The organism is Shewanella inventionis (genome assembly GCF_014641855.1).
In the GTDB taxonomy this organism is placed as follows: Bacteria; Pseudomonadota; Gammaproteobacteria; order Enterobacterales; family Shewanellaceae; genus Shewanella; species Shewanella inventionis.
In genome coordinates, this window is sequence record NZ_BMII01000029.1 from 1 (window position 1) to 57,671 (window position 57,671).

General features: G+C 43.7%; 48 protein-coding genes, 1 rRNA gene and 1 pseudogene. 15 read left to right on the forward strand and 35 right to left on the reverse strand.

The features are described from left to right. From IEW93_RS16140 to IEW93_RS16150, 3 genes are all read right to left on the reverse strand, one after another. Positions 1 to 117 (reverse strand): 16S ribosomal RNA (locus IEW93_RS16140); the annotation flags it as partial. A gap of 603 nt (positions 118 to 720) precedes the next feature. Next, positions 721 to 3,441 carry a preprotein translocase subunit SecA gene (secA, locus tag IEW93_RS16145; protein WP_188740323.1) on the reverse strand — a complete coding sequence of 907 codons (2,721 nt, stop codon included), beginning with the start codon at positions 3,439 to 3,441 and terminating at the stop codon, positions 721 to 723. A gap of 58 nt (positions 3,442 to 3,499) precedes the next feature. Then, a complete protein-coding gene (locus IEW93_RS16150) occupies positions 3,500 to 4,399 on the reverse strand; it encodes a M23 family metallopeptidase (RefSeq protein WP_188740324.1) in 900 nt (299 codons plus the stop codon). A 27-nt stretch (positions 4,400 to 4,426) separates the two neighbouring features. On the opposite strand from IEW93_RS16150, the gene IEW93_RS16155 reads away from it, so the two are divergent. Continuing rightward, positions 4,427 to 4,879 carry a DUF721 domain-containing protein gene (locus IEW93_RS16155; protein ID WP_188740325.1) on the forward strand — a complete coding sequence of 151 codons (453 nt, stop codon included), beginning with the start codon at positions 4,427 to 4,429 and terminating at the stop codon, positions 4,877 to 4,879. A gap of 3 nt (positions 4,880 to 4,882) precedes the next feature. Here the strand turns inward: IEW93_RS16155 and lpxC are convergent, their stop codons facing one another. The 15 genes from lpxC to mraZ form a co-directional block, all read right to left on the reverse strand. Beyond that, positions 4,883 to 5,803 carry a UDP-3-O-acyl-N-acetylglucosamine deacetylase gene (lpxC, locus tag IEW93_RS16160; protein WP_188740326.1) on the reverse strand — a complete coding sequence of 307 codons (921 nt, stop codon included), beginning with the start codon at positions 5,801 to 5,803 and terminating at the stop codon, positions 4,883 to 4,885. A gap of 211 nt (positions 5,804 to 6,014) precedes the next feature. After that, complete coding sequence (gene ftsZ, locus IEW93_RS16165; protein WP_188740327.1) at positions 6,015 to 7,181, reverse strand: cell division protein FtsZ; 1,167 nt, start codon at positions 7,179 to 7,181, stop codon at positions 6,015 to 6,017. Between the two features lie 26 nt (positions 7,182 to 7,207). Beyond that, positions 7,208 to 8,443 (reverse strand): cell division protein FtsA, encoded by a 1,236-nt coding sequence (gene ftsA / locus IEW93_RS16170; protein WP_188740328.1) that lies wholly within the window; start codon positions 8,441 to 8,443, stop codon positions 7,208 to 7,210. Beyond that, positions 8,440 to 9,093 (reverse strand): cell division protein FtsQ/DivIB, encoded by a 654-nt coding sequence (locus tag IEW93_RS16175; protein WP_283104417.1) that lies wholly within the window; start codon positions 9,091 to 9,093, stop codon positions 8,440 to 8,442. Before IEW93_RS16175 ends, ftsA begins: the two co-directional genes overlap by 4 nt. Before the next feature lie 229 nt (positions 9,094 to 9,322). Then, positions 9,323 to 10,789 (reverse strand): UDP-N-acetylmuramate--L-alanine ligase, encoded by a 1,467-nt coding sequence (gene murC / locus IEW93_RS16180; RefSeq protein ID WP_188740330.1) that lies wholly within the window; start codon positions 10,787 to 10,789, stop codon positions 9,323 to 9,325. 1 nt (position 10,790) lies between these two features. Then, positions 10,791 to 11,894: an undecaprenyldiphospho-muramoylpentapeptide beta-N-acetylglucosaminyltransferase gene (murG, locus tag IEW93_RS16185; protein ID WP_188740331.1), complete on the reverse strand. Its 1,104-nt coding sequence runs from the start codon at positions 11,892 to 11,894 to the stop codon at positions 10,791 to 10,793. A gap of 14 nt (positions 11,895 to 11,908) precedes the next feature. Further along, positions 11,909 to 13,108: a cell division protein FtsW gene (gene ftsW, locus IEW93_RS16190; protein ID WP_188740332.1), complete on the reverse strand. Its 1,200-nt coding sequence runs from the start codon at positions 13,106 to 13,108 to the stop codon at positions 11,909 to 11,911. Next, on the reverse strand, positions 13,098 to 14,420 hold the full coding sequence (murD, locus tag IEW93_RS16195; protein ID WP_188740333.1) for a UDP-N-acetylmuramoyl-L-alanine--D-glutamate ligase: 1,323 nt from the start codon (positions 14,418 to 14,420) through the stop codon (positions 13,098 to 13,100). Before murD ends, ftsW begins: the two co-directional genes overlap by 11 nt. A gap of 22 nt (positions 14,421 to 14,442) precedes the next feature. Further along, a complete protein-coding gene (mraY, locus tag IEW93_RS16200) occupies positions 14,443 to 15,525 on the reverse strand; it encodes a phospho-N-acetylmuramoyl-pentapeptide-transferase (protein ID WP_188740334.1) in 1,083 nt (360 codons plus the stop codon). Then, entirely contained in the window at positions 15,526 to 16,899 is a 1,374-nt protein-coding gene (locus tag IEW93_RS16205; protein WP_188740335.1) for a UDP-N-acetylmuramoyl-tripeptide--D-alanyl-D-alanine ligase, read from the reverse strand. Next, entirely contained in the window at positions 16,896 to 18,389 is a 1,494-nt protein-coding gene (gene murE / locus IEW93_RS16210; RefSeq protein WP_188740373.1) for a UDP-N-acetylmuramoyl-L-alanyl-D-glutamate--2,6-diaminopimelate ligase, read from the reverse strand. Before murE ends, IEW93_RS16205 begins: the two co-directional genes overlap by 4 nt. Next, a complete protein-coding gene (locus IEW93_RS16215) occupies positions 18,373 to 20,121 on the reverse strand; it encodes a penicillin-binding transpeptidase domain-containing protein (protein ID WP_188740336.1) in 1,749 nt (582 codons plus the stop codon). The genes murE and IEW93_RS16215 overlap by 17 nt, the downstream gene beginning before the upstream one ends. Before the next feature lie 11 nt (positions 20,122 to 20,132). Next, the gene (gene ftsL / locus IEW93_RS16220; RefSeq protein ID WP_188740337.1) at positions 20,133 to 20,447 is read right to left on the reverse strand and encodes a cell division protein FtsL; all 315 of its coding nucleotides are present in this window, start codon (positions 20,445 to 20,447) and stop codon (positions 20,133 to 20,135) included. Between the two features lie 14 nt (positions 20,448 to 20,461). Continuing rightward, entirely contained in the window at positions 20,462 to 21,403 is a 942-nt protein-coding gene (gene rsmH, locus IEW93_RS16225; RefSeq protein ID WP_188740338.1) for a 16S rRNA (cytosine(1402)-N(4))-methyltransferase RsmH, read from the reverse strand. Between the two features lie 23 nt (positions 21,404 to 21,426). Next, positions 21,427 to 21,885: a division/cell wall cluster transcriptional repressor MraZ gene (gene mraZ, locus IEW93_RS16230; protein WP_188740339.1), complete on the reverse strand. Its 459-nt coding sequence runs from the start codon at positions 21,883 to 21,885 to the stop codon at positions 21,427 to 21,429. A gap of 418 nt (positions 21,886 to 22,303) precedes the next feature. Between mraZ and IEW93_RS16235 the strand changes: the two genes are divergently transcribed. The 3 genes from IEW93_RS16235 to IEW93_RS16245 all read left to right on the forward strand — a co-directional run bounded on the left by IEW93_RS16235 (position 22,304) and on the right by IEW93_RS16245 (position 24,657). Further along, the gene (locus IEW93_RS16235) at positions 22,304 to 22,999 is read left to right on the forward strand and encodes a PepSY-associated transmembrane domain-containing protein (RefSeq protein WP_188740340.1); all 696 of its coding nucleotides are present in this window, start codon (positions 22,304 to 22,306) and stop codon (positions 22,997 to 22,999) included. Continuing rightward, on the forward strand, positions 22,996 to 24,069 hold the full coding sequence (locus IEW93_RS16240; RefSeq protein ID WP_188740341.1) for a PepSY domain-containing protein: 1,074 nt from the start codon (positions 22,996 to 22,998) through the stop codon (positions 24,067 to 24,069). Before IEW93_RS16235 ends, IEW93_RS16240 begins: the two co-directional genes overlap by 4 nt. A gap of 267 nt (positions 24,070 to 24,336) precedes the next feature. Next, positions 24,337 to 24,657, forward strand: a complete 321-nt coding sequence (locus IEW93_RS16245; RefSeq protein WP_188740342.1) for a hypothetical protein — start codon at positions 24,337 to 24,339, stop codon at positions 24,655 to 24,657. A gap of 11 nt (positions 24,658 to 24,668) precedes the next feature. Here IEW93_RS16245 and glpK read toward each other — a convergent pair whose 3' ends face one another. The 6 genes from glpK to leuA form a co-directional block, all read right to left on the reverse strand. Continuing rightward, complete coding sequence (gene glpK / locus IEW93_RS16250; protein ID WP_188740343.1) at positions 24,669 to 26,165, reverse strand: glycerol kinase GlpK; 1,497 nt, start codon at positions 26,163 to 26,165, stop codon at positions 24,669 to 24,671. Positions 26,166 to 26,412: 247 nt separating this feature from the next. Next, the gene (locus tag IEW93_RS16255; protein ID WP_188740344.1) at positions 26,413 to 27,759 is read right to left on the reverse strand and encodes an outer membrane protein transport protein; all 1,347 of its coding nucleotides are present in this window, start codon (positions 27,757 to 27,759) and stop codon (positions 26,413 to 26,415) included. A 490-nt stretch (positions 27,760 to 28,249) separates the two neighbouring features. Further along, entirely contained in the window at positions 28,250 to 28,855 is a 606-nt protein-coding gene (gene leuD, locus IEW93_RS16260) for a 3-isopropylmalate dehydratase small subunit (RefSeq protein ID WP_188740345.1), read from the reverse strand. A 19-nt stretch (positions 28,856 to 28,874) separates the two neighbouring features. After that, positions 28,875 to 30,287, reverse strand: a complete 1,413-nt coding sequence (gene leuC / locus IEW93_RS16265; protein WP_188740346.1) for a 3-isopropylmalate dehydratase large subunit — start codon at positions 30,285 to 30,287, stop codon at positions 28,875 to 28,877. Beyond that, positions 30,288 to 31,382 carry a 3-isopropylmalate dehydrogenase gene (gene leuB / locus IEW93_RS16270; protein ID WP_188740347.1) on the reverse strand — a complete coding sequence of 365 codons (1,095 nt, stop codon included), beginning with the start codon at positions 31,380 to 31,382 and terminating at the stop codon, positions 30,288 to 30,290. Then, a complete protein-coding gene (gene leuA / locus IEW93_RS16275) occupies positions 31,379 to 32,947 on the reverse strand; it encodes a 2-isopropylmalate synthase (RefSeq protein WP_188740348.1) in 1,569 nt (522 codons plus the stop codon). The genes leuB and leuA overlap by 4 nt, the downstream gene beginning before the upstream one ends. A gap of 552 nt (positions 32,948 to 33,499) precedes the next feature. Between leuA and IEW93_RS16280 the strand changes: the two genes are divergently transcribed. Beyond that, a complete protein-coding gene (locus IEW93_RS16280) occupies positions 33,500 to 35,326 on the forward strand; it encodes a nucleotidyl cyclase domain-containing protein (protein ID WP_188740349.1) in 1,827 nt (608 codons plus the stop codon). Between the two features lie 37 nt (positions 35,327 to 35,363). Here IEW93_RS16280 and recQ read toward each other — a convergent pair whose 3' ends face one another. Continuing rightward, positions 35,364 to 37,184: a DNA helicase RecQ gene (recQ, locus tag IEW93_RS16285; RefSeq protein ID WP_188740350.1), complete on the reverse strand. Its 1,821-nt coding sequence runs from the start codon at positions 37,182 to 37,184 to the stop codon at positions 35,364 to 35,366. A 216-nt stretch (positions 37,185 to 37,400) separates the two neighbouring features. On the opposite strand from recQ, the gene IEW93_RS16290 reads away from it, so the two are divergent. Both IEW93_RS16290 and rarD read left to right on the forward strand, forming a co-directional pair. Further along, on the forward strand, positions 37,401 to 37,865 hold the full coding sequence (locus IEW93_RS16290) for a thioesterase family protein (RefSeq protein ID WP_188740351.1): 465 nt from the start codon (positions 37,401 to 37,403) through the stop codon (positions 37,863 to 37,865). Between the two features lie 125 nt (positions 37,866 to 37,990). Further along, a complete protein-coding gene (rarD, locus tag IEW93_RS16295; protein ID WP_188740352.1) occupies positions 37,991 to 38,902 on the forward strand; it encodes an EamA family transporter RarD in 912 nt (303 codons plus the stop codon). Between the two features lies 1 nt (position 38,903). On the opposite strand, the gene IEW93_RS16300 is transcribed toward rarD, so the two are convergent. The 5 genes and pseudogenes from IEW93_RS16300 to radC form a co-directional block, all read right to left on the reverse strand. Continuing rightward, on the reverse strand, positions 38,904 to 39,443 hold the full coding sequence (locus IEW93_RS16300; RefSeq protein ID WP_188740353.1) for a PH domain-containing protein: 540 nt from the start codon (positions 39,441 to 39,443) through the stop codon (positions 38,904 to 38,906). Positions 39,444 to 39,605: 162 nt separating this feature from the next. Continuing rightward, positions 39,606 to 40,925 carry an amino-acid N-acetyltransferase gene (argA, locus tag IEW93_RS16305; protein WP_188740354.1) on the reverse strand — a complete coding sequence of 440 codons (1,320 nt, stop codon included), beginning with the start codon at positions 40,923 to 40,925 and terminating at the stop codon, positions 39,606 to 39,608. 333 nt (positions 40,926 to 41,258) lie between these two features. Continuing rightward, positions 41,259 to 41,432 (reverse strand): 50S ribosomal protein L33, encoded by a 174-nt coding sequence (gene rpmG / locus IEW93_RS16310; protein ID WP_160054468.1) that lies wholly within the window; start codon positions 41,430 to 41,432, stop codon positions 41,259 to 41,261. Between the two features lie 6 nt (positions 41,433 to 41,438). Next, positions 41,439 to 41,675, reverse strand: coding sequence for a 50S ribosomal protein L28 (gene rpmB, locus IEW93_RS16315; protein ID WP_160054466.1), 237 nt, complete (start codon positions 41,673 to 41,675; stop codon positions 41,439 to 41,441). Between the two features lie 121 nt (positions 41,676 to 41,796). Next, positions 41,797 to 42,460 (reverse strand): annotated as a pseudogene (gene radC, locus IEW93_RS16320) (RadC family protein). A 209-nt stretch (positions 42,461 to 42,669) separates the two neighbouring features. Here radC and coaBC point away from each other — a divergent pair. The 5 genes from coaBC to folE all read left to right on the forward strand — a co-directional run bounded on the left by coaBC (position 42,670) and on the right by folE (position 47,880). Beyond that, entirely contained in the window at positions 42,670 to 43,866 is a 1,197-nt protein-coding gene (coaBC, locus tag IEW93_RS16325; RefSeq protein ID WP_188740374.1) for a bifunctional phosphopantothenoylcysteine decarboxylase/phosphopantothenate--cysteine ligase CoaBC, read from the forward strand. Beyond that, positions 43,863 to 44,321, forward strand: a complete 459-nt coding sequence (dut, locus tag IEW93_RS16330) for a dUTP diphosphatase (protein WP_188740355.1) — start codon at positions 43,863 to 43,865, stop codon at positions 44,319 to 44,321. Before coaBC ends, dut begins: the two co-directional genes overlap by 4 nt. A gap of 34 nt (positions 44,322 to 44,355) precedes the next feature. Beyond that, entirely contained in the window at positions 44,356 to 44,949 is a 594-nt protein-coding gene (gene slmA / locus IEW93_RS16335) for a nucleoid occlusion factor SlmA (protein ID WP_188740356.1), read from the forward strand. A gap of 155 nt (positions 44,950 to 45,104) precedes the next feature. Beyond that, positions 45,105 to 47,054, forward strand: a complete 1,950-nt coding sequence (locus tag IEW93_RS16340) for an alpha/beta hydrolase family protein (RefSeq protein WP_188740357.1) — start codon at positions 45,105 to 45,107, stop codon at positions 47,052 to 47,054. Between the two features lie 175 nt (positions 47,055 to 47,229). After that, positions 47,230 to 47,880, forward strand: a complete 651-nt coding sequence (gene folE, locus IEW93_RS16345) for a GTP cyclohydrolase I FolE (protein ID WP_188740358.1) — start codon at positions 47,230 to 47,232, stop codon at positions 47,878 to 47,880. Positions 47,881 to 47,997: 117 nt separating this feature from the next. On the opposite strand, the gene pyrE is transcribed toward folE, so the two are convergent. After that, positions 47,998 to 48,639 (reverse strand): orotate phosphoribosyltransferase, encoded by a 642-nt coding sequence (pyrE, locus tag IEW93_RS16350; RefSeq protein WP_188740359.1) that lies wholly within the window; start codon positions 48,637 to 48,639, stop codon positions 47,998 to 48,000. Positions 48,640 to 49,021: 382 nt separating this feature from the next. After that, positions 49,022 to 49,735, reverse strand: a complete 714-nt coding sequence (rph, locus tag IEW93_RS16355) for a ribonuclease PH (protein ID WP_188740360.1) — start codon at positions 49,733 to 49,735, stop codon at positions 49,022 to 49,024. A gap of 230 nt (positions 49,736 to 49,965) precedes the next feature. Here rph and IEW93_RS16360 point away from each other — a divergent pair, with 230 nt between their 5' ends. Continuing rightward, entirely contained in the window at positions 49,966 to 50,829 is an 864-nt protein-coding gene (locus IEW93_RS16360; protein WP_188740361.1) for a YicC/YloC family endoribonuclease, read from the forward strand. A gap of 121 nt (positions 50,830 to 50,950) precedes the next feature. On the opposite strand, the gene IEW93_RS16365 is transcribed toward IEW93_RS16360, so the two are convergent. The 3 genes from IEW93_RS16365 to IEW93_RS16375 are packed head-to-tail and all read right to left on the reverse strand — an operon-like array spanning position 50,951 to position 53,747. Further along, positions 50,951 to 52,069 carry a hypothetical protein gene (locus tag IEW93_RS16365; protein WP_188740362.1) on the reverse strand — a complete coding sequence of 373 codons (1,119 nt, stop codon included), beginning with the start codon at positions 52,067 to 52,069 and terminating at the stop codon, positions 50,951 to 50,953. A 48-nt stretch (positions 52,070 to 52,117) separates the two neighbouring features. After that, the gene (locus tag IEW93_RS16370; protein WP_188740363.1) at positions 52,118 to 53,467 is read right to left on the reverse strand and encodes a type II toxin-antitoxin system HipA family toxin; all 1,350 of its coding nucleotides are present in this window, start codon (positions 53,465 to 53,467) and stop codon (positions 52,118 to 52,120) included. Continuing rightward, entirely contained in the window at positions 53,457 to 53,747 is a 291-nt protein-coding gene (locus IEW93_RS16375) for a helix-turn-helix domain-containing protein (RefSeq protein ID WP_188740364.1), read from the reverse strand. The genes IEW93_RS16370 and IEW93_RS16375 overlap by 11 nt, the downstream gene beginning before the upstream one ends. A gap of 336 nt (positions 53,748 to 54,083) precedes the next feature. Between IEW93_RS16375 and IEW93_RS16380 the strand changes: the two genes are divergently transcribed. Beyond that, positions 54,084 to 55,298 (forward strand): winged helix-turn-helix domain-containing protein, encoded by a 1,215-nt coding sequence (locus IEW93_RS16380; RefSeq protein ID WP_188740365.1) that lies wholly within the window; start codon positions 54,084 to 54,086, stop codon positions 55,296 to 55,298. A gap of 207 nt (positions 55,299 to 55,505) precedes the next feature. After that, complete coding sequence (locus tag IEW93_RS16385; RefSeq protein ID WP_188740366.1) at positions 55,506 to 56,822, forward strand: anaerobic C4-dicarboxylate transporter; 1,317 nt, start codon at positions 55,506 to 55,508, stop codon at positions 56,820 to 56,822. The last annotated feature ends 849 nt before the right edge of the window (positions 56,823 to 57,671 follow it).

Here is a 57,671-nt window from a genome sequence, read left to right on the forward strand (position 1 = left end):
CTCACCCGTCCGCCGCTCGCCACCTCAGGAGTAAACTCCCTTGTGCTGCCGCTCGACTTGCATGTGTTAGGCCTGCCGCCAGCGTTCAATCTGAGCCATGATCAAACTCTTCAATTAAAGTTTTTTGGGACATCGTCTCGGCTCAATGAATTCTGATTGCTTATCTCACCAAAGTGAAACAAGTCTTTTGTACATATTGCTATGAACATTCATCATTCTCACTTAAGAGAAAAACATTGAGTTTAAATTTTTTGATTGCCTACATTCCGAAGAACAAGAAGACAATTTCGAATAACTCAATACCTGTGAATGTCCACACAGATTACTTGATAAATTGTTAAAGAGCGTTGACCGTTTCAGTAGGTCAGGGCTGCGTATTTTACGCATTCCCTTTATGGCGTCAAGTGTTTTTTCAAACTTCTTTTTGCCGTTATCTCTGCTACCTCAGTAGCTTGATAACACTCACCGGTTTTTGCTTTCGCTGTCTGCCGTGTCAGTGGATGCGCATTATAGGCAGCTTCAGATTTAGTGCAAGCGCTTTTATGCAAAAAAATGATCTTTTTTCGATCTTTTAGGCCGTAGACTACTTAACTACACGATACACACTATTTACCCCCAAAGTTATCCACAATGGCTTTGTTTTGTTGATGTTTTACTGACAGTAGAAACCATAAAGGCAGCGTATATACGCTGCCTTTATAATTAAGTGGATTTGATAAATTAACTTAGTTTACCATGACACTGTTTGTATTTTTGACCTGAACCACATGGACATGGATCATTACGGCCAATTTTATCGCCATTACGAATGACAGTTTTAGGTACTTCTGGTGTTTGATCGCCAGTGTCTGTTAATGACTCTACTGCTGCATGTTGATAAGCGTGTTGAATTTTAGCTTCTTCTTCACGGCGACGTTGTTCCATTTCGTCAACATCAGATTGTGCTTGCACTTGTACTTTCGACAATATGCTAATGACATCATTTTTTAATGACTCGAGCATTTGCTGAAATAACTCAAATGATTCGCGCTTATATTCTTGCTTAGGATTTTTTTGGGCATAGCCACGTAAATGGATACCTTGGCGTAAATGATCCATTGCTGCTAAATGTTCTTTCCATAAGCCATCTAAGGTTTGAAGCATGACTGCTTTTTCAAATTGACGCAGTACTTGCGAACCGACCATTTGCTCTTTAACTTGGTAAGCTTGTGTCCATGAATTCATGATCCGTTCACGCAACGTTTCTTCGTGTAGGTCTTCTTCTTTATCTAACCATTCTTGAATCGTTAATTTGAGATTAAATTCATTACTTAGACGTTGCTCCAAACCAGGAATATCCCACAACTCTTCTAATGATTGTGGCGGGATGTATTGGTCAATCACACCTGCGATTACATCTTGCTCGATATTTTTGATGGTGTCTTCAATACTGTCGGCATCCATTAGCTCGTTACGCTGAGCATAGACAACTTGGCGTTGGTCGTTTGCCACATCGTCATATTCAAGTAGTTGCTTACGAATATCGAAGTTACGAGCTTCTACTTTACGTTGTGCATTTTCAATTGCGCGGGAAACCCATGGATGCTCAATCGCTTCACCTTCTTCCATACCTAGCTTTTTCATCATGCCCGATACACGGTCTGATGCGAAGATGCGCATTAAGCTGTCTTCCATGGATAAGTAGAAACGTGAAGAACCGGCATCACCTTGACGACCTGAACGACCACGAAGCTGGTTGTCGATACGGCGAGACTCGTGACGTTCAGTACCAAGAATATGTAAACCACCGGCTTCGATTACTTTGTCATGCTGAATTTTCCAGTCACTGCGAATTTTAGCAATTTGCTCGTCAGTTGGGTTAGCAAGGTTTTCGATTTCAACCTTCCAGTTACCACCTAACACGATATCGGTACCACGACCTGCCATGTTGGTTGCAATGGTTACTGCCCCAACACTACCGGCTTGCGCCACGATTTCTGCTTCTTTTTCATGAAACTTAGCATTCAATACACTATGAGGTATTTTGGCTTTTTTAAGTAAAGAAGCTAAAAGCTCAGATTGTTCAATTGACACTGTACCCACAAGTACAGGCTGACCACGCTCGCGACAACCTTGGATATCTTTAATGATTGCGGCATATTTTTCTGACGCGGTTAGATAAACCAAGTCGGCCATATCATTACGGACCATAGGCCGGTTTGTTGGAACAACTACAGTATCGAGACCATAAATATGCTGGAATTCAAACGCTTCAGTATCGGCGGTACCTGTCATACCCGCTAGTTTTTCATACTGACGGAAGTAGTTCTGGAAGGTAATAGAGGCTAAAGTTTGGTTTTCATTTTGAATATGAACACCTTCTTTGGCTTCTACGGCTTGATGCAACCCTTCAGACCAACGGCGACCAGGCATAGTACGACCTGTATGTTCATCAACGATAATCACCTCGTTGTCTTGTACTATATAGTCAACGTCTTTTTCGAATAAGGTGTGTGCACGTAATGCCGCATTAACATGGTGTAATAAAGAAATGTTTGTCGCAGAGTAAAGTGAATCGCCTTCTGCTAACATGCCTTTTTCAATAAGAAGCAGCTCGACCTTTTCCTGGCCACGCTCGGTTAAATGTACCTGTTTACCTTTTTCATCAATACTGTAATCACCTTCACCAACTTCGTCTTCGGTGTCTTCTTTATCTTGACGAATTAAGCTTGGGATAAGTAAGTTAATTTTTGTGTAAAGCTCTGAGCTATCTTCAGCTGCACCAGAAATAATTAATGGTGTACGTGCTTCGTCGATTAAGATTGAATCGACTTCGTCAATCAATGCATAGTGCAGTGGACGCTGAACACGTTCTTGTGGTGAAAATGCCATGTTGTCACGAAGGTAGTCAAAACCAAATTCGTTATTGGTACCGTAGGTGATATCGGCGTTGTACGCTTCTTTCTTCTCAAACTGGCCAAGGCCGGCAACGTTAATACCAACCGTTAGACCTAAGAATTCAAATAATGGGCGGTTGTTTTCGGCGTCACGACGGGCTAGGTAATCGTTGACGGTAATAACATGCACACCTTTGCCTGTTAAGCCGTTAAGATATGCAGGTAATGTTGCTGTTAAGGTTTTACCCTCACCGGTTCTCATTTCTGCGATACGGTTACTGTCTAAAACCATACCACCGAGTAACTGTACGTCGAAATGACGCATTTCAAATACACGCTTTGAGGCTTCACGAACGACTGCAAAGGCTTCTGCCATGATGTCGTCTAGGGTTTCACCGCTATCGAGACGCTTGCGAAACTCATCGGTTTTCGCTTTTAATTCGTCATTTGATAACTTTTCGTAATCAGCTTCTAATGCATTAATTTGGTTTACAATTTTTCCGAGACTTTTCAGGGTACGGTCGTTGCGACTTCCGAATACTTTTGTCAGTAGTTTGCCTAACATCTTTATCACTTATCTGTTGTAGGTTTGGCTCATTTGAGCGCATTAACCGTTAATTTTATTAACTTGCTTTGCGGTAGACGTACTTTTGTGGATCTATTTGCTGTTTACCACGCAACACTTCGTAATGCACATGGGGGCCGGTTGAACGACCTGTGCTTCCCATACTGGCAATTTTATCGCCTTTGGCAACGACGTCACCTACGTTTACTGACAGAGATTTATTATGACCATAACGAGTGCGAAGACCATTACCATGATCAATTTCGACTAACTCGCCATAGCCAAGCATGTTTCCTGACCATGTTACAACGCCTGCTGCAGTCGCAGTAACATCTGCCCCTTCTTTGCCAGCAAAATCAATGCCTTTATGCATTGTTCGTCGGCCTGTAAAAGGGTCATTTCGTAAACCATAGGGCGAAGATAACCAACCTTTCTCGATTGGTCGCCCTGATATATAACGTTCTTCATCTATATGGAGATTAGATGCTACTGTTTCAAGTAGGGATAACTGAACATTATTATTATCAATTCTGGAGGCTAGCTTATTCATTTCATCAATAAGCTGGCTTAATTCGACGCCATTACCTATTTCACTTAACCCACCGATGCCGACTTCTGCAGAGAAATCGAATTGATCATCAAGGAGGTTATTCTGTGCAACTTGCTGGCCGAGGGCTTCAAGTCGGGTAATTTTGGCTTGCATCTTTGCCACATGAGCAACAAGGGCTGCTAATTGGGTTTCGGTGGCGGTTTTGAGTTCAATCACTTGTTGCGTTTGCAGTTCACGTAGTTGTTTATTTTCGTCAACTTTAGCTTGTTGGCTTGCAAAGCGGTCTGTGTTGTATTGATATATTCCTGTGCCGGTGGCCATCAGAATAATAGGTAGAAGTAACCATCGTTTGCTTGGTTGCCAACGCGTTACGCCATTTCGACCTTGAATAAAAACTGTTACACTCATAGCCTAATTCAGCCATCTTATTATCATATGAAAAAGCCCCCTCAAGATCTCAGCAACTTAGTTCATGTGTCAGGGCGACTACCTGAACTTGCCGAGAAAGCAGAACTATTAAACAATCTGAATCAGTATGTAAAACAGACATTGAATGGTCCTGTGGCTGAGCAGCTTAAAGTGGCTAATCTCCGCCAGGGTGTTCTTGTTATTGAAACTACATCAGCAGCATGGGCTGCAAGAATAAATTTTCAAAAGCAGAAGCTATTACAACAGCTCCAAATTGACACGCTTCCGATGCTTACCGCTATTGAGGTAAAAGTCAATCCTGGGCTTGCATTATCTAAGCCGCAAGTTAACACCAATCAAAACAGGATTAGTGATACTGCAGCTCAACATATTGAGGCATTAGCTGAACATGTCGACGGTACACTAGGTGAAAAACTAAAACGGCTGGCTGCATTAGCCAGCCGTAATAGGCAATCTTAACCATTAAGCGTGTGCTAACGCACCCGGAACCATAAAGCTGACGGGGACATCGGCTTCTTTGTCGAAGCTTACTAATTCCCAAGCATCTTGCTGGGCAAGTAATGCTCGAACAAGTTGGTTGTTTAACGCATGACCGGTTTTATAAGCAACAAATTCGCCCACAATTGCGTGACCTGCCACATACAAATCACCAAATGCATCTAGAATTTTGTGCTTAACGAATTCGTCTTCATAACGCAGACCATCAGGGTTTAATACACGATATTCGTCAAGTACAACGGCATTTTCCATGCTGCCACCTAGCGCAAGGTTATTTGCACGTAGGTATTCAATATCACGCATAAAACCAAATGTTCTGGCACGACTAATGTCTTTTACAAACGCTGATGTAGAAAAGTCCATCACCATATGTTGTTGGCTACGGGCAATTTCTGGGTGAGCAAAGTCAATTTTAAAATTGACTCTAAAGCCTTTAAAAGGTTTTAGTTCGGCCCATTTGTCGCCGTCTTCAACACGCACAGGTTTGGTAATTTTCAAATATTTTTTAGGCGCCGCTTGTTCTTTGATCCCTGCACTTTGCAGTAAGAACACGAACGGGCTAGCACTGCCATCCATAATCGGGATTTCTGGTGCATCGACTTCGATAATCGCATTATCGATGCCTAAGCCGGCTAGTGCAGCAAATAAGTGCTCAATAGTTGATATTCTAATACCGGCATCATTCACTAGAGCTGTACACATAGTCGTTTCACGAACCATATCAGCCTTTGCTGGAATAGACACAGCAGGGCTTAGGTCGGTACGCTTAAGTACAATCCCGGTGTTTACTGGTGCGGGCATAATGCATAGAGTCACTTTATTGCCGGAATGTAATCCAACACCAGTGCTCTTCACCATTTTTTGAACAGTTCTTTGAAAAATCATTCAGTTACCCGTAAATATCAATATTAAACAAATAGTTGCAAAAACAGCCTAAGACCATCATGCAGAGCTGGTATGACATGCTACCATAAGTTTAGATTTTCACAAAAAAATCACTAACCCAGTAGCAAATCCGTGAACCGGCTTGCAAAATAATCTCTTTTACAACAGCGTACTCATTAATCACGCAAAAACATCACGTTTTATCCGAGTGTTAGTCAGCCTGCTTACGTAAGAATGCTGGAATATCAAGATAATCAGCATCTGGACGTTGAGAAGGTTGTTGCTGTGGAACCGCATTGCCTTTTGGCGTCGCATAGCTAGTTTGAGGAATCACTTCTTCAACTGGCTCTGGACGAGGCTCAATCGCAACTGGCTCTGGACGCGCAACTGGCTTAGACACTAATTGAATGTCCGGCTTTTTCTCTGCGCCAATACCTGTAGCAACGACCGTTACACGTAACTCATCGCTCATCTCTGGATCGATCACTGCACCGACAACAACCGTTGCGTTATCTGATGCGTAAGCTTTAACATGGTTACCCACAGTTTCTAGCTCTTCGATACTGATATCCATACCTGCAGTAATGTTAACCAATACGCCGCGCGCACCCGCTAGATCAATATCTTCAAGCAATGGACTGGCAACAGCGGCTTCTGCAGCTTCTTCTGCACGGTCATCACCTGTGGCAACACCGGTACCCATCATGGCATTACCCATTTCAGACATAACGGTTTTCACGTCGGCGAAATCGACGTTGATTAGACCTGGGCGAGTGATGAGCTCTGCAATACCTTGAACTGCGCCTAATAGCACGTTGTTAGCAGCAGCAAATGCATCAAGTAATGATGTGCCACGGCCAAGTACTTTCAGTAGCTTTTCGTTTGGAATGGTAATGAGTGAATCAACATGCTTTGCTAATTCGGCTATACCAAGTTCTGCGTAGGCCATACGCTTTTTACCTTCAAAAGGAAAAGGCTTGGTCACAACCGCAACAGTCAAAATACCTTCTTCGCGAGCAATTTCTGCCACAACAGGAGCGGCACCAGTACCGGTACCACCGCCCATGCCGGCTGCGATAAAGATCATGTCTGAGCCTTTAATGGCTGCGCGAATATTTTCGCGATCTTCTTCAGCTGCTTGACGACCCACGTCTGGATTAGCGCCAGCACCAAGGCCTTTAGTCACATCACGACCAAGCTGGATTGTTGAACCCGCACCTGATTTACGTAATGCTTGAGCATCTGTATTTGTGACGATAAATTCAACACCTTCGATGCTGTGTTTTACCATATGTTCGACAGCATTACCGCCGCCGCCACCGACGCCGATGACCTTAATCACCGCTTCGTCTGAATGAGTATCCATGATCTCAAACATTGTCTGATCTCCGTATGTCTGCGTTATTAAAATTCACCCTTAAACCAACTTTTGACCCGATTCAAAAAGCTGGTAACCCCTTGACGCTCAGGTCGTTCAAACTGACGTTCGATAACTCGCCTTGCGCCATAATGAAGCAAGCCTATTCCTGTTGAGTAAATAGGTTGATCCACATATTCGTACAATCCTTTAACTGGCAACGGCGATGCCACACGAACTGGCATACCAAATGTTGCCTCGGCAATGTCAACTGCACCTGATATGGAGGACGTACCTCCGGTGAGTACTATGCCTGCTGCAATTTGGTCTTCTAATCCACTATCTTGCAGCTGCTTGAGCACAAGCTCAAACAATTCTTGATATCTTGGCTCTACGACCTCGGCCAATGTATGTCTTGACATACTGCGTGAAGGGCGACCGCCTACTGACGGAACCTCGATGCTGTCTTCACGACTGACCGTTGAGCTTCTTGCACTGGCAAATTGCACTTTAATTTGCTCTGCATGTGTTAACGGTGTTCTAAAAATTTTAGCGATGTCACTGGTGACTTGGTTACCAGCCACCGGGATCACTGCACAATGTCGTAACGCGCCGTTGGTATATACAGCAATATCGGTTGTTCCACCACCAATATCGACAATGCATACGCCTAAATCTTTCTCGTCATTGGTCAATACCGAGTCAGCTGACGCTATCCCAGAAAAGACTAAGTCGTCGACTTTTAAACCACAACGCTCAACGCTTTTAGTGATGTTCTTTGCCATATCGTTAGCACAGGTCACAATGTGTGCTTTGGCTTCCATACGCATGCCCGACATACCAATTGGGCTTCTAATGCCATCTTGAACATCAATTGAGTATTCTTGTGGTAGCACGTGTAAAATACGACGCTCTGTCGGTATTTTTACCGAGCGAGCGGTATGGATTACATTATCTACGTCTTCTTGTGTGACTTCTTCGTCGTTAATGGACACCATGCCGTTTTCGTTTTGGCAAGCAATATGCTTACCCGAAATGCTTAAATACACAGACGACACTTGGCAGTCTGCCATTAACTCTGCCTGATCTAACGCTCGTTGAACACTGCGCACAATAGAGTCGAGATCGTTAACACCGCCTTTATCCATACCGCGTGACGGGTGGTTACCTAAACCAATGACACTAATCTCACCATCAGGTAATACTTCACCAATGATCACTGCGACCTTGGATGTCCCTATATCTAGCCCCACGATGAGGTTTCTTTCCTGATTTTTGGTCATTTATTGTCGACTCTCTGTTTTGAATCACCCCAGCCTACTGCAAACCCGGTATCGTAACGCAAATCAACGGTTGCAACTGGTTTATTACTTTGCTTCAAAGTAGGATACACGTTAATAAAGCGCTGTATCCGTGACATTTTATCTTCTCGCCCTAACTCAATTTCAATCCCGTTGGCTAATACTGCATGCCAGGCATAGCGGGGACTTAATCGTAAATTAACGAGGGTAAATCCGTTTATCGTCAGTAAATCATTTAACTGCTGAAAACTGGTTAATACTTCTTGTTCTGTTCCTTCCGGGCCAGATAGCATTGGCAAATTTTCGTGCTGCGCATGGGCTTGTGCATTAAAGACTTCACCATTCACATTCAACCATGCGCTATTATTCCAATGCGCTATTGCTTGCTGCTCTTGCAAAGTGACCTTAAATTTTGCAGGCCATTCTCGCCTTACAGAAGCATGATAAACCCACGGCAGCGCTTCTAATGCTTTTTGTACTTCAACAACATCTGCGCTAAAAAAGCTACTTTGCATTAACGATTGCAGCGCATTTTTAATCTCTTCATCAGTGGTGTAAATCCGCTCACCCTTAATGGCAACTGCTTCAATAGGCAGAGCATCTGCGTCATTAAGCAGGGTATGGAGCTGCATTCCAGCCCAAAAAACTGTGCCCAGCACACATAGTAAAAACAGCAAGCCGGTGCAAAAATACCAATTTACACGTGCTAGATTCTGTTTTAATTGGCGCCCTTTATCGCTCCACGACACCTTACATCCGCCTCTGACATAGTTCTGGGTGCTGCCCCAAAAGATCGGCCATTATATCGACCAATCCCTAATGATTAAAGCATGATTTCCACCCATGAAAATTGGTTGAAAATCAATCATTTCCTTGTTCTTCTTGCTGGGTTTTAAAGCCTAGTTCACTGAGCGCTAATTCTTTTGATAATGCTCCGATATTGCCTGCACCCTGGGTTAAAAATAAGTCACCTTGCTGCAATACATCCGGCAATACCGCTGCAAGTTGCTCTGGGCTAGCCACAAAAATGGGATCTATCTGACCGCGTAAACGAATTGAGCGACATAATGCCCGCCCATCAGCGCCAGGAATTGGGGCTTCACCCGCGGCGTAAACATCAAGAAGCAGTAAGCAATCAACTTGTGATAACACATCAACAAAGTCTTCATATAAATCGCGTGTTCGGCTGTAACGATGCGGCTGATACGCCATCACTAAGCGCTTATCTGGCCAACCTGCACGGGCTGCTTTAATTGTTGCTAGCACTTCACTTGGGTGGTGACCATAATCATCAACTAACATGACATTACCATTAGGAGTGGCAAATTCTCCTAAATGCTGGAAGCGGCGACCAATGCCTTCAAACTCAGCTAATGCTTGTACAATTGCTTCGTCGTCAATGTCGTCTTCAGTGGCTACGGCAATTGCAGCTAATGCATTGAGTACGTTATGTTGCCCTGGTAAATTAAGTACAATATCTAAATCATCTTTTGCATGGCGCTTTACTGTAAAACTTGACTGATGACCGTTTTGAGCAAAGTTAATTGCTTGCACATCAGCGTCTTCACTAAAACCATACGTGACAACTTGACGACCAATACGCGGCATAATGTCACGGATAACACCATCGTCAATACACATCACGGCAACACCGTAAAACGGTAAGTTGTGTAAAAAGTCGACAAAGGTGGTTTTTAACTTTTCAAAGTCACCACCATAAGTATCCATGTGATCAGCTTCAATATTGGTGATCACACTGACCATGGGCTGTAAATGCAAAAAGCTGGCATCACTTTCATCTGCTTCTGCAATCAAATAACGGCTAGTGCCTAAACGAGCATTGGTGCCTGCACTGTTTAGTAGCCCGCCAATCACAAATGTTGGATCGCGTTCAGCTTGACCATATACACTGGCAATTAAACTGGTGGTTGTGGTTTTACCATGAGTCCCAGCAATGGCTACGCCATGACGATAACGCATCAACTCAGCTAGCATTTCAGCACGGCGAACGATTGGAATGCGTAGCTCTTTTGCCGCAACAATCTCAGGGTTTTGCTGGTTAATTGCGGTAGAAACCACCACAACATCAACATTTTCAACACTCTGGGCCTGATGGCCAATAATAATTTTTGCACCTAAGCTATGTAGTCGTTCAGTCACGCTATTAACCGCAATGTCTGAACCACTGATTTGATAGCCTTCATTGACTAACACTTCGGCAATACCGCCCATGCCAGCACCACCGATGCCAACAAAATGAATGCGCTTGATCCGTCTCATTTCAGGGATCATGCTACGAAGTTGTGCGTATCTTTCTGTTTTTGTCATTTCAACCCTTTGTTGCAACTGAGGCACAAATATCTGCTACACGTTGAGTAGCATCTAACACTGCAACGCCTCTTGCTTTACGGCCCATCTGGGCGAGTTCTTCTCTATGTTCAGCAAACAATTGCAATTTTTCAGCAAGATTGTCTGCATTTAAAATCGATTGTGGCAATAAAAACCCTGCACCTGCATCAACCAGTACCGATGCGTTGACGGTTTGGTGGTCGTCAACAGCATGTGGGTAAGGCACTAAAATACTCGGGAGCCCTACCGCTGCAAGTTCTGATACCGTTAACGCGCCAGAGCGACACACGACTACATCTGCCCATCGATAAGCGGCTTCCATATCGTCGATAAACTCAGCCACATTTACCGAGTCTAATTGCCCCAACTGTTGATAACTGGCTTTTACGGCAGTGTGATTGTTTTTCCCTACCTGATGCCACACAGTTATTGAATGATGCTTACTTAAATGCGCCACAACAGACGGCATAACATCATTAAGCACTTTGGCACCTAAACTACCACCAACAACCAATATCCTTAACGCATCGACTTGTGCTGTTTTTGCGTGTTCGCCTAATGCAATAAGCTCTTGGCGAATGGGGTTACCCACCACTTCCACATTGGCGACATTATTGCCAAAGGTATTTGGAAATGCACATAACACTCTTTTAGCGATGTTAGACAGTAATTTGTTGGTCATTCCAGGGATGGCATTTTGCTCATGCAATACCACTGGCACACCCGACAACTTACCCGCCACACCACCAGGTCCGCTTGCAAAGCCACCCATACCCAAAATAACATTGGGCTTAAAATCATTAATGACTGCTTTAGCCTGTATAATCGAGCGCACAATTTTAAACGGCGCGGCTAATTTTCTTATCAGGCCATTGCCACGCACACCTTTAATATCGATAAACTCAATATCAAACCCGTGTTGGGGTACTAAGCGCGCTTCCATCCGATCGGCTGTACCTAACCAACGCACCTGCCAGCCTTTTTCAGCTAAATGTTTTGCCACTGCCAGCGCAGGAAATACATGCCCACCAGTGCCCCCTGCCATGATCAAAATGCGTGGAGAACGACTCACATTACTATTCATTAATTTGTTCTCCCTTAGACGGCCTGCACAAAACTCAGTCGACGCTCGTAATCAATTCTCACCAAAAGCATTACTGCAGCGGTCATCACCCATAAACTACTGCCACCATAACTAATAAACGGCAATGTAAGCCCTTTTGTAGGCAACATACCAATACTGGCGCCCACATTTACAACCGTTTGAAAGCAGACCCAAATACCCACGCCATAGGCCACATAGCTTTCAAATGGACGTTGCATCTTTAAACACAAATTACCTAATCTAATCGCGCGGATAGCCACAAAAAATAATGCAATTAGCACCATAATGATGCCTACAAAGCCAAGCTCTTCGCCTATGACAGCAAAAATAAAGTCGGTGTGTGCCTCAGGCAAATATGCCAACTTCTGAATGCTGTTTCCGAGACCTTGACCAAACCAATCGCCTCGACCATAAGCCATCAATGATTGCGTTAACTGATAACCGCTACCAAAAGGATCTTCCCATGGATCCATAAACGAGGTGACTCGTCGCATACGATAGGGTTCAAACAATACCAGCAGTATAAATGTCACTACGCCCAGTAGAACAAGAGCCATAAAGTCGATGATTCGGGCGCCCGCTAAAAACAATAAACTCACGGTGCAAACAAACAACACCACCACAGTACCTAAGTCCGGTTGTAATAAAATCAACACAGCAAATAGGCCGTATACTCCAATCGGTTTGTAGAATCCCTTACGGTTTTCACGTAATTCACCATGGCGCCGAACCAAATAACCTGCCATGTACACAATAAATACAAACTTGGCCATTTCAGCGACCTGAATACGAATAGGCCCAAGAGATAACCAACGCTTTGCACCATTTACTGAGGTACCAATAAACAACACGGCAACGAGTAAAACCAGTACGCCTAACATCAGCATGCCACTGTTTTTTTCCCAGTAACTGACATCAAACTTGAGCACAAAAAATGCAATAACAACACAGCCAACCAAATACAACACATGACGATACATAAAATAAAATGGATCGCCGGTCAGTTTGGTGGCTTCGGGCATCGACGCCGACATCACCATCACAAACCCAAAACACATCAAACCAATAATGGCGACAAGAAAACTGCGGTCATACAGCGGCATTCCTGGTTTGCTGTTATCCGACAACAATGACGGTAAAGCCCAATTCAAGCCTTGTTTAAACAGGTTGAGTTGTTGCTCGTTACTCGCCATCGACTAACGACTCCACACATTGCTTAAAATCATCGCCACGGGCCATAAAGTTTTTATACATATCTAAACTTGCACACGCTGGTGATAACAATACAATATCGCCCGACGACGCTAACTCTGCTGCTTTAGCAACAGCTTCTGCCATGTTAGTGACCTGTATTGAATCCGCTTTTAACTTGGCAATTTTAGGACCATCACGGCCTAATGTTATCAGCTGAGTAATATTGGCTAAAGGCTCGGCAAGCGGGCTAAAATCGCTGCCTTTACCGTCTCCGCCAGCAATTAAATACAAATCACCAAGATGCGAATTCAACCCTTCTAATGCCGCGACGGTCGCCCCAACGTTCGTGGCTTTAGAGTCATTGATGTAAGAAACACCTTGTTTAACACCCACCAACTCACAACGATGGCTTAAGCCAACAAAATGCTTTGCTACCTCAACCATCGACTCTTTATCTACACCACAGGCATAAGCTAGCGACATAGCAGCAAGTAAATTAGCGTGGTTATGGCTGCCAATTAATGAGACATCGATTAAATTCACTATCTCACTGTCGCCATGGAAAATCTTGCCATCACTTAGCCCCCAAGCGTCGCCTTCTGGCACACCTAAACTAAAATGGTTTTGATTCCTTGGTTCTAATGGATACGTCAACTCATCGTCTAGGTTGTACATGACAAACCGGCTTTGCGGATACAGACGTAACTTAGCTTCGCGATACGAATTTAAATCACTGTAACGGTCCATATGATCTTCACTGATGTTCAAACACGTGGCCGCAATACAATTTAACGAATGCGTTGTTTCAAGCTGAAAACTTGATAGTTCAAGCACATAAAACTCTGCATCTTGCTCGAGCAAATCTAATGCCGGCGTACCAATATTGCCGCCAATCGCCACCGACATACCATCCTGACGTAGCATTTCATAAACCAATGTTGTCACCGTTGATTTACCATTTGAGCCGGTAATTCCAACAACACAAGGCTTGCGTTCGGCCACTTCACGAGCAAATAGCTCCACATCGCCAATCACTTCAATCCCCATGTCTAGTGCGGCGCGCACTTCAGGGGTATCAATCGGTACACCAGGACTAATAATAATTTGGCTTGCTTGCACCAAATAGCGACAATCGAAGCCACCGGCAATTAATTCGATATCTGCAAACTCTTGTGCCAGTGTCTCTGCCCCTGGAGGATGACGACGACTGTCCATCACTAATGGCTTAATGCCCTTGGTGGCTAAAAAACGCACGACCGAAAGCCCTGTGGCTCCCAAGCCTAAAACGATGTGCGTGTACTTAGATTGCATAATATCTACCTTAAATAATTGCTTAGCGTAGTTTCAGCGTCGCAAGACCTAATAACACTAAAAACAATGAAATAATCCAAAAGCGCACAATCACTCGTGGCTCTGGCCATCCCTTTAACTCATAATGATGGTGTATTGGCGCCATGCGGAAAATACGTTGGCCACGCAATTTATATGAGCCGACCTGTAAGATCACCGATACGGTTTCCATTACAAAGACACCGCCCATTATCACCAACAAAATCTCTTGGCGAACAAGAATGGCTATAACACCTAATGCCGCACCTAAGGCCAATGAACCTACATCACCCATGAACACTTGCGCTGGGTAAGTGTTAAACCATAAAAAGCCTAAGCCAGCACCAACCATTGCAGTACATACAATCACTAGCTCACCCGCTAACGGTAAATGCGGTAAATGCAAATAACTGGCAAATTGCGCATGCCCAGACAAATACGCAATTAACGCAAATGCAGCAGCCACCATCACGGTAGGCATAATCGCTAAACCATCTAAACCATCGGTTAAGTTTACCGCATTACTTGCACCAACAATGGTGAAGTAAGCCAGCAAAATAAACATAAAGCCGAGTTGCGGCATCACATCTTTAAAAAACGGCACCACTAACTGTGTCTCGCCACTTATTGTCGATGAACTGTATAAAAATATCGCCACCACTAGGGCCGCAATAGACTGTAAGGCATACTTCCAGCGTGCAATCAGTCCTTTAGAATCTTTTTTCACCACTTTACGGTAGTCATCAATAAAACCGATAACCCCAAAACTGCCTAAAACAAAGAGTGTCACTAATACATAACGATTAGATAAATCACCCCATAACAGCACACTGATAAAAATGCCTGCAAGAATAAGAATACCGCCCATGGTTGGCGTGCCACGCTTACTAAAATGCGACTCTGGGCCATCATTGCGAACAACCTGGCCAATTTGCAGCATTTGTAAACGCTTAATTAAAATGGGGCCCCACCACAAACTAAACACTAATGCAGTCAACAAGCCCAAAATAGCTCGAAACGTTACGTATGAAAAAACGTTAAACCCGCTATAAAATTGGGTTAAATACTCGGCTAGATAAACCAGCATCTACACTAACTCCCCACGCCCATAGGCATTTAATAAACTGTCGACAACTCGCTCCATCGCGGCGCTGCGAGAACCTTTAACTAAAATAGTGATACTAGCTTCAACCTCTTTAAGGTGCTGTTGTAGTGCCGCTATCAATGTGTCTTGTGTTGAAAAATGCTCGCTACCAAATGCCTCACTGGCATGCACAGATAGTTGGCCGCAACAAAATAAACCCTCTATTGCTGCATTTTTCGCCTGCAAACCAACGCTGGCATGCAAAGGGGCAGCATTGTCGCCTAATTCGCCCAAATCTCCCAGCACTAAACAACGAAAACCTTCACGTTGTTGCAACCAATTGATGGCTGCACTGACAGACGAAGGATTTGCGTTATAACTATCATCAATTAATAGGATCCGCCCAAGATTATGGGGTTGCATACGCCCTTTAACCGGTTTAAGTAATGCAAAGCCTTGTGCAATGTAAGCGAGAGGAATATCAAGTGCTAAACACAACGACGCTGCGGCCAAGGCATTACTCACTTGATGTAATCCGGCCAGCGGTAATTGCACCCTCGCGTGCTGATTGTTAAACGTTAAAGTGAAATGGTAACAGCCATTCTGATCGGCGTTGATATCAATGGCTTTCACATCTGCCACCACACCTTCTTGACGAGAGAAAAGCAGCTGGTTATGCCCCTGTGATTGCTGTTGCATGTATGGAGCATATTTATCGTCGGCATTGATAACCGCGGTGCCATTTTTAGCTAAATGATTAAATATTTCAGACTTAGCCTTGGCCACGCCATCAAGGGAGCCAAAACCTTCTAAGTGCGCACTACCAATATTGTTGACTAATGCCACTTGTGGCTGCACTAATGACGAAGTGTAATCGATTTCACCACTGTGATTGGCGCCTAGCTCAAACACGCCATATTTATCACCTTCGGTTAGGCGTAATAATGTTAACGGCACACCAATTTCATTATTAAAATTACCCGCTGTAAATAGCACTTGGTGTTGCTGCGATAAAATCGTCGCCACCATTTCTTTTACGCTGGTTTTCCCGTTAGACCCTGTTAGTGCAATACTGATAGGGTTAACCAATTGACGCACCAAAGCCCCAATTCTGCCCATGGCTTTTTGTGTGTCGGCTACCACGATTTGTGCAACATCAAATGGCAAAACGTGGTCAACCAACAACGCAACTGCACCGTTCTCAATGGCGGTGCTAGCAAAATCATGGCCATCAAAACGCTCACCCTTTAGGGCAACAAATAAACACTGACCGTCTATTTTGCGGCTATCTGTACTTACAGCGGCAATCATTTGGTCATTACCCACTAAAGCACCTTGTAAATGCTCGGTAATTTGGGTTAACGATAAGCTAATCATAATGCGTCCTTAGACAAAGCAAGTGCTAAAGCGCGTTCATCATAATCGATACGTTGGCCTGCAACTTCTTGATAGGTTTCATGGCCTTTACCTGCAAGTAAAACAATATCGTCAGGTTGTGCCAATGCTGCAACCTGAGTAATGGCACTAATACGGTCAACATGGGTCAGCGCTTTTTGTGGCTGGCTAATGCCTTGTAAGATGTCATCAATAATGGCTTGCGGATCTTCGCTGCGAGCATTGTCGCTAGTAATCATCACTTTGTCGGCATAGCGCTCAGCGGCTTGTGCCATTAACGGCCGTTTGCCTTTATCACGATCGCCACCACAACCAAACACACACCATAACGTGCCTTTGCAATGTACGCGCAATGCTTTTAACGCTTGCTCAATGGCATCTGGCGTATGCGCATAATCAACAACCAGTGTGGCTTTATTTGGCGCAGAAAAACGCTCCATTCTGCCGGCTACTGGCACGATAGTTGGCATTACAGCTAACATTGCTGTCATCGACATGCCCTGTAAATACAAGGCAGCAATGGCAGCGACTAAATTAGATAAGTTAAACGCACCCAACAAAGGCGACTCGATTTGGGCTGATAATGTTGTTTGATCATTTAATGCGGGATAATGTAACGTCGCGCTAACACCCGCGTCATGGTAATGCACCTTGGTACAATAAAAATCTGCACTCGTATCGCCAAGAGCACTAAATGAATAAATTTGTCGGCCAGCTAACTCAGCAAACCATTTAGCACCTGTTGTATCGTCGATGTTGATCACACCGTGTTTTACGCTAGGAAAATGAAATAAACGTTTTTTCGCTGCGGCATAAGCGTCCATATCACCATGATAATCAAGATGATCGCGGCTTAAATTGGTAAAGACAGCCGTCGCAAAAGGCACCGCTTCTACACGTCCTTGCACCAAGCCATGGCTAGAAACTTCCATCGCGCATACTTTTACGCCTTGGGCATTAAACTCAGCTAATTGCTTCATCACAGTTATGGCGTCAGCCGTGGTGTTACCGCTGTCGACCAACTTACCCCAAACACCGTTGCCTAATGTCCCCATAACAGCAGATTGATGGCCGAGTAAATTGACAATTTGCGCAATAATTTGCGTAACAGATGTTTTACCGTTAGTACCTGTTACACCAATTAACGCTAGCATATGGGTGTGCGCTTCGTAAAACTGAGCCGCCACAGCCGACAGTTGCCTTGTCAACTGAAAAAAATGCACTAATGGCACTTTATATTGTTGTAAATCAACAACACCGTGCTCACTTGGGTTATCTGTATGTACTAATATGGCAGCAGCACCAGCAGCAACCGCTTGCGGAATAAACTGACGGCCATCCACCTTATAACCAGGTAATGCCACAAATAGCCCATCAGCTTTAACATTGCGGCTATCGAGGGTTAAGTCGTTAATAAACTCTGAACCGGCATAATGAAACCACGGTGCTAATAAATCATTTAATAACATTATGCTGCGCTCCTTGCGCAGTAGCTAAATGAATAGCCTCACGCTCTGAAATTGGCTCAACGTTCAGCATTTGCAATGCCCCAGACATAATTTTGGCAAAAGCAGGCCCCGCAACATCACCACCGTAGTACTTGTCACCTTTTGGCTCATTTATCACCACCGAAATGGCTAAACGAGGATTATGAACCGGCGCAACACCAGCAAATAAACCAACATAATCATCGCCATACCCACCAGCAACAGCCTTACGGCTAGTACCGGTTTTACCCGCTACAGGATAGCCGTCAATGTGGGCCTTTCTGGCGGTGCCACCCTCTTCGGTTACTCCTACAAGCATTTGCATAACATCTTGAGCAACCTGAGTTGAAATGACTTGTTCGCCTTTAGGAGCCTGTTTGAGTTTTAAAATTGATACTGGGTACAAAATACCGCCACTACCTAACGTGGCATACATGCGGGCAATTTGCAGTGGTGTTGCTGTAAAGCCGTAACCAAACGACAGTGTTGCTCGCTCAAAGTCAGACCAACGATTACGATCATGAATTAACCCAGCGCTTTCTCCAGTTAAATTGATGCCCGAATAGTTACCCAACCCCATAGATTGATAAGTCCCTAACAGCTGCTGCACAGGCATAGACAACGCCAATTTACTGATACCGACGTTACTTGATTTAACAAGGATTTTGGCTAACGACATGTCACCGTAATTGTTAGAGTCGCGCACTTGACGCCCGCCAATGCGCATCCAGCCAGGTGAGGTTTGGATAAGCTCATTTGCTTTAACTGTGCCCGCTTCTAATGCAGCAGCCACAACAAAAGGCTTAACCGTTGAGCCGGGTTCAAAGGTGTCGGTTAACGCGCGGTTACGCATACGATGCGTCTGTAAATTATCGCGCGCATTGGGGTTATATGATGGCGTATTTGCCATCGCCAATACTTCACCGGTATGCACATCAATCACCACTACAGAACCCGATGTTGCTTGGTACATTTCAGTGGCTCGCTTTAGTTCACGATAGGCCAACTGCTGAATGCGTTGATCGATACTTAACACCAAGTCATTAGAGCTCTCACCCTCTTGAACAATATCTAAACGCTCAACCACATTACCATCACGAGATTTACGTACCTTTTGTTTAGATGGCGTGCCCGTTAGCCAAGTGTTGTAAGTATTTTCAATCCCCTCAATACCCACATCATCAATGTTAGTAATACCGATTAATTGCGCGGCAATTTCGCCACTAGGATAATAACGACGCGACTCAGATTTAAGATAAATGCCGCCAATTTTAAGCTGTTCAATATAATCAGCTACGGCAGGAGTGACTTGACGCTTTAGATAAACAAAACGCTTTTTAGGGTTTCCCTTTACTTTACGAACCAGCTCGTCAACAGGCTCTTGCAACACGTCGGCCAACGCTTGCCAGCGACGCATGTCTTTAAATGCATTTTGATCATGAGCATGTTTAGGGTCGGCCCACACCGCACGCACAGGCACACTCACCGCGAGCATGTCACCATTACGATCGGTAATTAGCCCTCGTTGTACTTGATTACTGGTGGTGCGCAAAGTACGCATATCACTTTCTTGACGCAGTTTGTCTGGCTCAATAATCTGAATATAGGCCGCACGAGCAATCAAACTACAAAATAATAACAACACAAACCCCACCACAACGTATAAACGCCATGGGATCAGTTCGTGATTTAATTTTCGTTTTGCTTGTCTTGCCATAATCCCTATGCTCACTGAACTCGAATAATAATTTCGTCTTTGGGCAGCGGCCGAGCCATATTCAGTTCTTTGGTCGCCATTCGCGTCACACGGCTGTGTTCAGACTGCGATTGCTCTTCTAATAATAAATTGCGCCATTCAATATCTAACCTGTCTTGCTCTTGCAGCAATTGGTCCCATTGCGAAGTCAATTGCCGAGTGACATGGCTGGTATAAACCACCACAACCCCATTTGCCATCACTAACGCACCAAGCAGAACAACCCACTTATGACGCCAAAGGTCTTGCAACACTATGCGAGGTAAACTTAATGGTGATTGGCTCACATTAACCTCGAAACTTAGTAATCTAAGCGCTCTGCAACTCTTAATACCGAGCTGCGGGCACGTGGATTTTGTTCTAGTTCTGCCTCTGAAGGTTTCATCGCTTTACCAACAGCTTTTAACTTACGCGACTTGTTAATTTCAGCTTCTGTAATAGGTAATCCATGTGGCACGCTTTCGCCTTGACTATGACGACGAATAAAACGTTTCACCATGCGATCTTCTAAAGAGTGAAAACTGATCACTGATAAGCGCCCTTCTGGAGCCAACACAGTTAATGCCCCCTCAAGCGCCTGATCTATCTGCTCCAACTCGCTATTGATATAAATTCGAATCGCCTGAAACACACGCGTTGCTGGATGCTTGTTACGTTCTTTATTCTTAGTAATTCGTGCAATTAAATCGGCCAATTCTTTGGTGCGTAAAAACGGTGTTTTTTCACGATCGGCAGCAATGCAGCGGGCAATATGGCGAGCATTTTTTTCTTCACCATAGGTTTTAAATACCCATGCCATGTCTTCCACTTCTGCGCGTGCAATCCACTGAGCAGCCGTTTGACCTTGGCTGTTATCCATACGCATATCTAATGGGCCGTCACGTAAAAAGCTAAAACCACGTTCGGCATCATCTAACTGCGGAGACGACACGCCTAAATCTAATAACACACCGTTAATTTTGCCGGTTAATCCTAACTCGCCAACATATTCAGCTAATTGCCCAAAACCACCATGCACAATTTGAAACCGCGGATCATCTGCAAATTGCTTAGCAGCCTCAATGGCTTGAGGGTCACGATCGATTGCAATTAAGCGGCCGTTTTCGCCCAAATGGCTCAACACATGTCGAGAATGCCCACCACGACCAAACGTGCCATCAATATAAATGCCGTCACGTTGGATATTGAGACCATCTACGGTCTCATTAAGTAATACTGATAAATGGGCAAACTCTTGGCTCATTGGTTTTTTAACCTTTTTGGTCACTACAGTGAAAAGTTGGCCAGGCGTTCATTGCTGGCTAAATCTTGGCTTTGGATCAGGCTATTACCGTCATCCATTTGTTGCTGCCAAGCTGACTCTTCCCATAATTCAAATTTATTCAGTAAGCCCACCAGCATGGTTTTCTTTTCTAAACTGGCAAAACTTCGTAATGCCGGCGGGATAACAATGCGCCCGTGGCTGTCTAGCTCACAATCTTGTGCGTGACCCAGTAATTTTCGTTTAAAGGAGCGTTCAAGCGGATCGGTATCAGAAAGCAGCCTTAGCTTTGCTTCTATCTGCTCCCATTCATGTAATGGGTAAATCAACAAACAGGCAGATTCAATATCAACAGTAATGATCACAGTACCGGCATGTTCTGCACGCAAAGCATCACGGTATCTCGCAGGTATTGCGATCCGTCCTTTAGCGTCCATGTTAATTGCACTGGCACCCCGAAACACCCTATTACACCTCTTTTGTTAGCATTTGATCCACAATGATCCACTTTTTCCCACAAATGCTAAGTTTAGGGACTCTATGCAAGTGTTGTCAAGGGATGGACTGATATATTAAATCCAGACGCCAAGCGGGTTAGCAGCAAATTGATCTAAAACAGGATGAATAACAAAACGCCTGATAAAAAACAGCTTGAAATCAGGGTAAATGAGTTAAACCAGACACATAACGGTCATTTTATCGACGTAAATACAGAGCAATCGTTAATGTAAAGTGACTATATTGTGTTAATAATCCACCTTTTGATTGAAATACAGTATTAATGCAGGAAGATTAAGGGCTGTTAACACTAAAAAATGGTCGATTTTGATCATTAAATAATGTTAAAAAAAACACTCCACCCTAAATGTAGCGCGTTCAACTATGCCAAATGGCCACACTCTTCGACGTTTACACCGTTGGTTTGCACTCGTTGCCGGACTCCAAATGGGGATATGGGCATTATCAGGTACTTACATGGTATTAATGGATATCGATTTCATTCGTGGAAACACCATCACCACACCACAAACGCCAAGCAAACTATCCGGCGTTAATTATCCATTAGCACAATTACTGCAACGATATCCAGATGCCACTCAATTGCGTATAAGCCAACAGCAAACGCAGGCATTTTATCAATTCAAATCACAATCACAGTTAATTATTCTTAATGCCGACACAGGCTTACCGCTTAAACAGCTAACAGAACACCATGCTAGGCACATTGCCCTGAGTGCATATTCGGGAGCAGCAAACATTAAAAATGCATTTTTATTAGCAAAAACGGCCCCCAGAGAACTCAATCCCAATTGGTTGCCTGTTTGGCAAGTTAACTTTGCCGACATCAGTAACAGCAGTATTTATGTATCGGCCATTTCAGGCGATATAGTGACAAAACGTCACAACTATTGGCGACTTTTTGATGTGATGTGGATGCTGCATATTATGGATTACGATACTCGCGATAATATCCATAATAATTTGCTCACTCTTATGGCTTGCCTAGGATTACTCACCGCAGTTTTCGGCACTCTGTTACTGTTGTGTAGATTACGAAATAACAAGGTGAACCCATGATCCGCTTGCAACAACTGCACAAATGGCTTGGGTTATTAATAGGGCTGCAACTGCTGCTGTGGTTGAGCACCGGTTTGTTGCTAAATATTATCCCACCTGCTTGGTTTTCTGCTGATTTACACCTGCAAACTCAGCCGACGTCTGAACATGTTACATCATTAAACCAAGACATTAGGGTTTCGATAAATGATGTGGTGAGATTGTCTAGCAAGCCGCTAAGTGAAATAGAATTAATCACCATTGTCGACCGCCCGGCATACCAACTCACCCAGTTAGATCGTCAGAAAATATTTATATGGGCTGACACCATGCTAACCACACACACAAACCAACAAGCATTAAGTATAGTGAGCCTCAGTGAGAGCCAAATACAACAAATCGCCCATGCAAGTTATCGAGGTGATGCTCCCCTAGAGCCTGCAAAAATACTTAACAATCCCACTACTATGCCTAAAGGCACATTGGTCATTACCGCTCGTGATGAAGTTGGTACACGTATTTTTGTTAATCGACACTCGGGTAATGTGATAGCACATCAAAATGATCGCTCTGATTATCAGCAGTGGTTATTGATGCTGCATTTTATGGATTACAACTCGGACAATGGCGTGAGTTTTAATCACGTTTGGACGCAGATTATGGCTGTGTTAAGTTTATTATTTGCTATAAGCGGTATCCGATTATTGTTACATCAACTGCGAAAGGGACACTTTTGGCCGCTAAGAAAAAACTCGGCGACGGTCAATCTCTATCACGCGGGTCAATTCATTGCACAACTCAATGGTCGCTCAGGTGTTATGCTCGACAATATCAACCGCTATGCTGGTCAAGGTAAAGGGTTAATCACCCAATGTGGTGGTGGAGGCCAGTGCGGTTTATGCGCGCTGCAGTACTTAACCAACCCGCCAGCCCCTAGCAAACATGACATTGCCAAATTAAGCGCACGTAAACTAACTCAAGGATATCGCCTCAGCTGCCAGCATATAGTCAGTAATGCAGACTTAGGCTTAAGCTCACACCAGCTCAGCCAGTGGTATGAAAATGACTCTAAAATGAATAAACAAACCTGAGCTCTGGATAACAAACGCCTTTCAAACAACCATTTGTCTTACTAACTGCGTTACTTGTATATAATAAAAAGACTTGTTACTAAAACAAATGACAAATTTGAAAGTAGACCAGAATTAACGTTTTGATTTTTAACATCATAAACCCATCTTTTATCCAAACTTCTGAATAACAACTTACAATGACTAAATTTTAACCATGAGGTGCCGATAACAAGTTATAGTAGAGGAAATATCCCAGATAGATTTATCAGCACAGGAGGGCCTGACATGAGTATCGACAGCATTTATGCCATGCTAGCAAGACCTGTGCGCGCGGTAAGTGAACGCAGAAGGATCGTTGAGCAGGTCAAAAACACTAGTGCTCTCAACGCTGATAGCCATGAGGCGCCGCAAACGCAACTCCCCCCTAAAATTCCCCACCAAACCCTTGTTGCCAAAAAAGCCCTTGTTCGCAAAGAACGGCGCGCAAAATTGCGCACCATCGACGACAAAAAAAATCTCGGCAGCCGCTTAAGGCGAATGACCACCGACGAGCGATTTTCCACTCGTGGAGAAACCGCCAGTCAGCATATTGATATAGAGGTGTAGCATTACGTATTTTATTGGGGTTGACTGTTTGGACTGACTTGCGCCACAGCTTGCTTCCACCCTGCATAAATTGTCGCCCTGTGCTCATGGTCCATATTAGAGGTAAACTCACGTTCGGTAGACAACATCGCTTTTAACTCATCAGTAGATTGCCAAACCCCCACCGCTAACCCTGCTAAAAAGGCGGCACCCATTGCGGTTGTTTCGGTCACAACAGGGCGTATGACTTTTGCTCCGGTTATGTCGGCCTGAAACTGCATTAAAAAGTCATTGGCAACAGCGCCACCATCGACTCGAATTTCTGATAGCGGCACTTCAGAATCTTTACTCATAGCATCCAGCACATCCCGTGACTGATACGCAATGGCTTCTAATGCTGCGCGTATGATATGGTTTCGATTTGCACCACGAGTCAAACCAATAATCGCGCCGCGAGCGTCTGCATCCCAGTAAGGCGCCCCCAAACCAACAAAAGCGGGCACGAGATATACACCATTGGTGTCATCCACTTTTTCAGCAAAATATTGGGTGTCGCACGCATCTGCGATTAGGCCTAACTCATCGCGCAGCCATTGGATCACTGCGCCGCCCATAAAGACAGAGCCTTCTAGGGCATAATTCACTTTAGCATCAGCACCAATAGCCACTGTGGTTAATAAACCATGTGTCGACTCAACAGCTTTCTCGCCAGTATTCATTAATAAAAAACACCCGGTGCCGTAGGTGTTTTTAGCCATACCGGGCTGAATACACAATTGGCCAAATAACGCAGACTGTTGATCACCTGCCATCCCCGCTACAGGTACATGGTTTCCTGCAAGTTCGGTGTAACCGTATATTGCACAAGAGGGTTTAATGTCTGGCAGCATGGCAGGAGGTATATCAAACAACTCAAGGAGCTCTTTATCCCATTCTTGAGTATGAATATTAAATAGCATGGTACGCGATGCATTGGTTGGCTCTGTCACATGAACCTCACCCTGAGTGAGCTTCCACACTAGCCATGTATCAACTGTGCCAAACAGCAAATCTCCAGCTTCGGCCTGTTCACGCGCACCGTCTACATTGTCTAAAATCCACTTAATTTTTGAAGCAGAAAAATACGGGTCTAATATTAGGCCTGTTTTCTGGCGTACCATTTCCTCAGCACCTTGTGCTTTGAGTTGTTGGCAAATACCTTGGCTCCGTCTACATTGCCACACCACCGCATTGCATATTGGCTTACCCGTGTGTTTGTTCCACACAATCGTCGTTTCACGCTGATTAGTAATACCAATAGCTGCAACATCATGTCGGCTTATGCCTGCTCGAGTTAATACCTCAACTAAGACTGAACTTTGCGATGACCAAATTTCCATTGGATCATGTTCAACCCACCCTGCTTGAGGATAATGCTGGGTAAACTCTCGATGCGCAACAGCAACAATATTCGCCTGGTGATTAAACACAATCGCACGAGAACTGGTTGTGCCTTGATCTAACGCGACAATGTATTTTTTAGCAACCATCTGATTTCCTATATCATTTTATTATGATTATTTTATATGATTTATCTGCTTAATTAGCCAATACTACATCCTACCTCGACACCTAAATTTAATGCAAGTATGTTTGCCGTTAATGACCATTTTTACATGACGATACAGATTAGGGATACTCCCACAACAACTCAAATCGTTGCCATAACGTATATTGCATTTGTCATAAAATAAAACGCCCCGCAGATGCAGGGCGTTTCAATTATTGGTTTATCGATTACATTTTATAGCTAAGTTGTAATCCAGTTAACCATACATGGCCGGTTGCTTCACCACTATAGCCGATTGATGCTAAACCAAGTAAGTCTTGAGTTTCGTCAATCGGCGCATCGCCATGCATACGAATATAAGTGACACCAAGATCGACACTGAGATTCTTAGACATTTGGTAGCCCGCACCCATGCTAAACCATAGGCGATCTGAGTCAGGGATTGTAGTCGTACGATGCTCATCATCTACAGCTGTATTATCAAGCGCGATACCAGCACGTAAGGTTAATTGATCGTCAATGCTGTAAGTCGTGCCGATTGAGTAGCGCCAGTTATCTTTAAAGTTTTCTTCTTTAACAACGTCAGACTCAAGATCGCCAGTCGGTTTTACCTCACCAGGGAAATAAGCCACTAAACGCTCAAAGGTACTCCATTCTGTCCAGTTAACGCTGGCATGCACAGCCCAGTTTTCTGTTAGTTGGTGATATGATGCCAACTCAGCAAATGCAGGAAGCTCGATTGGTAGGTAACCCTCAATTTCAATGTCTTGCCCACCGTTGTAAACCACACCAGATACTGAACCGTCTAAATCGAGATCAACGCCACTGTGGTAGGCTAAACCAATCCGGTTGTTTGCATTAATTTGCCAACTTGCACCCGCTTTCCAGCCGTAACCAATGTCATCACCTTCCATCGATTTAAGCTCTGTGCCTGCCGCAGGCAATGCCGCTGATATTGTTGCTGGTACATTGGCTTTAATCGCATCAATCCAGCCAGGTGTTGTAGCGCTAACTTCGCCTTCACCATAAACCAAACGAAGACCAGCGCCCACTGTAACACTGTCATCAACGCGATAAGCGATATTCGGGTTAAATTCAACGGTGGTGATTGCGGTGTGGCTACCAAAAATAGCCGAGGCACTTGTGGTGTCGGTTTCAGTGGCTAAACCATAGTTAGAATTAACTGCAAGGCCCCAAGTCCAATTGTCATTGAGTTGATTAGAATAATAAAAGTTAGGTACAAGGGCATTGTCTGCCACATCGATTTCGTCAGCATCAATAACTACCGCATCTGAGCCTAACAAAGGAGAAGTGATACTCACATCACCTAACACATCGATATCTGGCATAACGTAAATGCCGCCAGCCGAAAGCTGACGACCTTCAAGGTAAGCTAACATCGCAGGATTACGTGCTTGCGTTGAGGCATTATCGGCAATAGCAGCTTCGCCTGCAAATGCGCGACCTAGGCCTGTTGCTGAAGATTCTGCAAGTTGAAAACCTGCTGCATTGACTTGAGTTGTTGCTCCAAATACGATGGCACTAATGGCCAAAGTTAACACTGTTTTTTTCATTATCATTCTCTGTGCTTAAGATCCATACTGCTTGAACCGGCCTTAAATAGAGTAAAAGCTCGATTCAAATGAGGCATCAGTTTACGGATCCCAACTCGCTTTGCAACAGGGGTTACCTTGCTAAAAGGGCTAAATAAGTCGATTTAAAACTGTGATCTAGTGCAATATTTTTAATTTTTATCTCACCTTACAACGTAAAAATAAAAATGACTGTACGCTCAAACTATCAAACTTATAGAAGTAAGTTAATTTAACAAATAAAAATAAACACTTAGCAAGTACTCATCCGAACGCTAGTTAACTTTTAAAACTGGGCGTGTCCACTTAATACCAAGATATAATGCGTGTTTTATCCAATTTCAAACATCAATAAATTTACAAAAAAAAATAAAAAAACCTCTCTTTGCCCGCAAAGAGAGGTTCTAAAACAGTAAATTTTCGCAACTTTAACGGCGCAAAATCCGTCAGTACGTGTTAACTACAGGTCAAGTTATGCAAACCATGCTGGGATGTTAGCTTCGTAATCACTGATGCTCTGTTCAAAAGACAAGGTCAACCCAATCGCATCTAATCCATTAAGTAATTTATGTCTTGCAGACTCGACCAAACTAAAACCAAACACCTTACCTGAAGGTGACGTGACGGTTAATGCTTGTAAATCGACGGTTATTTGTGCACCCTCGCTTGCTTCAACCTCATCCATTAGCTGTTGTACTTGCTCTGAAGGCAGCTTTACCGGTAATAAGCCATTATTAATGGAGTTACCATAAAAAATATCTGCAAACGTCGGAGCAATAATCACTCGCAAACCAAAGTCAGCTAACGCCCAAGGCGCATGCTCGCGAGATGAACCACAACCAAAGTTCTCTTGAGCGAGTAAAATAGAAGCCCCTTTGTAGCGAGGCTTATTTAACGCAAAATCAGGATTCGGTTGATCACCAGCATCGTCTAAATAACGCCAGTCATGAAATAAATGCACACCAAAGCCATCGCGAGTCACTTTAGACAAAAATTGCTTTGGAATAATCTGATCAGTATCGATATTGGCGCTATTAATGACTACCGCTAAACCGGTATGGGCAGTAAATGCTTGCATGTTTCTCTCCTATCTCGGTTTAGTATGGTTTACGGATATCGACAAAGTGACCAGCCACAGCTGCTGCAGCGGCCATTGCCGGACTCACCAAATGGGTGCGACTTCCACGCCCTTGACGCCCTTCAAAGTTACGGTTACTGGTTGATGCACAGCGATCACCCGGCTCTAAACGGTCATCGTTCATTGCTAAGCACATCGAGCATCCTGGTAAGCGCCATTCAAACCCGGCCTCAATAAAGATCTTATCTAAGCCTTCAGCTTCTGCTTGCAGTTTTACCTGGCCTGAACCCGGTACCACAATGGCCACCACCCCCTCAGCCACTTTACGATTTTTAGCATGAGCTGCTGCAGAACGTAAATCTTCGATACGTGAATTAGTACAAGAACCAATAAATACCTTGTTAATACTAATGTCGGTCATTTTAGTGCCGGGGGTTAAACCAATGTACTCTAATGCTTTTACCATACTGGTACGGTTAGTCATGTTAGGTTCATCTTGCGGGTTAGGGACCACACCATCAATAGCCACAACTTGTCCAGGGTTGGTCCCCCAGGTTAACTGTGGGGCAATATCTTTAGCCTCTAAAACCACTTCGGCATCAAACACTGCGTCAGCATCGGTTTTAAGTTGTGACCATGCGGCAACGGCTTGTTCCCATACGGCATCTTTGGGCGCAAACTCACGGCCTTTTAAGTAATCAAAAGTCGTTTGGTCAGGTGCCACCATGCCGGCTTTAGCGCCCATTTCAATGGCCATGTTACATAAGGTCATGCGACCTTCCATGGTTAACGCTTCAATGGCTTGGCCACAAAACTCAACCACATAACCTGTACCGCCATCCATACCTAGCTTACCGATAATCGCTAGTACAATATCTTTTGCCGTTACGCCATCAGTTACCTGGCCGCGTACTTCAACCTTCATGGTTTTGGCTTTTAATTGGCGTAAGGTTTGTGTTGCTAAAACATGCTCAACTTCTGATGTACCAATACCAAAGGCCAACGCACCAAATGCGCCATGAGTGGCTGTGTGTGAGTCGCCACACACAATGACTGTGCCAGGTAGAGTAATACCGAGCTCAGGCCCCATAACATGCACGATACCCTGGTTTGGGTGGTGAATGTCGTATAAACGCACGCCAAACTCTTTACAGTTTTGCGCTAGCGTTTCTACCTGTGTACGCGCCATTGGGCTTAAGGCATCTAAACTTGCGCTACGGGTCGAGGTATTATGATCCATAGTGGCAAAGGTTTTTTCTGGTGCGCGTAATTGACGTCCAGCCACTTTTAATCCACTAAAGGCTTGTGGTGATGTCACTTCATGCACTAAATGGCGATCAACATATACGATTGGCGCTTCACCTTCTGGGCTAGCAACAACGTGTGCATCCCATACTTTTTCATATAAGGTTTTACCTGTCACTTGGCTCATTTACACACCTTCTCTTATTGCCTGAGCGATAAAATCACCCATTTGTGCTGTCGATTTCGCTTCGTTGCGTTTATCTGCTGCTAGCAGTTCACCCGTTAGGTAACCACTTGCTAATGCTTTTGTTACCGCGCGCTCAATGGCACTTGCGGCTTCTTCTTGCTTTAAGCTATGACGTAACATTAATGCTGCTGATAAAATTTGTGCCACTGGGTTAGCAATGCCTTTGCCTGCAATATCAGGTGCACTACCACCGGCTGGTTCAAATAAACCAAAGCCTGTGCTGTTCATGCTCGCTGAAGATAATAACCCCATAGAGCCGGTTAACATGGCGATTTCATCTGACAAAATATCGCCAAATAAGTTTGAACATAACATCACGTCAAACTCGTCTGGACGACGCAGCAGTTGCATTGTCGCGTTATCAATATAAATGTGCTCTAAGGTCACATCAGGAAAGTCTTTAGCAACTTCTTCTACCACCTGGCGCCATAATACTGAGCAGGCTAACACGTTAGCTTTGTCTACTGAGGTCACTTTATTTTTACGGCCACGGGCGGCTTCAAATGCAATGCGCGCAATTCGGCTGATTTCGCGGCGGCTATAACGCATGGTATCAAACGCTTCTTCGTTTTCGCCCTCACCTTGGCGCCCTTTTGGCTTGCCAAAGTATATGCCACCGGTTAACTCACGCACACACAACACATCAAAGCCACGGGCTGATATGTCACTGCGAAGTGGCGACATATGCTCTAAACCATCGTGTAATTTTGCTGGGCGTAAATTACAAAATAGCTCAAAGTGACCCCGCAGAGGCAATAATGCACCACGCTCTGGCTGATCATTTGGTGGCAAGTGCTCCCACTTAGGGCCACCGACACTGCCGAATAAAATTGCATCTGCAGCTTCACACCCTTTTAAGGTTGCATCAGGTAATGGGCAACCATGGTTATCAATGGCGATACCGCCAACATCGTATTCGGTGTAGTGAATGTCTAGCCCAAAACGAGCTTCCACTTCAGTTAACACTTTACGTGCTTCAGCCATTACTTCCGGGCCAATACCATCACCCGACAACACTGCTATTTGATAACTCATACGCCACCTAACTCCCTTTCTTTATGGATCTGTTGTTTAAAATCAGCCACTTTATCTGCGCGGTACACTAGATTCATCACATGCACCAATGCTTGAGCAGAGGCCTCTACCACGTCTGTAGCTAAACCGACACCGTGGAACATTTGTTCGTTATATTTTGCGGTAATATCAACCTGCCCAAGTGCATTTTGGCCTTCGCCTTTTGCACTTAATTTATAATTGGTGATATTGATTTTGCGGTCAGTGGCACGGGCAATCGCATTGTATGCCGCGTCAACGGGGCCATTACCTGTTGCCGCTTCGGTAATATCTTTGCCATCAACGGCGATACGTACCGTGGCAGTTGCAACACCTTCAGTTGAGTCAGAGTGCACCATCATATGCTGAAGCGCATATTTATCGTCGTCTTGCGCCTGTGACTCCATAAATACCAATGCTTCTAAATCATAATCAAACACCTGGCCTTTTTTATCTGCTAGGGTTAAAAACTGCTCATACAGGCTGTCCATATCATAGTCGGTTGGCAAATAGCCCATTTCTTCCATACGGTGCTTAATCACATGGCGACCAGAGCGAGAAGTCATATTTAGGTTATTACGATTTAAACCTATACTCTCTGGGGTCATAATTTCGTACGTATTTTTTGCTTTTAACATACCGTCTTGGTGAATACCTGACGAATGCGAGAACGCATTGGTACCCACAATCGCTTTGTTAGCTTGAATTGGCATATTACAAAGCTGGCTGACTAACGATGATGTACGGTGAATTTCTTTGGCATTAATACCGCACTCTAAATTTAACAAGCCTTTACGAGTGGCCAAAATCATTGCGATTTCTTCTAACGAACAATTACCTGCACGCTCTCCGATACCGTTAATGGTACATTCAATTTGGCGCGCCCCCATTTCGACCGCGGCAATCGAGTTAGCCACCGACAAGCCTAAATCGTCATGACAATGTACAGAGATCACGGCTTTATCAATATTGGGGACACGGTTGAACAGTGTTTGAATAATGCCACCAAACTCGCTTGGAACGGTATACCCAACCGTATCAGGAATGTTAATGGTACGAGCCCCAGCGTTAATGGCAGCTTCAACCATACGGCACAAATTATCTATTGGTGTACGACCCGCATCTTCACAAGAAAATTCAACATCGTCAGTGAAGCGTCTTGCATATTTTACTGCACCGACAGCCATATCTAATACGTCATCAAATGAGCGTTTTAATTTACTTTCCACATGAATGGTCGACGTTGAAATAAAGGTATGAATTCGGAATTGGTCAGCCACAGACAAAGCTTGCGCCGCGGCATCAATGTCTTTTTCTAATGCACGCGATAACGCACACACACGACTGTTTTTAATGGTTTTGGCAATGGTTTGAACTGAGTGAAAGTCGCCTGGTGAAGACACAGGAAACCCCACCTCCATTACATCAACACCCAAACGCTCTAGAGCCAGCGCGATTTGTAGCTTTTCTTTAACGGTTAAGCTTGCAGCAAGTGCTTGTTCACCATCACGCAATGTTGTATCAAAAATTAAGACTCTATTGGACATCGAATTTCTCCATCGACCATCTTGTTTGTATTTCACCTAACTGCAAATATCACAACCGGCTCGTTTCAAAAGGGCTAAAAACAAAAAACCCCGCGACTATTAGCGCGGGGTTTGTGTAGGCTGAATGCGTTATTTCGCATGTAACACAAAGGACTCCGCGCAGTCTATGCGAGAGAGGAGTAGGAGTCCGAGTAAAATTGATTGTGTGTTCATGGTTTTAGTATTCACTTTAAACAATTTAATATTCACATTTAAGCAAACATTATTAAATATATATGCTGTAAAACTTTTCTATGCCTAATATTTAACGCGAGCAGGCGCTGCTGTCAACCCTAAATTACTCAACTTGAGAAAGATTACTAATGTACTAGTACTTCATTACAGCAAGTAAGCGATAATACTTCGTTGATTTACCTTCATAACCTATCTGGAACACCTAAGTGTGCAAGATCAAATTTTATCAATTTAACTGGCAACATCATTGATATTTTTGTGTAACAACACGCAAAAAATCGTATACTTCGAGCAATTAAATTTGAGAAGAAGCGATCGATGACGCGTGTGAAACCGGCTAATAAGAGTACATTTATTCAATTTACGAACTTTGTTTTTAGCTTATTCCTTTTTATCTTAGTTTCCCCTTCCTTTGCGATGCCATCACAAGAGCTATTGCTCAGTGAAGATATCATTCAAAGAACCCAATTACTCAGTGTGAGTGAGCAATTAAACGTCATCAATAGCATTAATTCGCAACGCTCAGAAGATGCAAACACCCTAATTACCGCACTTGAGAAAAAACATGCTCAACAACCTTTGGCCAATGCCGATGCTCTGAGACTGTCGCTTTTGCGTTGCTTTAATTTATTAGAGTTTGGAGAGTTAGACCAAGCTATTTCCTTATCCAAGCAAGGTGAGCTATCTGCAAGAGAATTAAAATATGATTCTGCAAGGCCTTACTTTATGTTGTGTGAGGCGTCGGCTAGGCAGACCCTTGGCCAAATGTTACAAGAACAACTTCTCACAGAAGAGGCTTTACGCCTTGCTAAACGTTATTCTGAAAAACAAGCGATTGTTAATAGTCTCTATTTAAAAAGCAGGCAAAACACTAGCCTTGAAAACTACAATCAATCAATTGAAGATTTGCGTTTAGCACTTGATTTATTTGATGAATCATTAGAACAATTTCAACATTGGTATTTATTACCTTTATCTTACTTAAAAGCTGAAATATCAAACGTATTTTTTTCTATGGGTGATACTGAAGAATCTCTACATTTTGCTGAATTAGCGAACTCAGATCCTTCTGCATTTGGAAAACTAAATTTCGCTTATGCCATTAATCTAGCAAGAATTAATATTGTTTTTAATAATAGAGATAAAGTCATTTTTTATCTCGCTGCTGCTGAAGCTGAAAATACTAAAAACACGGCAGAAAAAGATATTGCAATTGGTAACGCAATTCTTGCAGGAATAAACCTATATGTAGGTAATACTGATTTAGCAACTAAGCAAGCATTATCAAGCATTGAGGTACTAACCAAATACCAAGAACCACTTTACGTTATGCGCATTAAACGCACGTTAGCAAAGGTGTATTTTGCGCAACAAAAAGATGCACAGGCATTAGCACTGCTGCATGAGATTATTGAACAGGCAACCCAGGCAAAACAGTTTTCAGATTTAGAAGAGTTTAATCAAATTGTCAGTGAATATTACGCAAGTAAAAACCTATTTGAATCTGCCTATCATTACCAAGTTGAACGCTTTAATGCTGCAAAGCAAGCCAATAGTAAATTAAACAATGCTCATTTTATGCAGTACAAAGCGCAACTAACAGCGCAAAACGACACGCCTCAAACAATTGAAACCCCAACCATAAGCCTTGGACAAAATCTGGCAATCGCGGCTCTTATTATTTTGCTTTTATCTATCGGATTAGTGCTCTTTTTAATCAAAAAGCCTCTTATGCTAACCGATAACGATAAAGAGGAAACCCAAGAGCAGCGCATTAACGCTTTGCTCAATAATGCTAAACAAGGCCACTACCAACTCAGTATGTTGTTAGTGAATGTCAATCATATGCGTCAAGTGGACATGCCGCATTTAATGCAACAGTTTCAACACACGCTTCGCGAACAAGATCAGCTATTTCGCCACAATCTAGATGAAGTGATTATTTTATTACCACACACTTCTACCGAGGGCGCCACACGCGTCATGCATCAAATCGAACAAGTGTTAACGCAATGGCCAGCTGACAACAAAAAAAGTATCGGTATTGCCAACCTGCAATTACTGGATACATTTGAAGGATTAATGAAAAAAGCGGTGTTAAACCAATTAAGTAAAATGAAACCACAAGATACGTCATCAACTTAACCATTAAGCTGACGCGATAACGGCAAGGGGCTAAGCGCTAGCCCTTTGTAAGATAGTCACTAATTTCATCTAAAAACTCACCGCCAAATCTATCCAGTTTGATTTGCCCAACCCCGTTAACGGCAAGCATTTCACCAGGGCTGGTTGGGAGCATGGCAGACATTTCTGCAAGCGTGGCATCGTTAAACACCAAATACGGCGGGATATCATGCTGCTCTGCTAACTCCCGGCGCAGCAATTTTAATCGAGCAAATAATTTTCGATCATATTGTTGTACTGCTCGAGTCGTTGATTTGCGTTTAACATCAAGCAACTGAATTCTCGGCTCAGCCAACATCAAAGTCATTTCCGCTTTTAGAATAGTTCTTGCAGCAGGATTTAACCTAATACTTGAGCCTCTAGTAATATCCTGACTTGCTAACCCTAGATGGATTAACTGTCGCAGCACGCTCAACCAGTGTTCCGTCGACTTGTCAGCACCAATACCCCATGTAGTTAATTTGTCATGCCCGCGATCAATCACATTCGCGGCTTTAGAGCCCCGAAGAACATCAATCACATGATGAATACCAAAGCGTTGCTGTAAACGGTAAATACACGACAACACTTTTTGAGCATCTTCAGTGCCATCGTATCGCTTAGGCGGGTCTAAACAGATATCGCAGTTACCGCAGGGCTCAGATGCCACTTCGTCAAAATAGTGCAGCAATACTTGTCGCCGACAGGTTTGCGCTTCAGCAAAGGCGGCCATAGTATGTAATTTATGAAACTCCACCTGCTGTTGAGGCCCCGGTTCAGACTGTTCTATTAAGTGCCTTACACGCCCAATGTCGGCAGGGTCAAACAACATATACGCTTCAGCATCTAGGCCATCTCGGCCCGCACGACCGGTTTCTTGGTAATAGGCTTCGATACTTTTAGGGATATCATAATGCACCACAAAACGGACGTTAGATTTGTTAATCCCCATGCCAAAAGCTACTGTGGCAACAACAATATCAACCTGATCTTTTAAAAACTTATCTTGTACGTCTGCACGATCTTCCTGGCTCATACCTGCATGGTAAGCCTGGGCATTAAACCCTTGTAAACGCAGGCGGTCTGCCACCTCATCGACACGACGTCGGCTACTGCAATATACAATACCACTGGCGCCATTTTGTGCACTGACAAACTGACGTAACTGATTTGAAGCATTCAGCTTTTCTGCCACAGTGTAACGAATATTAGGTCGGTCAAAACTCGACAACAGTGTGTAAGGTACAATATTAAGACGCTCACAAATACTTAAGCGGGTGGCGTGATCTGCCGTTGCGGTTAATGCCATCAACGGAATATAAGGAAATTGAATTTTTAACTGTCCAAGCGCTGCATACTCAGGCCTAAAATCATGGCCCCATTGGCTTATACAATGCGCTTCATCGACCGCAAACATTGACACATCAACCGATTGCAAACGCTCCATAAAATCTGGGCGCAATAATCGCTCTGGCGATACGTACAATAGCTTAATTTCACCTGTATGCAGTTTGCGCAGCACCTCTGCACTTTGTTCGCGAGGCAATGAAGAATTAAGATATGCAGCCGACACACCACTTTGCAATAAACTGTCGACCTGATCTTTCATCAAAGATATCAGTGGCGACACAACAATAGTCACCCCCGGCAACACCAAAGCAGGCAACTGGTAACACATACTCTTACCGCCACCGGTAGGCATAATCACTAAGGTGTCTTGCCCCTGCAAACTGCGCTCAATAACGTCTCGCTGCCCTTGACGAAAATCACGATAGCCAAACACCTGCTGCAATCTTGCAGACAAGATGTCCTGCTCAGAGGTTAGGGAGTCAAGCGGCATTATAGGCGTCGAAGTCAGGTTATCCATTCATACTATGATGTCATTTAAAGGACGCCCATTTTAAAGCACTCAGCCAAAGAAGTCTTGGTGCAAAATACGATTGTCGATGATTAACACGCCATTGGTGATTGAGTATTGAGCACTTTAGGGTTAGATTAAATACTCTATGCGCGTTGAAAATAAATACAAAAATAATAAACACGACAAGGATTCCCCATGAGTTCATCAATTCAAGATCAGGTTTTACAGCAGGTTGCTGAGGTTTTTGACAAACATGTGCCGTTTCACAATTTACTCGGTTTAGACATAAAACATTACGACATCAATGGCGTTGAAGTCGTGATTAAAATGAAACCCGAGCTTATCGGTAACATCCACCAAAATATTCTTCATGGCGGCGTTACGGCAACATTGCTCGATGTTGTTGGTGGCCTTACCGCTTTTGCTGGGTTAGTTGCCAGCCGGGATGACTGGTCAATTGAAGAGTTACAACAACGCTTAACGACATTAGGCACCATTGATATGCGGGTCGATTTTTTACGCCCTGGCCGCGGAGAAGTGTTCACTGGTACAGGAACCGTTATTCGTGCAGGCAACCGGGTATCTGTTTGCAAGATGGAGCTGCACAACGAACTCGGCACTCACATTGCGTTCGGTACTGGTACCTACATGGTGGGCTAGAAAATACCCACACCGCCACAATAAAGTGACACATCTCGCAATAAAAGAAATCACTGAATAACTTGTATCATTAAAAGGGGCGACCTACAATCGCCCCTCCTTCGCTTTTACCAACGTAGATAACTATGCCTGATTTAGAATACCGTAAAGGGGTTTTTCTCGCGATTTGCGCCTACACCATCTGGGGTGTCGCCCCTTTGTATTTCAAGCTTCTCCACCAGGTTCCTGCCACTGATATTTTAATGCACCGTGTTATATGGTCGTTTCTGTTTATGGTTGTGTTAATGCAATTTATTGGGGGATTTAGTCGCTTACGTCTTATTCTGAAACAACCTAAACAACTACTGATTTTACTGTGTACTTCAATCTTAATAGCCGCTAACTGGCTGATTTTTATTTGGGCAGTTAATAACGACCACATGCTCGACGCAAGCTTAGGGTATTTTATTAACCCATTATTTAACGTGTTACTCGGCATGGTGTTTTTAGGCGAGCGCTTACGAAATTTACAATGGATTGCAGTCGCATTAGCCAGTATTGGAGTTTTGGTGCAACTGATTTCATTTGGCTCAATTCCACTCGTATCTTTGGCCCTCGCAGCCAGTTTTGGGTTTTACGGTTTGCTGCGTAAAAAAGTCAACATTGATGCAAAATCCGGTTTACTGGTTGAAACCGCCATTTTACTCCCCGCAGCATTAGGTTACCTGTTACTAACCTTAGACAGCTCACCCGTTAGCATGTTAACCAACAGTATCAACCTCAACTTACTTTTACTCGCTGCTGGCGTCGTTACTACTATCCCCCTTTTATGTTTTGCCGGTGCGGCAGTCAGGATTCCATTTTCTATTTTAGGCTTCTTTCAATACATAGGCCCGAGCATCATGTTCATTTTAGCGGTAAAGTTGTTTAATGAACCCTTTGATATAGAAAAAGGAATTACCTTTTGTTTTATATGGGCAGCACTGCTAATTTTTATTAGCGACATGGTATTACAACGTCAACGACGCAATGTAGCAGCCACTAAGCAAGCTCAATAAATTACCTTTTTGACCCTATTGCCTGAGCGCTTGCATGTAATTGTGCAAGTGCTTGCTCAGCATCAATGACACTTACCAAAATCAGCGTTTTTTCAGCTGTCGGTAGCATAAGTACCTGAGTAGGATCGGTTATCGATAATAGCGCCTTAGCCTTGTTATTCAGCGAAAACCAACCAAGTGAATAACCTGGTAGCCCCAATCCATTAGTACGCCATTTAGCCGCGTATTCAGGCTCGTTAATCAGGTTGATAATACGTGCTTGCGTAACATCGACATTGCTCATATCAAAGCTATTCGAATACAACGGAATATTCACCTGCAACTGAGTGTCATCCCACAAAATAGCGCTGCTAAACGATTGGTAGAGCGTAAATACAAACAGCCCCATTAGCGGCAACATCACACCTAAGGTGAGGTATTTTGCATTACTCGGGAGCGGCTTGATAAAGATAAATACCGTTAAAGCGAGTAAACCTAACAATAAAGCAATAACGCTGTATATCGCTCCAGAACCAAGTGGAGCTAACTCGATACTATTCATATATCTCCTTTAACAAACCCATTGTGCATTAATAGGTGATGACTTAGCAAAAGTGTAAAAGACCATAAACAAGACATATCACTGAATGAGTTTCCCATAAAAAATGCCGGATTAACCGGCATTTTTATTGTACGTATCAATGATAAGTTGAGCGGTAAAATTTTATAAATCGAGCGCTAAAATTTTTGAACGACGCTGATAGTTATACAACTGCTTTTTCTTGTTAGGTAATTCATCGACATCAACAATATTAAAGCCATGCTCTAAAAACCAATGAATACTGCGAGTCGTTAAGGCAAATAAACGTGAATAACCACGCACTCGGGCTTGGCCAATAATGTTATTTAATAAAATACTGCCACGATCAGCATCACGATAATCAGGATGCACCACTAAACACGCAAACTCACCAGCGTTATCTTCCTCAAACGGATAAAGAGCCGCGCAACCAATCACTAAGTTGTCACGCTCAACCAGCATAAACTGCTCAATTTCCATTTCAAGTTGCTCACGAGAGCGACGCACTAAAATACCCTGCTCTTCCAATGGACGAATAAGATTTAAAATACCGCCAATGTCACTAATGGTTGCACGGCGTAAACGCTCTGCACTTTGGGTAACAATTTGAGTACCAATCCCTTCGCGGGAAAATAACTCTTGTAGTAGTGCGCCATCGTCTAAATAGCTCACCAAATGACAACGTGGTACGCCGCGCCGACAGGCTTCTACACTGGCTTTTAAAAATGCCATAGTCCCAACTGACGCTATGCTATCTGGGCTCATGGTTTTAAGCATTTCTTCAACATCATCAGGCATGAGTTCAGCAATTACCTCACCGTTGTCGCCCACAATGCCATTGGTTTCACTAAAGCCAATAATTTTATCGGCTTTAAGCTTAATAGCCACTTGAGTGGCAACTTCTTCAGCCGTTAAATTAAAGCTTTCACCGGTCACAGACGCCGCGATAGGCCCCATCAACACAATGCCATTATTATCTAACTGACGACGTAAACCTTGAGCATCGATACGACGTACCTTACCACTCAAGCAAAAATCAACACCGTCATCAACGCCAAGTGGTTGAGCAATAACAAAATTACCACTTACCACGTTAATCTGTGCGTTTTGCATTGGGGTATTACCCAAACTCATCGACAACCTTGCAGTGATATCAAATTGTGTCGCACCTGCAACCTGCTTAATAATTTTTAAGCTATCTTCGTCTGTTATACGCACACCGTTATGATAGACAGGCTCAATACCCGCGGCTTTTAACCCTGCATCAATTTGCGGCCTCGCGCCGTAAACCAACACCACTTCAATGCCGAGTGAATGCAGTAAGGCAACATCATTTAAAATGCCACGAAATTGCGGATGCGCTAATGCTTCGCCACCTAACATGACGACGAAAGTTTTACCTCTATGTGCATTAACATAAGGAGCAGAATGACGAAATCCATCAACCAGTTCGGTGGTTCTCACAGGCAAATTCACCTCGGTATTAGTTTGGTGTTAGACACGCTTACAAAGGTTTCACCATTGTAAGCCAGAAATTTGTTAACCATTTATTTAACCATGCAATGCTATTGCATTTTAATTCACTTTTAAAGCATTTTATTTCACATTGGGTAAAAAATAGTTTGCAGGTTAAGTGTGAAAAAATCATTACAGCCAAAAAGTTAGTTTAACTTAACCGGCTATTTTGCTTTACGCACTTTTTATCGCTCAAACAGCATATTCAGTACAGTATAGCTTATTTTCTTTGGACATAAAAAAAGCCCCAATTAAGGGGCTTTTTTAAGATTCTAAAATCAATTACTTGATTTTAGCTTCTTTGTAGATAACGTGCTGACGAATTACTGGATCAAATTTCTTGATTTCCATTTTCTCAGGCATGTTACGCTTGTTCTTTTCAGTAGTGTAGAAGTGACCAGTTTTAGCAGTAGATACTAATTTGATCTTCTCACGATTACCTTTAGATTTAGCCATTTTCTATTATACCTTCTCGCCACGGGCACGAAGTTCAGCAACAACAACTTCGATACCTTTCTTGTCGATAATACGGATACCTTTAGTAGATACACGTAATTGTACGAAACGCTTTTCTTCTTCTAACCAAAAACGGTGGTTTTGTAGGTTAGGTAAAAAACGACGACGAGTCGCGTTTTTTGCGTGCGAACGGTTGTTACCAACCATTGGCTTCTTGCCAGTTACTTGGCATACTCTTGACATGTCAATCTTCTCCAAAACAAATTTTTAACGCTCGAGCATTAATGTGCCTCGTATGGCCGTCGCCCGAGGCACAAAGAGGGCGCATTTTATACACGATTGACCATATAAGATCAAGCAGTGTTTATACAATCCACCCTCGCTCGGCAAAGGAGACTATCTCCTGATCACCTACAACCATATGATCTAACAAAGAAACATCTATGGTTGCCAATGCATTTTTTATTCGCTCAGTTATTCGCCGATCAGCCTGACTTGGCTCAGCAATGCCAGACGGGTGATTGTGACACACTATCACCGCCGCTGCTTTTTTCTCCAAAACAAGGCTTACAACCTCGCGAGGATAAACCGAAGCAGAATCGATGGTGCCACGAAATAATTCTACAAATTGAATGACTCTATGTTGGGTATCCAACAATAGTAAGGCGAACACTTCATAGGATCGGTCTGCCAATTGTCTCATTAAATAGTCCCGAGTTAAATCAGGATTTGTCAAAATTTGTCCTCTTTGTAGATTTTCATGAGCAATTCGCTTAGAAATTTCAGCTGCGGCTTGTAATTGAGCATATTTTACCGGCCCAACACCGGCTAATTTGCACACCTGGCTTTTAGACGCGCTTAATAAACTGCGCAAACCACCAAATTGATTTATCATTTCTCGAGCTAAATCCACTGCATTTTGTCCAGCCAAGCCATTACGTAATATCACAGCGAGTAATTCGGCATCAGACAATTGCCCTGCGCCATTAAGTAATAACTTTTCCCTGTGGCCAATCTTTAATTCCCATGTAGGCTCCTTGCGCTAAGTAAGACACCATCACATCGACAGTTATCAACATTAGCTACCACAATGCTAAAACTGAGTCGTTGAGTGTTTTAAAACAGCTTGTAAGTCGATTACACAGTATGGTCGATATTTTTGATATTGGATCCACGCAACTTGTCACAGGTTTGTGATATTGTTAGCCGCAATGAGATTTGAGTCGGAAAAATGCACATCATGCTGACAAATAAAAAAGTATTACTTGGTATTGGCGGTGGTATTGCTGCTTACAAAAGCGCGGACTTAATCCGTCGATTAAAAGAGCGCGGTGCAGATGTTCGCGTCATCATGACCCAAAGCGCCATGGAATTTATTACCCCATTAACCATTCAGGCGCTTTCAGGCCACCCAGTCGCCTCTGATTTGCTCGACCCTGCAGCTGAAGCTGCCATGGGCCACATTGAACTCGCGCGCTGGGCAGACGTCGTATTGCTTGCTCCTGCAACCGCAAACTTAATTGCCCGCATTAATGCAGGCATGGCTGATGAGCTACTCACCACTACATGTTTAGCCACTAGCGCGCCAATTATTGTATGCCCAGCGATGAACCAACAGATGTATCAAAACATCGCCACTCAAGAGAATATGGCCAATCTAGCCCGTAAAGGCTTATTAATCTGGCAACCTGCATCTGGTAATCAAGCCTGTGGTGAAGTCGGTCCAGGCCGTATGCAAGAGCCCGTCAGCATAGCTGAGCAGTTAGTGCAATTTTTTGGGCCAAAGTCTTTACAAGGGCATAAATTATTACTCACAGCGGGGCCAACCCGTGAGGCAATAGACCCGGTGCGTTACATCTCTAACCACAGCTCAGGCAAAATGGGCTTTGCCTTAGCACAAGCTGCAGCAGAAATGGGCGCAGAAGTGACACTTGTTTCGGGGCCAGTCAACCTTGCCACACCAGCTGGTGTTAAGCGTATTGATGTTGAATCTGCACAGCAAATGCTCGATGCTGTAATGCAACAGGTTGAGCGGCATAATATTTTTATCGGCTGCGCTGCAGTAGCAGATTATCGAATTGCCGATGTCGCCGATCAAAAAATCAAAAAATCAGCCGAAGAAATGCAGCTTGCGCTGGTGCGTAATCCTGATATCTTAGCCACGGTAGCTCAGCACACAACACGACCTTTCACCGTCGGTTTTGCCGCTGAAACCAACGATGTAGAGCAATACGCACGTGGCAAACTCCAGCGTAAAAAACTGGATATGATTGCCGCCAACGATGTCTCTATTCAAGGCTTAGGCTTTAATGCCGATAGCAATGCACTACAGGTATTTTGGCAAGATGGCAGCCAACAACTGCCCGCAACAGACAAACTGACCCTAGCGCGCCAACTACTTACATTGATAGAAAAACAATTAAAAAAATCATGAAAACACCCATTGAACTAAAAATTCTCGACTCGCGTATTGGCAGTGAATTCCCATTGCCAGCTTATGCAACTCCCGGTAGTGCAGGTATGGACTTACGCGCAATGACCGACACGGCAATGGTTATCGAACCAGGCCAAACCGTATTAATTCCAACGGGTATCGCCATTCACGTGGCCGACCCAAGCCTAGCGGCGGTTATTTTACCTCGCTCAGGCATGGGCCATAAAAATGGCATTGTATTGGGTAATTTGGTCGGTTTAATCGACTCCGATTACCAAGGGCAGCTGATGGTGTCATGCTGGAACAGAAGTGATAAAGCATTCACACTCGAGATTGGCGATCGTCTAGCTCAATTGATGTTTGTCCCTGTTGTGCAAGCCCAATTTACCCTAGTGGATGAGTTTAATAGCTCAGATCGTGGAGAAGGCGGATTTGGCCATTCTGGTACCAAATAACCTTTCAAGTAGTCACTGAGCCAAGGAACACATCATGGCCGAAAGCCCAAAAATAAATCGTCGCGAGCATATTTTACAATGCTTAGCGCAAATGCTTGAAACCAGCCCAGGGCAACGCATCACAACCGCCAAACTGGCCGCTGAAGTGGGCGTGTCAGAAGCGGCTCTGTATCGTCATTTTCCTAGCAAAGCTCGCATGTTTGAAGGCTTAATCGAATTCATTGAAGACGCCATTCTGTCACGATTAAACCTCATCATGGATGAAGAAAAAGACACCATGACACGCTGCCAACTAGTGTTACAACTATTGCTAGTGTTTTCAGAACGAAACCCAGGTATTTCACGGGTGTTAAATGGCGATGCATTGCTAGGTGAAAATGAACGTTTACGTAGCAGAATAGACATATTATTTGCCAAAATAGAAACTCAAATAAAACAAATTCTGCGTGAAAAAACCTTACGCGAAGGCGTTGGCTTTAATTTAGACGAAGCCATACTCGCTAACTTGTTATTAGCATTTGCCGAAGGCAGAATTTCACAGTTTGTTCGCAGTGAATTTAAACAAAAGCCTACGCTACATTTTGATCAGCAATGGACCTTTATTCAGCAGCAATTGCTGAGAAGTTAACCAACGCTAGGGCTATATGCAATTGGTATGTAGCTCTAGCTTCCTCCTTATATCTGTTTAATCTCATTACAAATTTACCCACATCTCTTGCTCCCAAAACTCAGATAAAATACAATACCGTTACATTTTTAACATTTATTACACGGACTGTATTTATGCTGCGCATTTTATACCTCACTTGCTGTTTGTTTATTTTATTCACTACCCACACTTTTGCCTCCCCATCAATTAAAGATTTCAGCGCTGATTCTGAGTTTTCAGGCGTTAAAATTTCACCCGACGGTAAGCACCTGGGTGTGATCCTTATTGAAGAAGAAAAACGCACTTTACTAATTTTAAACCTTGAGTCAATGAAACCGACTTATGCAGTAAAATTCAGTGGTGATGAAGAAGTCGGTAGCTACTATTGGGTTAATAACGAGAGAATAGTATTACAAAAGCTCTATAAACATGCCCAACGTGAAGTGTCAGACTATTATGGTGAATTATTAGCTGTAAATTATGATGGCAGCAAATCAAAATACTTATTTGGTTATAATGGCGGAAGCTCTACAGGAACCAGTATTTCAAATAACGAAGCTATCCGCGCAAGTGCATTTGTTTTAGATACCCTAAAAGATGATGACAAATACATTTATGTCATGGCCTACCCTTGGAATAGGCAAAATTATGCATACACTCTGGCATACAGAGTAAACGTCTATTCTGGTAAACGTAAACGCCTTACCACCTCACCCATTGCCAATGCAGGCTTCCTTGTTGATAACAATGAAGAAATACGATTTAGTTTCGCCACCGATGATAAAAATAATGACCAGTTGTTCTATTATGAAAATGGTGAATGGGTTGATGCTGATAAAATTAAAGGCGGCCTCACCGATTTCTACCCGCTTTCGTTCACCGAAGACAATAAATCAATTTACGCTTTAGCAAATGGTGAAGGTTCAACACGCGCAATTTATGAAGTCGAACTCGCCACTGCTAAGCATAAAAAAATTATCCAGCATGACGTTGTCGATCCATTGATGACATGGGTAAGCGACCAAACAAACGCCCTTTACGCGGTTGAGTTTGAAAACGGCTACCCAGAGTATCGTTTTGTGGATACTCAAAGCGATAAAGCTAAAGCCCTGCGACAGTTAATGGATGCAATTCCAGATCACCGCATTCGTATTGTTAGCGAAACCGTCGATGGCGACACGCTTATAGTGATGGCGATGAATGATAGAAACTCAGGTGACTATTACTTATTTGACCGTAAAAAGCTTAAACTCAAATTCTTATTTGCTGAAAACGCAAAGCTAGACCCAAGCGAAATGTCAGAGGTACGCCCAATTAGCTTTACAAACCGTGATGGCGTGACCATTCATGGTTACTTAACGTTACCTGTCGGCATGAAAGAGCATAAAAACATGCCGCTTGTGGTTAATCCTCATGGCGGTCCACATGGTCCGCGCGACTTGTGGGTATTTAACGCAGAAAACCAACTGTTAGCACAAAATGGGATTGCCGTTTTACAAGTTAACTTCCGTGGTTCTGGTGGATACGGTAAAGCATTTGAAGAGTCTGGCTACTTATCTTGGGGCAGCAAAATTCAATACGATATTATTGATGCTACCCAATATGTTATTGACCAAGGCTATGCCGACAAAGACAGAGTGTGTATTTCGGGCGGCAGTTTTGGCGGCTACTCAGCACTCATGAGCCCAATGTTAGCGCCAGATATGTTTAAATGTGCTGTAGGCGTTGCTGGTGTGTATGATTTAGAGCAAATGTATAAAACCGGTGATGTACCTGAATCATACAGTGGTGGAGCATACTTAGAAGAAGTGTTAGGCACTGATATTCAACAACTACGAGCAATGTCACCGACTTACAACGTGAATAAACTAAAAGCCAAAGTGCTGCTAATTCATGGTGAAGAAGATGAGCGCGCACCAATAGAACAATATGAAGCAATGGCAAAAGCGCTAGAGCAAGCTAACTACCCTTTCCAAAAAGAAATTTGGAGAAAAGAAGGCCATGGTTTCTTTAACGCCGAAAACCGCGCTAAGTATTATGAAATCATGCTTAAGTTCATCAAAGAGAACTTAAACGTTAAGTAGTAATCGCTTAAGCGTTTAATCAACAAAAGCCGATACTTGACTAAAAGACTCGGCTTTTTTATTGCCTACAGTATTAATTTACAGCAAATCGCGCTATTCTCCTCGTCCCTTAGCAGCAGCTAAGCACGTTTTAACGTACACTTAAAAACAGTGATATAGAGTCGTTGGAGGATATATGGCACTCAGTGAAGCCGCAATTAAAGTACAAGCAGCACTAAAAGACCGTGGGCTAGAAACCCCAATGCTGCCAAAAACTTCCACGCCTGAACAACGTAAAGTTAAAATTGAACACCATATGCGTGAAATTTTGACCTTAATGTCACTCGACTTAACCGACGACAGCCTAGCCGACACACCACGCCGCATAGCCAAAATGTATGTCGATGAAATCTTCTCTGGGCTTGATTACGAAAACTTTCCCAAAATCACCGTCATTGAAAATAAAATGGGCGTTGATGAAATGGTGCGAGTGCAAGATATTAGCCTAACCAGTACCTGCGAACACCATTTAGTCACCATCGATGGCGTTGCAACAGTGGCTTACTTACCACGCACAAAGATCATTGGTTTATCTAAAATTAACCGCATCGTGCGCTTTTTTTCCCAACGTCCGCAAGTGCAAGAACGCCTAACCCAACAAGTGTTAGTGGCGTTGCAAACTTTGCTTGAAACAAAAGATGTAGCGGTAAAAATGGATGCGGTACATTACTGCGTTAAATCTCGTGGGGTCATGGACTCAACCAGCTCAACCACCACCACAGCGCTTGGCGGTATTTTTAAGTCTAACCCTGCTACACGTGCTGAGTTTTTACACCAAGTGAAATAACGTACTCGGATTACAAAAAGAGCAATAAAAAGCTGCATCAATATGACTATTGTGCAGCTTTTTTAATTTTCCAGTTTCAGCGGATCAGTTTGTCTAACTAAATAACCTGAGCTCAGGCTAAATACCATATTGCTCACGATATGCGCTGACGCTAGCAAGCTCAGCTTCCATGCCCGGCTTTTCAGACAAGTAACTGATTAAATCAGCAAGCTTAATAATCGACACAATTTGACAACCAAAATCGCGCTCAACTTCTTGAATCGCCGACAGCTCACCTTTGCCTTTTTCTTGGCGATCAAGCGCAATCAATACGCCTGCAAGTTGGGCATTGTGGGCGTTAATAATGTCCATCGACTCACGGATAGCCGTGCCCGCGGTGATCACATCGTCCACCAGCATCACTTTACCTTTAAGCTCGCTGCCAACCAAACTGCCGCCTTCGCCGTGGGTTTTAGCTTCTTTACGGTTAAAGCAGTAAGGAATATCCACATCGTGATGATCGCACAAGGCAACAGCAGTCGTAGTGGCAATCGGAATGCCTTTATAAGCTGGGCCAAACAACAAGTCGAACTCAATGCCAGAATCCATTAACGCAGCAGCATAAAAGCGGCCTAAACGCGCTAAGTCTTTACCCGTATTAAATAATCCGGCATTAAAAAAGTACGGGCTCGTACGGCCAGATTTAAGGGTAAACTCACCAAAACGTAATACTTGGCGCTCTAATGCAAACTCAATAAATTCGCGTTGATAGGCTTTCACGATTATTCCTCTTTCATCAAATTTTAGACTAATACCAATTCCAGCAATTATCTGGTCATTCAGCGGGAATTCTGTACCTTCTAGGCAAGTAATAGGATTGTAGGCATAGTTGCTCTCGGCAACTGCTCCTGCGTTGCTCTACCTCCTGCGTCCATGCAGTCGTACGTCAAAATACTATTAAGCAGCATAGAAGGCACAGAAACCCGCCTTGCAGGAGGCGCTCAGACTGTCCATTTCTTTGTTGCATTGCCTTAGAAGGGAATAACCATTATTACAACAATGCGCCTCAAACTGAACAGTCTGAGCGACTCTGATTGGTCACATAATTAATGGAAATGGTATAAAAAAAGGACCGTAATCGGTCCTAATTTTCAACAGCATATTAACTTAATGCGGCTTTTTGCACATCGACGATTTCGCGAATACTGTTTTTAGCCAGACCAAGTAGTTCAATTAATTCTTCATGGCTGAATGGCTCGCCTTCAGCAGTACCTTGAATTTCAATAATCTTACCGGTTTCAGTCATCACTACGTTCATGTCAGTTTCGGCAGCGCTGTCTTCAATGTATTCTAAATCACTGATCGCTTCGCCTTTGTAAATACCCACACTTACAGCTGCAATTAAAAACTTAAGTGGGTTGGCTTTAATAATACCCTTAGCACGGGCCCAGTTAAGGGCATCGACCAATGCAACACAAGCACCGGTAATCGCCGCAGTACGTGTGCCGCCGTCGGCTTGAATCACGTCACAATCGATAACGATGGTGTTTTCCCCTAACAACTTCATATCAACAGCAGCACGAAGCGCACGGCCAATTAAGCGCTGAATTTCTTGAGTACGACCTGATTGCTTACCACGAGCCGCTTCACGGTCCATACGGCTGTGAGTTGAACGCGGTAACATACCGTATTCAGCAGTCACCCAACCTTGGCCCTGGCCTTTAAGAAAACGTGGTACACCTTCAGTGAAGCTGGCAGTACATAATACTTTTGTGTCGCCAAACTCAACTAAAACAGAGCCTTCAGCATGTGCAGTAAAAGAACGCGTAATAGTAATAGGGCGAGTTTGAGCTGGTGTACGGTTACTTGGGCGCATGAAAAGTCCTGTAGTCGAATTCATATCAGATTTGAGCGCATATTATAGAGGTTCGCGCCGCCAGATGCCACGACAAACCCACCTATTCGTTATCGCTAACATCATTGCCCAACGATTTAAGTGGATATCATCCAAGATACAACACAAATCTCCGCACTAATCCTTTAATCACAAGGCCTAAAGCGGCTATAATCACCCCACATTTGCGTAATAACATAACAGGACACTTCATGATCCAAAGCATGACAGCCTATGCTCGTATCGAGCACAAAGCACAATGGGGCACCGCCTCATGGGAAATTCGTTCAGTCAATCAGCGCTACCTAGAAACCTACCTACGCCTACCTGAGCAGTTCCGCAGCTTTGAACCTGTCTTACGCGATCGCCTACGTAAACGCCTTAATCGCGGAAAAGTAGAAGTGAACCTACGTTATGAGCTAGCCGACAATAGCAGTAATGAATTACAGCTAAACCAAGCGCTAGCCAAGCAATTATTAAGCGCTGCAAACTGGTTAAAAGAAGAAGCCGGTCAAGGCGAATTAAGCCTTACTGATGTATTACGCTGGCCTGGTGTACTCGCCTCAGCCGAGCAAGACATGGACGCCATTGGCGCAGAGCTAATGACAGCCTTTGACAGCGCAATCGATCAATTTATCGAAGCGCGCGGCCGTGAAGGTGAAGCCATTAAAGACATGCTACTCACTCGTTTAGATGGGGTAATGGAGCAGGTTAATATTGTGCGCGAACACATGCCAACCGTCATGCAATACCAACGCGACAAGCTCACCAACCGTTTAGCCGATATTGCCGGTGAACTCGACCCAGCACGCATTGAGCAAGAAATGGTACTCCTCGCGCAAAAGCAAGATGTTGCCGAAGAAATGGACAGACTTGAAGCCCACGTAACAGAAGCCCGCCGTATCCTTAAAAAAGGCGGCAGCGAAGGTCGCCGTTTAGACTTTATGATGCAAGAATTTAACCGCGAATCAAACACCCTAGCGTCTAAATCAATCAGTGCAGAAATCACTTCAGCCGCAGTTGAGCTAAAAGTATTGATTGAGCAAATGCGCGAGCAAATACAAAACGTAGAATAACATCCTACACGTTACCCTCTTTCATAAAGCCCTTAATGATAAGGGCTTTTTCATACTCGATTAGTGCATTACAACACATTCGACGCGCGTACAAATGTAAGCGAGAGTTAAACTGTAAGGTTTAAAGCAAATCACTCAGCCGATTTAGCAGTGCTTTGCGACTGTTATTGGCTGCAATAAATTGCTTAAAACGTTGATCAAACGCCGCTTCATCCGCGCTAAACTGATAGGCCTCAAACAACTGATGTAGATAATGCGACGCGTAATCGTAGCCACTTGCGCAAGTTCTATCAGCTTGTTCTTGTGCTTGCTGCCAACGGCGCTCCCGCTGGTTATAGATATCCGCCAACGTTTTTTCTTTTGCTGCTTTTTCGATGGCCAATTTCTTTGCGCGAGCTTCAGCTTGCTCTTGCTGAAATAGGCTTTGAGCAGTTTCAATGTAGGGTTCAATCGTATCTGGGGTTAACCAATACCGATAGGTTTCTTCTGTGTTAACAGACTCTTTTTGCGTCATCGCTAACGCCTGCTGGCGGGTTAACTGACCTTGCTTAAAAATGGCACTTATTAGTGTGTTTTTGTCCGCATCAGTAAGATTGCTCAGCCACGCATCAATCTGAAACTGGGCTTGTTTGGCTTGGTGACTTGGTAGTGCTGCCAACGTCATCGCAAGAGCCTTAATCAACGCGAAAGGTACATCGTACAATTGAGCAAAAGCCCTTAGTTCATCGCTAATATGATTAAAATCAAAATTAATCAAAGGAATCGCGTCAACGTCATCACCGATATCTAACGCCCTAAGCCACATAAAGTATAATAATTGCCAATTACCTTGTATTAACTCGCTGCGTAAACTGGCTAAATGCTGGAAAAAGTCTTCAGCATTTTCATCGTCAAAATATTCGTCATACTCCTCAAGGGAAAAAATCAGCAACTGCCACTCATCGTTTTCGTGTACATGCAGCCCATCACTTGAAAAACCAAGTAACGCATCAGGAAGCGTTCCAGCTGGTAGCTTGATGTAAGCATCGATTGAGCCCCAGTTGGCGTAATAAAAACCGATATCAAAATACCTTAGCATTACCTGATGTGGCTCGGCTTTTAAATCACTGTAGTTATAGACAATCTGAAAGGACGTAGCGCTGATCTCGGCACGGCTTGAAATGGCTCTGAGTGCTTGGCGCGCTTTAGCATCTAAATAACCATCCAGACGCTCAAATTTATAGTATTGATATTCGCTCACGATGACCTTGCTATGTATTTATTGTGAATTGAAAAGTTTGTTTTACTGTCATTGAAAAAGCGCTGCATTTTCCTGTTTGCGCTGATCCAATGTCTTAGCAATCGCAGACACTGTTGTTTTACTGATCCCTTGTTGCTGTGCAAGATAAGTAAATTGGTTGATCGCTTCTGCGACTTCTTCAATGACTTGCCTTGCCTCATGCCAACTCCCATAGCCCGCACTGGTAGCAAGTTTTTGCATTACCTTAAGCGGCGGCGCTTTGCCATAACCACCAAATGCGGTGGCATGCTCGTTAAATGGATGTGGGCTGTAAGTAACATCGTAAAAAGGTGCAGGATCCCATTGACCGTCATCCGCTTGCAAAAACGCCCAGTTTTTACTGTGGTCGTCTTGATTAGACGACAGCAGGTTAAATATGGCACGGCGAAATTGCAGTTGCCCAGCCGCTGGTGATTTACACAACTGACGGCTGGCTTTAATTAAATCAATATAATCTAAACTTGGCGTTCTAAAGTCTGCATCCAACAACCCGCAGGCGCTGTGCATATGTAAGCGCCCTGAACTGCGTTTACTGCCTGAATGGGTATGTTCATCTACATAATCAAAACGTTTTAGCGCAAGCCACGCAGCTGCACCACTTGTTTGCGGCGCCTCAATGAGTTGCCAAATTGGCGGTTGACACTTAGCGATTTCAGCCATTTGTAAATAAACTGCCTCGCACAAGCCTTCTTCATGCCCGAGTGCGAGATTTTTCGAGGTAAATTTAATCAGCCAGGCTTCATCACCAGGCTGAGCAAAAGTTCGACAATGCTGAGTTTCCCCTGTGGGCATATAAATCTGTGCCTTGGGTTTTGCTCCACCCGCACTACCACCGGCGACTAATGCGGCCAATACCTGTTGAGTATGCCCATCTAACTCATCGTGATTATCATCCATATAATCTGACATTGAAGCATCAAACAGCGTTTGTGCTTCTAAGCCCAAAACAGCTAAATCAATATCCGCGTGCGTCGTGGTTGAAAACTCTGACACCGGAGAAAAAGACAATGCACCCATGCCTTTATCACCAACAAAGGCCAGTCTATCCATCGCCGTTAATTGATGAGGCAGGATGCCCTTTTGCCGGAAAATACGATCTTGTAACAACATGCCCCAACCATCGGGCAAACAATCTCCAAATACGCCATGCACACCCTGGTGCGGCGCTTTAGGTGCGACTTGAACTTGCGTATTGGCTTGTAAAGTAAAAGGCGATAAATGACCAAACTGCTGTAAATAGCTGTCTGCATACTGAAAAAACACGCCTTGCCGATTTTGTGCCAAAACGCCTACAGCTACCTGCTCACCCGAGCTTAACGTACGGGTTACGGTAAGTTTTTGAATGGGTTTAAAACTCATCTTTTAGCACCTCATCAATGCTAGAGGGCATAGTGATGCGCTCTTTATTAGGAAGTGTAAGCTGGTAAAGCCTATCCAATGAGTCGAGGGTCTGCCAAAGTAACAGCAATTGGCGAAATGAAATTTGCCCAGTCAACTCAAACTTCTTAATGGTGGCCGCAGGTACGCAGCTTCGCTCTGCCAGTGCAGCTCGTGACAGCTTTGCCTGCTTTCGTAACTCACGCAAATAAGCAGCATAAGCTTGGCTTACATCGGTGTCATCAAGTAAGGTAAAATTCATCCGCAAAGACCAAATGGATACAGTTATATCCATTATAGCGAAATAAAGGAAAAATTGGCTACTATTGTATCCAACAAAAAAGATTGAGGTGTTGAGAACCCTCTCGATAAAACCCTTCAAAACTGCTATTTTTAAACCCTAACCGCAGCGTAAAAACGGCACTGTTTTTCCGCACTCATAATCAAGAAGCGCCGCTAAGATTGAGTAAAAGCCATAAGCAAGGCCGTTAACTGTACTTTATTTAGTCACGCATATACTCTCTTGAAATATTAAGCTTACAATGAATACTCTTCCTCTATCTATTCAGCCGTCACGCTCATCAACCAAGGTTTTTTCATGACCAACCCTTACTCACCCACACAATGGTTACAGTTAAGTATGCAGCAGCAAGGTTTGTTGCAGCCTTTTGGGTCATTGCCATCGCTATTGCAGCAATTAAGTTATGTGCAAATAGACTCCATTAATGTGGTTGAGCGCGCGCATCATCATGTATTGCACAGCAGGCTGCCACACTATGCCACCAGCATGTTAGATGAGGCGATGGGCGATAAAACGGTGTTTGAATACTGGTCCCATGCGGCAGCATACCTACCCATGGAAGATTATCGGTTTAGTTTGTATCGCAAGCAGCAATTACAGCAAGGCGACAAACATTGGTTTGAGCCAGAGCATAAAGTCATGCGCGAGGTAAAAGCCCGCATCACAGCAGAAGGCCCGTTAAAAGCCAGCCAGTTTAAGCACAACGCCGACGCTAAAGCTGGCACCTGGTGGGATTGGAAACCCGCCAAAAAAGCCCTTGAACAGCTGTTTATGCAAGGCGAGTTGATGGTGGCAAAACGCGACAAGTTTCAAAAGGTGTATGACTTAACCGAGCGCGTGTTACCAAACCATATAGATACCACAGTGCCCAGCGACAGCGAGTTTGCTCGGCATTTAATTAAGCGTTATTTAGTAGCGCATGGTTTTGGTAATTTGCAGCAAATTCAGTACCTACGCAAAGGCCTTAAGCCTCTTTTGACGCAAGCATTGGCACAGCTTTGCGAGCAAGGCGACATTGCCCGTTTTACCGAGCCACACACCCGGCAGGTTTATTTTTATCTGCCCAACCTCACCCTCCCCAGCACCATACCCAATAAAGTTTGGCTGCTTAATCCGTTTGATAATTTAGTCATTCAACGGCAAAAGCTTAAACAATGGTTTGGGTTTGATTATCAAATAGAAGTCTATGTACCTGAGCCTAAACGCCAATACGGTTATTATTCTCTGCCTATTTTATGGCGCGACCGCTTTGTTGGCCGTGTTGATGTAAAAACCGATCGTAAAAACCAATGCTTGTTACTGCAACAACTCCATTTTGAGCCAGGTGCATTTAGCGCAGAAGAATCAAAAAATGAAGTATTGAGCAAAGAGTCATTAAGCAGAGATGCTTTTGTGCCAGCGTTTATCGAGGCCATTAATCATTACAGCCAGTTCAACGATTGTCAGCGTTGGCAGTTAGTAACTTGTAACGATAAAGCCATAGGTAAAATGTTGCACAGGGCCTGCAAATAAATAGTTGCATCGTTTAACCATTGCTCTGCTTCCACTGATAAGACTTGCTCTGCATTGATGTAAATCAGTATGTAACCTTGTTCACGTTTTAAACATTTTTCAAGTTGCTAATTCAATAGCATGAATTAAGTCACTAACCGCAAATACGTTGTGAGATAACTTCAGAAGGTCAAAAAATAAAATTACAACCTACATGGGGATTACACGATGTTTTATATACACATGCTGCTGTTATTAGCGGTGATATTTGTTGGTATCCGCCATGGCGGTATCGCGTTTGGTTTACTCGGTGGTTTAGGTGTATCGGTGTTGGCGTTTGTGTTTGGTATCGCGCCTGGTGCACCGCCTATTAGCGTCATGTTAATTATTCTTGCGGTAGTGGCGGCCTCTGCAACACTCGAGGCCACTGGCGGGTTAAATCTGTTAGTTAAGTTTGCTGAAAAAATACTGCGTAAACATCCTGAACATATCGTGTTTTTAGGCCCTTTGTGTACTTATTCTTTAACCGTATTGGTGGGTACTGGCCATTCGGTTTACCCACTTCTGCCGGTTATTTACGATGTATCGTATAAAAAAGGCATTCGCCCTGAGCGCCCATTAGCCATTGCAACCGTGGCATCGCAAATGGGTATTACCGCCAGCCCTATTGCGGCAGCTGCTGCGGTAGTATTGGCAACAGCGGTTGATAACAATCTTGATATCAGCTTAATCGATGTGCTTATGGTGACCATTCCAGCCACATTGGCAGGTTTACTTGTGGCCTGTATCTGGAGCTTAAAGCGCGGTAAAGATTTAGATAAAGATGAGGAATTTCAAGCTCGTTTAGCGGATAAAGACTTTCGTGAGTCGTTAGTTGACCCACAAGATGACGATGCTGAAACACCTGCAGCACAAGCAACGGCTAAAAAAGGCTTAATGGTCTTTTTACTGGGTATTCTTGCGGTAATTATTGTGGCAATGTTTAGCAAGCAAATACTCCCTGCTGGGGTGAGTATGTCGGTTGCGATTCAGTTTATGATGCTATCTGTTGGTGGGGTGATTTTACTGGCTACCAATGTTTCACCTAACAAAATTGCCACCAGCAATGTATTTACTGCGGGTATGACTGCGGTCATCATTATTTTTGGTATTGCATGGATGAGTGACACAATTATTGAGCACCACAAAAGCTATTTAGTGAGTGCGGTGAGCGACATTGTCAGTGTGTACCCATGGACATTTGCTATCGCGATGTTTGTGTCGTCTATTTTCTTAAAAAGTCAGGCGGCGGTATTAACCATTATGTTGCCCCTTGGGTTTTCACTCGGTATCCCAGCACCAGTGTTAATTGGTGTACTGCCAGCATGTTATGCCTACTTCTTTTTCCCATTCTACCCAAGTGATTTAGCGGCCATTAGTTTTGACAGAACCGGTACCACTCGCATTGGTAAGTATGTGCTTAATCACAGCTTTATCATTCCTGGCTTTATCGGCGTCATCACCGCAACATTTGTGGGTTACTTTATATCGATGGCGATTAACTAGCTAGCGCTTTGGCTTTGAGCTAATGACTAAAGTGATAAACCGCTAGCGAATTGACCCAAATAAGTCACTCGCATCAATAAGAATGGCAGCCAGCGTGGCTGCCATTGTTGTTTTTAATTATTGAGAATCTAAAGACCGAAGAGCTAAAACGAAGACAAGAAACTGAAATTATCTGATGAGTTATCGACAGGTTCATGTGTTATCCCGCCCACCACATCGTCCTATGCAACACGCCGTAAACCCATCCATGGGGGCTTGACGAAAACATCCTGTTTTCAACAGTTGCCTATGCCAATATGGCAGGCTACCCGATAGTCCGTTGGTCGTTGATAGTTGATAGTTGGTCGTTGGTCGTTGGTCGTTGATAGTCAGCAGTTTGTCGTTTCATGCCACATAGCATGTCGATGCTATTTTTAAGCGATTTGAATAATCTAAAGCATGAAGATGGGGACTAAGTTATCTGCTGGATTATGTACCAGTTCACCCACCACATCGTCCTATGCAACACGCCGTAAACCCATCCATGGGGGCTTGACGAAAACATCCTGTTTTCAACAGTTGCCTATGCCAATATGGCAGGCTATCCGATAGTCCATTGGTAGTTGGTAGTTGGTAGTTGGTAGTTGATAGTTGGTAGTTGGTAGTTGGTAGTTGGCAGTTTTATGCCACATTGCATATCGATGCTATTGTGTTACTAATCTTGATAATCCCTGATCAATGAGTTTTTTTGCCATAAAAACGAATACGTTTCAAACCACGTAAAAATGAGCAACTCGGTCATTTATAAGCGTTGAGTTAATTCATCTTAGAAACGAAAAGCGATCAAAACACTCTTTTCACCCAAAAGTC

Coding starts and splice junctions, on each gene's coding strand:
- IEW93_RS16380 (WP_188740365.1), top strand. CDS start 54,084: ATGACCAACCCTTACTCACCCACACAATGGTTACAGTTAAGTATGCAG.
- mraY (WP_188740334.1), bottom strand. CDS start 15,525: ATGCTGGTTTATCTAGCCGAGTATTTAACCCAATTTTATAGCGGGTTT.
- lpxC (WP_188740326.1), bottom strand. CDS start 5,803: ATGATTTTTCAAAGAACTGTTCAAAAAATGGTGAAGAGCACTGGTGTT.
- rpmB (WP_160054466.1), bottom strand. CDS start 41,675: ATGTCAAGAGTATGCCAAGTAACTGGCAAGAAGCCAATGGTTGGTAAC.
- secA (WP_188740323.1), bottom strand. CDS start 3,441: ATGTTAGGCAAACTACTGACAAAAGTATTCGGAAGTCGCAACGACCGT.
- glpK (WP_188740343.1), bottom strand. CDS start 26,165: ATGGTTGCTAAAAAATACATTGTCGCGTTAGATCAAGGCACAACCAGT.
- slmA (WP_188740356.1), top strand. CDS start 44,356: ATGGCCGAAAGCCCAAAAATAAATCGTCGCGAGCATATTTTACAATGC.
- IEW93_RS16385 (WP_188740366.1), top strand. CDS start 55,506: ATGTTTTATATACACATGCTGCTGTTATTAGCGGTGATATTTGTTGGT.
- IEW93_RS16175 (WP_283104417.1), bottom strand. CDS start 9,093: ATGCAGCTCCATACCCTGCTTAATGACGCAGATGCTCTGCCTATTGAA.
- IEW93_RS16205 (WP_188740335.1), bottom strand. CDS start 16,899: ATGATTAGCTTATCGTTAACCCAAATTACCGAGCATTTACAAGGTGCT.
- rarD (WP_188740352.1), top strand. CDS start 37,991: ATGCCTGATTTAGAATACCGTAAAGGGGTTTTTCTCGCGATTTGCGCC.
- IEW93_RS16340 (WP_188740357.1), top strand. CDS start 45,105: ATGCTGCGCATTTTATACCTCACTTGCTGTTTGTTTATTTTATTCACT.
- ftsW (WP_188740332.1), bottom strand. CDS start 13,108: ATGGCGAGTAACGAGCAACAACTCAACCTGTTTAAACAAGGCTTGAAT.
- IEW93_RS16215 (WP_188740336.1), bottom strand. CDS start 20,121: ATGGCAAGACAAGCAAAACGAAAATTAAATCACGAACTGATCCCATGG.
- IEW93_RS16375 (WP_188740364.1), bottom strand. CDS start 53,747: ATGAATTTTACCTTACTTGATGACACCGATGTAAGCCAAGCTTATGCT.
- murC (WP_188740330.1), bottom strand. CDS start 10,789: ATGACAAAAACAGAAAGATACGCACAACTTCGTAGCATGATCCCTGAA.
- IEW93_RS16370 (WP_188740363.1), bottom strand. CDS start 53,467: ATGAGTTTTAAACCCATTCAAAAACTTACCGTAACCCGTACGTTAAGC.
- ftsA (WP_188740328.1), bottom strand. CDS start 8,443: ATGACCAAAAATCAGGAAAGAAACCTCATCGTGGGGCTAGATATAGGG.
- rsmH (WP_188740338.1), bottom strand. CDS start 21,403: ATGAGCCAAGAGTTTGCCCATTTATCAGTATTACTTAATGAGACCGTA.
- IEW93_RS16155 (WP_188740325.1), top strand. CDS start 4,427: ATGAAAAAGCCCCCTCAAGATCTCAGCAACTTAGTTCATGTGTCAGGG.
- murG (WP_188740331.1), bottom strand. CDS start 11,894: ATGAATAGTAATGTGAGTCGTTCTCCACGCATTTTGATCATGGCAGGG.
- dut (WP_188740355.1), top strand. CDS start 43,863: ATGAAAACACCCATTGAACTAAAAATTCTCGACTCGCGTATTGGCAGT.
- recQ (WP_188740350.1), bottom strand. CDS start 37,184: ATGCCGCTTGACTCCCTAACCTCTGAGCAGGACATCTTGTCTGCAAGA.
- IEW93_RS16150 (WP_188740324.1), bottom strand. CDS start 4,399: ATGAGTGTAACAGTTTTTATTCAAGGTCGAAATGGCGTAACGCGTTGG.
- IEW93_RS16290 (WP_188740351.1), top strand. CDS start 37,401: ATGAGTTCATCAATTCAAGATCAGGTTTTACAGCAGGTTGCTGAGGTT.
- folE (WP_188740358.1), top strand. CDS start 47,230: ATGGCACTCAGTGAAGCCGCAATTAAAGTACAAGCAGCACTAAAAGAC.
- IEW93_RS16240 (WP_188740341.1), top strand. CDS start 22,996: ATGATCCGCTTGCAACAACTGCACAAATGGCTTGGGTTATTAATAGGG.
- leuD (WP_188740345.1), bottom strand. CDS start 28,855: ATGCAAGCATTTACTGCCCATACCGGTTTAGCGGTAGTCATTAATAGC.
- leuC (WP_188740346.1), bottom strand. CDS start 30,287: ATGAGCCAAGTGACAGGTAAAACCTTATATGAAAAAGTATGGGATGCA.
- murD (WP_188740333.1), bottom strand. CDS start 14,420: ATGCAATCTAAGTACACGCACATCGTTTTAGGCTTGGGAGCCACAGGG.
- IEW93_RS16280 (WP_188740349.1), top strand. CDS start 33,500: ATGACGCGTGTGAAACCGGCTAATAAGAGTACATTTATTCAATTTACG.
- IEW93_RS16360 (WP_188740361.1), top strand. CDS start 49,966: ATGATCCAAAGCATGACAGCCTATGCTCGTATCGAGCACAAAGCACAA.
- IEW93_RS16300 (WP_188740353.1), bottom strand. CDS start 39,443: ATGAATAGTATCGAGTTAGCTCCACTTGGTTCTGGAGCGATATACAGC.
- IEW93_RS16245 (WP_188740342.1), top strand. CDS start 24,337: ATGAGTATCGACAGCATTTATGCCATGCTAGCAAGACCTGTGCGCGCG.
- ftsZ (WP_188740327.1), bottom strand. CDS start 7,181: ATGTTTGAGATCATGGATACTCATTCAGACGAAGCGGTGATTAAGGTC.
- IEW93_RS16255 (WP_188740344.1), bottom strand. CDS start 27,759: ATGAAAAAAACAGTGTTAACTTTGGCCATTAGTGCCATCGTATTTGGA.
- leuA (WP_188740348.1), bottom strand. CDS start 32,947: ATGTCCAATAGAGTCTTAATTTTTGATACAACATTGCGTGATGGTGAA.
- IEW93_RS16235 (WP_188740340.1), top strand. CDS start 22,304: ATGCCAAATGGCCACACTCTTCGACGTTTACACCGTTGGTTTGCACTC.
- rpmG (WP_160054468.1), bottom strand. CDS start 41,432: ATGGCTAAATCTAAAGGTAATCGTGAGAAGATCAAATTAGTATCTACT.
- rph (WP_188740360.1), bottom strand. CDS start 49,735: ATGCGCCCAAGTAACCGTACACCAGCTCAAACTCGCCCTATTACTATT.
- leuB (WP_188740347.1), bottom strand. CDS start 31,382: ATGAGTTATCAAATAGCAGTGTTGTCGGGTGATGGTATTGGCCCGGAA.